The organism is Synechococcus sp. MIT S9509, assembly GCF_047303035.1.
Classification (GTDB): domain Bacteria; phylum Cyanobacteriota; class Cyanobacteriia; order PCC-6307; family Cyanobiaceae; genus Synechococcus_C.
In genome coordinates this window covers 226,853-279,926 of sequence record NZ_CP138940.1, presented here as the reverse complement: position 1 = coordinate 279,926, position 53,074 = coordinate 226,853, and the positions used below count along the sequence as shown (strand labels likewise).

General features: G+C 50.9%; 70 protein-coding genes, 1 tRNA gene and 3 pseudogenes (2 of these 74 cut by a window edge). 25 read left to right on the top strand and 49 right to left on the bottom strand.

Annotated features, from left to right (window positions below; translation table 11 throughout):
- The 5 genes from SIB73_RS01595 to SIB73_RS01575 all read left to right on the top strand — a co-directional run.
- Positions 1–36, top strand: the final stretch of a protein-coding gene (locus tag SIB73_RS01595; protein ID WP_413403472.1) for a hypothetical protein. The gene continues 219 nt to the left of window position 1, outside the view; only the last 36 of its 255 coding nucleotides appear in the window; its start codon lies beyond the left edge, outside the window; the stop codon is at positions 34–36.
- A complete protein-coding gene (locus SIB73_RS01590; RefSeq protein ID WP_413403474.1) occupies positions 33–467 on the top strand; it encodes a hypothetical protein in 435 nt (144 codons plus the stop codon). The genes SIB73_RS01595 and SIB73_RS01590 overlap by 4 nt, the downstream gene beginning before the upstream one ends.
- 53 nt (positions 468–520) lie before the next feature.
- Complete coding sequence (lexA, locus tag SIB73_RS01585) at positions 521–1,144, top strand: transcriptional repressor LexA (RefSeq protein ID WP_413403476.1); 624 nt, start codon at positions 521–523, stop codon at positions 1,142–1,144.
- Between the two features lie 77 nt (positions 1,145–1,221).
- Positions 1,222–1,294: transfer RNA gene (locus tag SIB73_RS01580), tRNA-Ala, on the top strand.
- A 102-nt stretch (positions 1,295–1,396) separates the two neighbouring features.
- Positions 1,397–1,570, top strand: coding sequence for a hypothetical protein (locus tag SIB73_RS01575; protein ID WP_413403478.1), 174 nt, complete (start codon positions 1,397–1,399; stop codon positions 1,568–1,570).
- A 35-nt stretch (positions 1,571–1,605) separates the two neighbouring features.
- Here SIB73_RS01575 and SIB73_RS01570 read toward each other — a convergent pair whose 3' ends face one another.
- Complete coding sequence (locus SIB73_RS01570) at positions 1,606–1,797, bottom strand: hypothetical protein (RefSeq protein WP_413403479.1); 192 nt, start codon at positions 1,795–1,797, stop codon at positions 1,606–1,608.
- 759 nt (positions 1,798–2,556) lie between these two features.
- Positions 2,557–3,138: a ferritin gene (locus SIB73_RS01565; protein WP_413403480.1), complete on the bottom strand. Its 582-nt coding sequence runs from the start codon at positions 3,136–3,138 to the stop codon at positions 2,557–2,559.
- A 265-nt stretch (positions 3,139–3,403) separates the two neighbouring features.
- Here SIB73_RS01565 and SIB73_RS01560 point away from each other — a divergent pair, with 265 nt between their 5' ends.
- Positions 3,404–3,607, top strand: coding sequence for a conjugal transfer protein TrbI (locus SIB73_RS01560; protein WP_413403482.1), 204 nt, complete (start codon positions 3,404–3,406; stop codon positions 3,605–3,607).
- Positions 3,608–3,879: 272 nt separating this feature from the next.
- Here the strand turns inward: SIB73_RS01560 and SIB73_RS01555 are convergent, their stop codons facing one another.
- The gene (locus SIB73_RS01555; protein ID WP_413403484.1) at positions 3,880–4,656 is read right to left on the bottom strand and encodes a hypothetical protein; all 777 of its coding nucleotides are present in this window, start codon (positions 4,654–4,656) and stop codon (positions 3,880–3,882) included.
- A gap of 140 nt (positions 4,657–4,796) precedes the next feature.
- Between SIB73_RS01555 and SIB73_RS01550 the strand changes: the two are divergent.
- Together SIB73_RS01550 and SIB73_RS01545 are read left to right on the top strand one after the other, a co-directional pair.
- Positions 4,797–5,066 (top strand): annotated as a pseudogene (locus tag SIB73_RS01550) (carbamoyl-phosphate synthase); the annotation flags it as partial.
- Between the two features lie 146 nt (positions 5,067–5,212).
- Positions 5,213–5,869: a sulfotransferase family 2 domain-containing protein gene (locus tag SIB73_RS01545; RefSeq protein WP_413403486.1), complete on the top strand. Its 657-nt coding sequence runs from the start codon at positions 5,213–5,215 to the stop codon at positions 5,867–5,869.
- A 77-nt stretch (positions 5,870–5,946) separates the two neighbouring features.
- Here the strand turns inward: SIB73_RS01545 and SIB73_RS01540 are convergent, their stop codons facing one another.
- Positions 5,947–6,162 carry a hypothetical protein gene (locus SIB73_RS01540; protein ID WP_413403488.1) on the bottom strand — a complete coding sequence of 72 codons (216 nt, stop codon included), beginning with the start codon at positions 6,160–6,162 and terminating at the stop codon, positions 5,947–5,949.
- 104 nt (positions 6,163–6,266) lie between these two features.
- Here SIB73_RS01540 and SIB73_RS01535 point away from each other — a divergent pair, with 104 nt between their 5' ends.
- The 3 genes from SIB73_RS01535 (at position 6,267) to SIB73_RS01525 (ending at position 7,086) form a co-directional block, all read left to right on the top strand.
- The gene (locus SIB73_RS01535) at positions 6,267–6,500 is read left to right on the top strand and encodes a DUF1651 domain-containing protein (protein WP_413403490.1); all 234 of its coding nucleotides are present in this window, start codon (positions 6,267–6,269) and stop codon (positions 6,498–6,500) included.
- A 168-nt stretch (positions 6,501–6,668) separates the two neighbouring features.
- Positions 6,669–6,881 carry a hypothetical protein gene (locus SIB73_RS01530; protein ID WP_413403491.1) on the top strand — a complete coding sequence of 71 codons (213 nt, stop codon included), beginning with the start codon at positions 6,669–6,671 and terminating at the stop codon, positions 6,879–6,881.
- A 1-nt stretch (position 6,882) separates the two neighbouring features.
- Positions 6,883–7,086: a hypothetical protein gene (locus SIB73_RS01525; protein ID WP_413403493.1), complete on the top strand. Its 204-nt coding sequence runs from the start codon at positions 6,883–6,885 to the stop codon at positions 7,084–7,086.
- Between the two features lie 185 nt (positions 7,087–7,271).
- Here SIB73_RS01525 and SIB73_RS01520 read toward each other — a convergent pair whose 3' ends face one another.
- The 3 genes from SIB73_RS01520 to SIB73_RS01510 all read right to left on the bottom strand — a co-directional run bounded on the left by SIB73_RS01520 (position 7,272) and on the right by SIB73_RS01510 (position 12,440).
- Positions 7,272–7,934, bottom strand: coding sequence for a DJ-1/PfpI family protein (locus SIB73_RS01520; RefSeq protein WP_413439686.1), 663 nt, complete (start codon positions 7,932–7,934; stop codon positions 7,272–7,274).
- A gap of 4 nt (positions 7,935–7,938) precedes the next feature.
- Complete coding sequence (locus SIB73_RS01515; protein WP_413439685.1) at positions 7,939–9,630, bottom strand: histidine decarboxylase; 1,692 nt, start codon at positions 9,628–9,630, stop codon at positions 7,939–7,941.
- A gap of 1,343 nt (positions 9,631–10,973) precedes the next feature.
- Positions 10,974–12,440: a flavin monoamine oxidase family protein gene (locus tag SIB73_RS01510; RefSeq protein ID WP_413403498.1), complete on the bottom strand. Its 1,467-nt coding sequence runs from the start codon at positions 12,438–12,440 to the stop codon at positions 10,974–10,976.
- Between the two features lie 188 nt (positions 12,441–12,628).
- Here SIB73_RS01510 and SIB73_RS01505 point away from each other — a divergent pair, with 188 nt between their 5' ends.
- Together SIB73_RS01505 and SIB73_RS01500 are read left to right on the top strand one after the other, a co-directional pair.
- A complete protein-coding gene (locus SIB73_RS01505; RefSeq protein WP_413439684.1) occupies positions 12,629–12,733 on the top strand; it encodes a DUF3104 domain-containing protein in 105 nt (34 codons plus the stop codon).
- Positions 12,734–13,277: 544 nt separating this feature from the next.
- Positions 13,278–14,186, top strand: a complete 909-nt coding sequence (locus SIB73_RS01500; protein WP_413403502.1) for an SMP-30/gluconolactonase/LRE family protein — start codon at positions 13,278–13,280, stop codon at positions 14,184–14,186.
- A 341-nt stretch (positions 14,187–14,527) separates the two neighbouring features.
- On the opposite strand, the gene SIB73_RS01495 is transcribed toward SIB73_RS01500, so the two are convergent.
- The 6 genes and pseudogenes from SIB73_RS01495 to SIB73_RS01470 form a co-directional block, all read right to left on the bottom strand.
- Positions 14,528–14,701 carry a hypothetical protein gene (locus tag SIB73_RS01495; RefSeq protein WP_413403504.1) on the bottom strand — a complete coding sequence of 58 codons (174 nt, stop codon included), beginning with the start codon at positions 14,699–14,701 and terminating at the stop codon, positions 14,528–14,530.
- A gap of 251 nt (positions 14,702–14,952) precedes the next feature.
- Entirely contained in the window at positions 14,953–15,834 is an 882-nt protein-coding gene (locus SIB73_RS01490) for a hypothetical protein (protein ID WP_413403505.1), read from the bottom strand.
- Positions 15,803–16,054, bottom strand: coding sequence for a hypothetical protein (locus SIB73_RS01485; protein ID WP_413403506.1), 252 nt, complete (start codon positions 16,052–16,054; stop codon positions 15,803–15,805). Before SIB73_RS01485 ends, SIB73_RS01490 begins: the two co-directional genes overlap by 32 nt.
- Before the next feature lie 36 nt (positions 16,055–16,090).
- Complete coding sequence (locus tag SIB73_RS01480) at positions 16,091–16,840, bottom strand: calcium-binding protein (RefSeq protein WP_413403508.1); 750 nt, start codon at positions 16,838–16,840, stop codon at positions 16,091–16,093.
- 48 nt (positions 16,841–16,888) lie between these two features.
- Positions 16,889–17,020: pseudogene (locus tag SIB73_RS01475) on the bottom strand (hypothetical protein); the annotation flags it as partial.
- A 23-nt stretch (positions 17,021–17,043) separates the two neighbouring features.
- Complete coding sequence (locus SIB73_RS01470) at positions 17,044–17,241, bottom strand: hypothetical protein (RefSeq protein WP_413403510.1); 198 nt, start codon at positions 17,239–17,241, stop codon at positions 17,044–17,046.
- 413 nt (positions 17,242–17,654) lie between these two features.
- Here SIB73_RS01470 and SIB73_RS01465 point away from each other — a divergent pair, with 413 nt between their 5' ends.
- Entirely contained in the window at positions 17,655–17,894 is a 240-nt protein-coding gene (locus SIB73_RS01465; RefSeq protein ID WP_413403512.1) for a DUF1651 domain-containing protein, read from the top strand.
- Positions 17,895–18,238: 344 nt separating this feature from the next.
- Here the strand turns inward: SIB73_RS01465 and SIB73_RS01460 are convergent, their stop codons facing one another.
- Complete coding sequence (locus tag SIB73_RS01460; RefSeq protein WP_413403514.1) at positions 18,239–18,442, bottom strand: hypothetical protein; 204 nt, start codon at positions 18,440–18,442, stop codon at positions 18,239–18,241.
- Positions 18,443–18,917: 475 nt separating this feature from the next.
- Here SIB73_RS01460 and SIB73_RS01455 point away from each other — a divergent pair, with 475 nt between their 5' ends.
- Together SIB73_RS01455 and SIB73_RS01450 are read left to right on the top strand one after the other, a co-directional pair.
- Positions 18,918–19,337, top strand: a complete 420-nt coding sequence (locus SIB73_RS01455; protein WP_413403516.1) for a hypothetical protein — start codon at positions 18,918–18,920, stop codon at positions 19,335–19,337.
- The gene (locus SIB73_RS01450; protein WP_413403518.1) at positions 19,334–19,939 is read left to right on the top strand and encodes a hypothetical protein; all 606 of its coding nucleotides are present in this window, start codon (positions 19,334–19,336) and stop codon (positions 19,937–19,939) included. The genes SIB73_RS01455 and SIB73_RS01450 overlap by 4 nt, the downstream gene beginning before the upstream one ends.
- A gap of 421 nt (positions 19,940–20,360) precedes the next feature.
- Here the strand turns inward: SIB73_RS01450 and SIB73_RS01445 are convergent, their stop codons facing one another.
- The 5 genes from SIB73_RS01445 to SIB73_RS01425 form a co-directional block, all read right to left on the bottom strand.
- Positions 20,361–21,590: an acyltransferase family protein gene (locus tag SIB73_RS01445; RefSeq protein ID WP_413403520.1), complete on the bottom strand. Its 1,230-nt coding sequence runs from the start codon at positions 21,588–21,590 to the stop codon at positions 20,361–20,363.
- Positions 21,591–22,289: 699 nt separating this feature from the next.
- Complete coding sequence (locus tag SIB73_RS01440) at positions 22,290–22,502, bottom strand: hypothetical protein (protein WP_413403521.1); 213 nt, start codon at positions 22,500–22,502, stop codon at positions 22,290–22,292.
- Positions 22,503–22,537: 35 nt separating this feature from the next.
- A complete protein-coding gene (locus tag SIB73_RS01435) occupies positions 22,538–22,762 on the bottom strand; it encodes a hypothetical protein (RefSeq protein ID WP_413403523.1) in 225 nt (74 codons plus the stop codon).
- A 370-nt stretch (positions 22,763–23,132) separates the two neighbouring features.
- Positions 23,133–23,390, bottom strand: a complete 258-nt coding sequence (locus SIB73_RS01430) for a hypothetical protein (protein ID WP_413403527.1) — start codon at positions 23,388–23,390, stop codon at positions 23,133–23,135.
- A gap of 954 nt (positions 23,391–24,344) precedes the next feature.
- On the bottom strand, positions 24,345–24,776 hold the full coding sequence (locus tag SIB73_RS01425) for a hypothetical protein (protein WP_413403530.1): 432 nt from the start codon (positions 24,774–24,776) through the stop codon (positions 24,345–24,347).
- A 30-nt stretch (positions 24,777–24,806) separates the two neighbouring features.
- On the opposite strand from SIB73_RS01425, the gene SIB73_RS01420 reads away from it, so the two are divergent.
- A complete protein-coding gene (locus tag SIB73_RS01420; RefSeq protein ID WP_413439683.1) occupies positions 24,807–25,778 on the top strand; it encodes a hypothetical protein in 972 nt (323 codons plus the stop codon).
- A 503-nt stretch (positions 25,779–26,281) separates the two neighbouring features.
- On the opposite strand, the gene SIB73_RS01415 is transcribed toward SIB73_RS01420, so the two are convergent.
- The 4 genes from SIB73_RS01415 to SIB73_RS01400 all read right to left on the bottom strand — a co-directional run bounded on the left by SIB73_RS01415 (position 26,282) and on the right by SIB73_RS01400 (position 28,011).
- Positions 26,282–26,440, bottom strand: coding sequence for a hypothetical protein (locus SIB73_RS01415; protein ID WP_413403534.1), 159 nt, complete (start codon positions 26,438–26,440; stop codon positions 26,282–26,284).
- Positions 26,441–26,758: 318 nt separating this feature from the next.
- Complete coding sequence (locus SIB73_RS01410; protein WP_413403535.1) at positions 26,759–27,022, bottom strand: 2TM domain-containing protein; 264 nt, start codon at positions 27,020–27,022, stop codon at positions 26,759–26,761.
- Positions 27,023–27,371: 349 nt separating this feature from the next.
- Positions 27,372–27,581 carry a hypothetical protein gene (locus SIB73_RS01405; RefSeq protein WP_413439682.1) on the bottom strand — a complete coding sequence of 70 codons (210 nt, stop codon included), beginning with the start codon at positions 27,579–27,581 and terminating at the stop codon, positions 27,372–27,374.
- 253 nt (positions 27,582–27,834) lie between these two features.
- The gene (locus SIB73_RS01400) at positions 27,835–28,011 is read right to left on the bottom strand and encodes a hypothetical protein (RefSeq protein ID WP_413403537.1); all 177 of its coding nucleotides are present in this window, start codon (positions 28,009–28,011) and stop codon (positions 27,835–27,837) included.
- Positions 28,012–28,210: 199 nt separating this feature from the next.
- Here SIB73_RS01400 and SIB73_RS01395 point away from each other — a divergent pair, with 199 nt between their 5' ends.
- Positions 28,211–28,393: a hypothetical protein gene (locus tag SIB73_RS01395; protein ID WP_413439681.1), complete on the top strand. Its 183-nt coding sequence runs from the start codon at positions 28,211–28,213 to the stop codon at positions 28,391–28,393.
- 391 nt (positions 28,394–28,784) lie between these two features.
- Here SIB73_RS01395 and SIB73_RS01390 read toward each other — a convergent pair.
- The 4 genes and pseudogenes from SIB73_RS01390 to SIB73_RS01375 all read right to left on the bottom strand — a co-directional run bounded on the left by SIB73_RS01390 (position 28,785) and on the right by SIB73_RS01375 (position 32,580).
- Positions 28,785–29,101, bottom strand: a pseudogene (locus SIB73_RS01390) (DUF3303 domain-containing protein).
- 177 nt (positions 29,102–29,278) lie between these two features.
- The gene (locus tag SIB73_RS01385; protein WP_413403539.1) at positions 29,279–30,496 is read right to left on the bottom strand and encodes a YbfB/YjiJ family MFS transporter; all 1,218 of its coding nucleotides are present in this window, start codon (positions 30,494–30,496) and stop codon (positions 29,279–29,281) included.
- A gap of 359 nt (positions 30,497–30,855) precedes the next feature.
- Positions 30,856–31,437, bottom strand: coding sequence for a ferritin (locus SIB73_RS01380; protein ID WP_413403540.1), 582 nt, complete (start codon positions 31,435–31,437; stop codon positions 30,856–30,858).
- A gap of 870 nt (positions 31,438–32,307) precedes the next feature.
- Positions 32,308–32,580 (bottom strand): DUF1651 domain-containing protein, encoded by a 273-nt coding sequence (locus SIB73_RS01375; RefSeq protein WP_413403542.1) that lies wholly within the window; start codon positions 32,578–32,580, stop codon positions 32,308–32,310.
- A gap of 162 nt (positions 32,581–32,742) precedes the next feature.
- Here SIB73_RS01375 and SIB73_RS01370 point away from each other — a divergent pair, with 162 nt between their 5' ends.
- Positions 32,743–32,958, top strand: a complete 216-nt coding sequence (locus SIB73_RS01370) for a hypothetical protein (RefSeq protein WP_413439680.1) — start codon at positions 32,743–32,745, stop codon at positions 32,956–32,958.
- A 217-nt stretch (positions 32,959–33,175) separates the two neighbouring features.
- Here SIB73_RS01370 and SIB73_RS01365 read toward each other — a convergent pair whose 3' ends face one another.
- From SIB73_RS01365 to SIB73_RS01355, 3 genes are read right to left on the bottom strand one after another with little or no spacing between them, the layout of a single operon-like run.
- A complete protein-coding gene (locus SIB73_RS01365; RefSeq protein WP_413439781.1) occupies positions 33,176–33,940 on the bottom strand; it encodes a mechanosensitive ion channel family protein in 765 nt (254 codons plus the stop codon).
- Positions 33,855–34,352 carry a hypothetical protein gene (locus SIB73_RS01360; protein ID WP_413403548.1) on the bottom strand — a complete coding sequence of 166 codons (498 nt, stop codon included), beginning with the start codon at positions 34,350–34,352 and terminating at the stop codon, positions 33,855–33,857. Before SIB73_RS01360 ends, SIB73_RS01365 begins: the two co-directional genes overlap by 86 nt.
- On the bottom strand, positions 34,349–35,428 hold the full coding sequence (locus SIB73_RS01355; protein ID WP_413403550.1) for an extracellular solute-binding protein: 1,080 nt from the start codon (positions 35,426–35,428) through the stop codon (positions 34,349–34,351). Before SIB73_RS01355 ends, SIB73_RS01360 begins: the two co-directional genes overlap by 4 nt.
- Positions 35,429–35,930: 502 nt before the next feature.
- On the opposite strand from SIB73_RS01355, the gene SIB73_RS01350 reads away from it, so the two are divergent.
- On the top strand, positions 35,931–36,350 hold the full coding sequence (locus SIB73_RS01350; RefSeq protein ID WP_413403552.1) for a YnfA family protein: 420 nt from the start codon (positions 35,931–35,933) through the stop codon (positions 36,348–36,350).
- Between the two features lie 152 nt (positions 36,351–36,502).
- On the opposite strand, the gene SIB73_RS01345 is transcribed toward SIB73_RS01350, so the two are convergent.
- From SIB73_RS01345 to ftsH, 9 genes are all read right to left on the bottom strand, one after another.
- Positions 36,503–36,682, bottom strand: a complete 180-nt coding sequence (locus SIB73_RS01345; RefSeq protein ID WP_413403554.1) for a hypothetical protein — start codon at positions 36,680–36,682, stop codon at positions 36,503–36,505.
- Positions 36,683–36,800: 118 nt separating this feature from the next.
- On the bottom strand, positions 36,801–37,232 hold the full coding sequence (locus SIB73_RS01340) for a cupin domain-containing protein (RefSeq protein ID WP_413403555.1): 432 nt from the start codon (positions 37,230–37,232) through the stop codon (positions 36,801–36,803).
- Positions 37,233–37,389: 157 nt separating this feature from the next.
- Positions 37,390–37,590 (bottom strand): hypothetical protein, encoded by a 201-nt coding sequence (locus SIB73_RS01335; protein ID WP_413403557.1) that lies wholly within the window; start codon positions 37,588–37,590, stop codon positions 37,390–37,392.
- Between the two features lie 355 nt (positions 37,591–37,945).
- Positions 37,946–38,113 (bottom strand): high light inducible protein, encoded by a 168-nt coding sequence (locus tag SIB73_RS01330; RefSeq protein ID WP_413403559.1) that lies wholly within the window; start codon positions 38,111–38,113, stop codon positions 37,946–37,948.
- 155 nt (positions 38,114–38,268) lie between these two features.
- Complete coding sequence (locus SIB73_RS01325) at positions 38,269–38,514, bottom strand: hypothetical protein (RefSeq protein WP_413403561.1); 246 nt, start codon at positions 38,512–38,514, stop codon at positions 38,269–38,271.
- A 286-nt stretch (positions 38,515–38,800) separates the two neighbouring features.
- On the bottom strand, positions 38,801–39,001 hold the full coding sequence (locus tag SIB73_RS01320; RefSeq protein WP_413439679.1) for a hypothetical protein: 201 nt from the start codon (positions 38,999–39,001) through the stop codon (positions 38,801–38,803).
- Positions 39,002–39,080: 79 nt separating this feature from the next.
- Positions 39,081–39,248: a hypothetical protein gene (locus SIB73_RS01315; protein ID WP_413439678.1), complete on the bottom strand. Its 168-nt coding sequence runs from the start codon at positions 39,246–39,248 to the stop codon at positions 39,081–39,083.
- A gap of 252 nt (positions 39,249–39,500) precedes the next feature.
- Positions 39,501–40,457: an ornithine carbamoyltransferase gene (gene argF, locus SIB73_RS01310; RefSeq protein ID WP_413403565.1), complete on the bottom strand. Its 957-nt coding sequence runs from the start codon at positions 40,455–40,457 to the stop codon at positions 39,501–39,503.
- Between the two features lie 52 nt (positions 40,458–40,509).
- The gene (ftsH, locus tag SIB73_RS01305) at positions 40,510–42,387 is read right to left on the bottom strand and encodes an ATP-dependent zinc metalloprotease FtsH (RefSeq protein ID WP_413403567.1); all 1,878 of its coding nucleotides are present in this window, start codon (positions 42,385–42,387) and stop codon (positions 40,510–40,512) included.
- A gap of 137 nt (positions 42,388–42,524) precedes the next feature.
- On the opposite strand from ftsH, the gene SIB73_RS01300 reads away from it, so the two are divergent.
- Positions 42,525–43,247, top strand: coding sequence for a potassium channel family protein (locus SIB73_RS01300; RefSeq protein WP_413439677.1), 723 nt, complete (start codon positions 42,525–42,527; stop codon positions 43,245–43,247).
- Here SIB73_RS01300 and ribD read toward each other — a convergent pair.
- From ribD to SIB73_RS01275, 5 genes are all read right to left on the bottom strand, one after another.
- A complete protein-coding gene (ribD, locus tag SIB73_RS01295) occupies positions 43,222–44,358 on the bottom strand; it encodes a bifunctional diaminohydroxyphosphoribosylaminopyrimidine deaminase/5-amino-6-(5-phosphoribosylamino)uracil reductase RibD (protein WP_413403571.1) in 1,137 nt (378 codons plus the stop codon). The genes SIB73_RS01300 and ribD overlap by 26 nt on opposite strands.
- Positions 44,358–44,855, bottom strand: a complete 498-nt coding sequence (locus SIB73_RS01290; RefSeq protein ID WP_413403573.1) for a DUF3122 domain-containing protein — start codon at positions 44,853–44,855, stop codon at positions 44,358–44,360. The genes ribD and SIB73_RS01290 overlap by 1 nt, the downstream gene beginning before the upstream one ends.
- Positions 44,856–45,035: 180 nt before the next feature.
- Positions 45,036–45,368, bottom strand: coding sequence for a hypothetical protein (locus SIB73_RS01285; protein ID WP_413403575.1), 333 nt, complete (start codon positions 45,366–45,368; stop codon positions 45,036–45,038).
- A 78-nt stretch (positions 45,369–45,446) separates the two neighbouring features.
- Positions 45,447–45,842 (bottom strand): hypothetical protein, encoded by a 396-nt coding sequence (locus SIB73_RS01280; RefSeq protein WP_413403577.1) that lies wholly within the window; start codon positions 45,840–45,842, stop codon positions 45,447–45,449.
- Positions 45,843–47,021 (bottom strand): YadA-like family protein, encoded by a 1,179-nt coding sequence (locus tag SIB73_RS01275; RefSeq protein ID WP_413403578.1) that lies wholly within the window; start codon positions 47,019–47,021, stop codon positions 45,843–45,845. It lies immediately after the preceding gene.
- Between SIB73_RS01275 and SIB73_RS01270 the strand changes: the two genes are divergently transcribed.
- The 4 genes from SIB73_RS01270 (at position 46,998) to SIB73_RS01255 (ending at position 49,227) form a co-directional block, all read left to right on the top strand.
- Positions 46,998–47,441: a hypothetical protein gene (locus SIB73_RS01270; RefSeq protein WP_413403579.1), complete on the top strand. Its 444-nt coding sequence runs from the start codon at positions 46,998–47,000 to the stop codon at positions 47,439–47,441. The two genes, SIB73_RS01275 and SIB73_RS01270, sit on opposite strands and share 24 nt — an antisense overlap.
- Complete coding sequence (locus SIB73_RS01265) at positions 47,438–48,316, top strand: hypothetical protein (RefSeq protein WP_413403581.1); 879 nt, start codon at positions 47,438–47,440, stop codon at positions 48,314–48,316. Before SIB73_RS01270 ends, SIB73_RS01265 begins: the two co-directional genes overlap by 4 nt.
- Positions 48,313–48,708, top strand: a complete 396-nt coding sequence (locus tag SIB73_RS01260; protein ID WP_413403582.1) for a hypothetical protein — start codon at positions 48,313–48,315, stop codon at positions 48,706–48,708. Before SIB73_RS01265 ends, SIB73_RS01260 begins: the two co-directional genes overlap by 4 nt.
- Before the next feature lie 237 nt (positions 48,709–48,945).
- Positions 48,946–49,227 (top strand): hypothetical protein, encoded by a 282-nt coding sequence (locus SIB73_RS01255; RefSeq protein ID WP_413403583.1) that lies wholly within the window; start codon positions 48,946–48,948, stop codon positions 49,225–49,227.
- Between the two features lie 160 nt (positions 49,228–49,387).
- Here the strand turns inward: SIB73_RS01255 and SIB73_RS01250 are convergent, their stop codons facing one another.
- From SIB73_RS01250 to SIB73_RS01230, 5 genes are all read right to left on the bottom strand, one after another.
- On the bottom strand, positions 49,388–50,029 hold the full coding sequence (locus SIB73_RS01250; protein WP_413403584.1) for a sulfotransferase family protein: 642 nt from the start codon (positions 50,027–50,029) through the stop codon (positions 49,388–49,390).
- Entirely contained in the window at positions 49,969–50,211 is a 243-nt protein-coding gene (locus tag SIB73_RS01245; RefSeq protein WP_413403585.1) for a hypothetical protein, read from the bottom strand. The genes SIB73_RS01250 and SIB73_RS01245 overlap by 61 nt, the downstream gene beginning before the upstream one ends.
- 40 nt (positions 50,212–50,251) lie before the next feature.
- A complete protein-coding gene (locus tag SIB73_RS01240) occupies positions 50,252–50,521 on the bottom strand; it encodes a Txe/YoeB family addiction module toxin (protein ID WP_413403586.1) in 270 nt (89 codons plus the stop codon).
- Positions 50,518–50,760 carry a type II toxin-antitoxin system Phd/YefM family antitoxin gene (locus SIB73_RS01235; RefSeq protein WP_413406529.1) on the bottom strand — a complete coding sequence of 81 codons (243 nt, stop codon included), beginning with the start codon at positions 50,758–50,760 and terminating at the stop codon, positions 50,518–50,520. Before SIB73_RS01235 ends, SIB73_RS01240 begins: the two co-directional genes overlap by 4 nt.
- 63 nt (positions 50,761–50,823) lie before the next feature.
- A protein-coding gene (locus tag SIB73_RS01230; RefSeq protein WP_413403587.1) for a GH116 family glycosyl hydrolase crosses the window boundary here: on the bottom strand, positions 50,824–53,074 show its 3' portion. 263 nt of this gene lie beyond the right edge of the window; 2,251 of the gene's 2,514 nt are visible here — the last part of the coding sequence; its start codon lies off the right edge, out of view; it ends in the stop codon at positions 50,824–50,826.

Here is a 53,074-nt window from a genome sequence, read left to right as displayed (position 1 = left end):
GAAAGGTCGGAACGCCCTCCGGAGGACAAGCAATGAACAATCTGATTCGAGGCGGAGCCGTAGCACTCGGCATCACCCTGGGTAGTGCTCCAGGACTTGCCGAAACCTGGACGCCTTCACCGGAGCCGCCGTTCTGGAGTCAGACCCGCCAGACGCTCCAGACATCGGGGAAGTTGTCTGAAGGCCCATGGATGTTCATGGAAGCCTTGGACTCACCAAATCTGAAAGCTGGTGAATATCTGAGTGACCCAGCACGGACGGCAGCCGGTGTTGAGTTTGATGCTGCACTTCTGATGCAGCGTCAGGGAAAGCAGACCTGGGAAGTGCGGGAGTTGAGAATGCGAGCGCTCTGCAACCAGAAAAGGCTGCAACGCAGCAACTCTCCTGGGCAGTGGCTTGATTACGTAGGCCGCGAAGACACTTCAGACAAAGTTGCCTGGATCTGCGCTTTACCAACACCCGGCTGAACCCTTGCCATCCCAGGCTTCGACAGGTACAAATGTATTGACGAACAGATGAATTGCCGGTGTCTGCTGGATCCCCCGAGCCGTTGACCACTGCTCAACAGGAGCTCTATGACTGGCTCTCCGATTACATCGGCTGCCACCATCACAGCCCATCCATACGCCAGATGATGCAGGCCATGGGCCTGAGATCACCAGCACCGGTGCAGAGCCGTTTACGGCACTTACAACAGAAAGGCTGGATCACCTGGCAGGAGGGGCAGGCCCGCACCCTTCAGCTGTTGGGCGGGATTGCCTCTGGAATTCCGGTGCTTGGTGCTGTTGCAGCTGGTGGTTTGGTGGAAACGTTTGACGATGTTCAGGATCGTTTGGATCTTGCGCCCGTCCTCGAAACCCGTGGCTTGTTCGCTCTCACCGTGAACGGCGATTCGATGGTTGATGCACACATCGCCGACGGTGATGTCGTGTTGATGGAACCAGTCAGTGATGCTGCTCGTTTGAGACAGGGCACGATCGTCAGCGCCCTGGTGCCTGGCAGCGGCACCACGCTGAAGCATTTCCACTGCGATGGACTCACGGTGCGCTTGGAAGCGGCGAATCCTGCCTACGACCCGATCGAATTGCCTGCCGACCAGGTGCAGGTTCAGGGAAAACTCGCTGCCGTATGGCGGCAGATGTAAGCGTTTGCCTGCAGGGGGCATTGCCGGTGTAAGCTTCGACGCGACAGCGGTAAGGATCATTCCTTTCCGTCGTTTCTGGGGCCATAGCTCAGCTGGTAGAGCACCTGCATGGCATGCAGGGGGTCAGGAGTTCGAGTCTCCTTGGCTCCACTGGATTCTCACCAAGTGGACAAACCCCATTGGTGCAAAACGGTGGCAGCGGTCATGGTTTTTGCACCAAGTCACCAATCAACGGCGCCATAGCCACCATTGATGAGCTGCCTGCCGCAGCAGCAGCTGTTTCGCCATCGTGGCGTCAAGCCGAACAAGGACCGCCCGCTAGTTGATCGCCATGCACCGAAAGCCGGTGTCGGCTGGCTGGTGAACCCTCAGGAGCAGAAGGTCTGCAGCTTCACCAATGCCAATCCAACCGCACACGCGCAGTAGGTTGTTGTCGAGACAAGACCATTACGCAGCAGCGGTCAGCCCGAGAAAAGCGCTTCTGGATAGCCCTCCTCCGGCTCAGCAAACGAAGCAATCCAGCAAAAGGATTCCGCGCCCCTATTTCGGATCACCTCGCAGGCCGCGACTAGTCGGATCTCATTACCCTCTGCTGCGGCACTTGTGGCCAGCTCGTTAATGCCGAGGAGTAGTCCCTGGATGTTCTCGCTCATGAGCTGATCGAAGGGGTGTATCTCACAATCAGCTAGCTCGCCACCGGCTGACCGGGTGTCCCGTGCAATACCTCCCCGAGCGCGTCTTCCTGGCTGGCTGCTGCAATGCATTGTCACCGCTGCATTTGAAAGCGTCGAAGCTAGGGGGTACGCATAAGGAGCATGAGTCTCAAGCAATTAAAAAAGCCACCGCCTTAGCAGTGGCTTAAATCTTGACTCGGACAATCCCCATCACCCGGCCTTGATGTGGCAAGAGTAGGGATTTATTGACTGAGATAGGTATTTGAGAACACCCTGTCATCAATTTCAGATGAGGTGCACCATATGTGGCGTTGACGAGGCGTATTCGTAATACCAAAATATGACTCCCCATCACTCTGGCCCGACTGCGCTAGCAGTGGGGTCTTTTTTATGGCTGAGTCCACTGCAGTTCCAACATCTGAGTCCAGACGTCAAGACCAGTCGCGAAGTTCGCCAGAGACCTCATTGATTTTTCGTCGTTCGACTCATGAACCCAATCCAGTGCCGACAATCCCAGAGACAACGCCAGTTCGAATTGCTCTGCTGAGACCGACTGCATCAGGCTGCGTGTGATTCAACTCTCAGAGTCTGATAACGGTCATCTGGAAGGTGAATCACCGTTGAGGTCAGTAGCAACAGCAGCTGGCCATGGTCCGACTCAGCAATCAAAAGCCCCGCGCTGGGCGGGGCTGCAGGGATGGTGAACTGGATTGGCAGGTGGGACTTTGAGCTGATTGATCAGCCTTCGAGTTTGGCGGGTTCGGCCTCGCCTTCTCTCAGTTCAGCGTCGATGATCATCACAGCAGCAGGGTTTTCTGCAGCGAACTTGACGCGACCCAGCAGGTAAGCGGCCTCGTGCTCAGAGAGACGTTGATCATCAACGATGGGATCCAGGAACACCGTGGTGCGGCGGTCAATGTCCTTTTCTGCAGTGTCATAAAGCTGCAGCACCGAGGCGGTCACATCAGCCTCCATCTTGAAGACATTGGCGATCACCTGCTCCACGCCAGTCCACTGCTGACGGGGTGGCTCGATGGTGTCGAGCACAGGGCGTTGACCTCTGCTGATCAGATAGTCGGCGAATTTGGCGGCATGCTCCTGTTCCTGTTTGGCCTCATCACGGAGATGCTCGGCAAAGCCGGTCAGCTCACGCTCAGCAAACCAGACAGCAGCAGCGAAGTAATCAGCAGCTGACTGACGCTCGAGGTTGAGATGGGCTTCCATCAGGTCGAGCATTTCGGCCGACATGGGCTCGGCCATGGCACGGCCTGCGGGACCGGTGGGGACTTCGATGGGGGCTTGGATTTGTGAAGCTGTCATGTCTCTTCCTCTGAGAGGGATGAATCAGTTCTACATCACAAAAGAGCGAAAGATATGCGTAAAAACCGAACATTAGTGGATCAAAATATGCTTTTGAGAATCACATTCAAGAATGCCAAATATGTTTTTGAGAATCACAATCAAGAGTGCAAATCTGCTGCTGAGAATCAGTTTCGATAAGTTAACGCTAAGTGTTCGGTAAGCCGCCAAAGAAACGATGCCCTGAATGCAATAGACCTGACGAGTTGTTACCAAGAGTTGTGTGATGACTGCAGTTTTACTTTTGTGCGACTGCTCGCTTTGCAAGCGCAGCGTTGAAGAATCGAGGTCAATTAGGATTGGTGGGCAGCATTTCTGCTCTGAGTCCTGTGCCAAGGGGCATCCCAACATGGAGCCATGTGATGGCGAGCGGAACGGCTGTATCTGCGGAATTGGAGAGTTGGAGCTGCTTTTGGCGGCTACTGATTAGTTCAGTAACCGCTGGATCAGATCGGAACCACTGTCAATCAGATCGCAGCAATGAAGACAAGCGATCTCGTTCTCATGCGGGAAGTGGTGCTGAGCCTCTGAAGCCCCGCTAGCAGCAGCTGATGTTGAGGTTTCGCCATCGTGGCGTCATGCCAAACAAGGACCGCCCACTTGTTGACCGCCACGCACCAAAGAACGGTGTCAGCTGGTTGATGAACCACCAGGAAGGCAGAGATGCTTGGTAACGGCCTGCCGCGTTTGCATCACTGGCGATTAGAGCCGAACACCGCTGCGGTTGGCGTTGGCTGGCTTGCTGGTTGGCACCCCGGGGCGCCAATGCTGCACTGCAAAGCTCTCCTCAGGGCCAGGGATGCCATTAGCGGTTGGCTTGATCAGGCTGCGCCAGCCGCTGGTCCACTTGATCAGCACGCTGCCGTTGCCTGTCAGCGACCAGGAACCATCAGCCACCTGATCGATGTTGTTGAAGGCCATCCCTGAGGAGGTGAGAACTGCCAGATAGGGCGGCTTTTCTTGCTGCATGGGCTCTAGCTTGTAGGCCCCCACCCAGTTCATTACCGGGCTTTTCAGCTGCACAGCTTTGCCGTGATTGCTAGGGCCGTCATTCAGTGAAGATCCTGGCTTCCATGACCACTGCACCGCTCCTGCAGGGCCGATCTGGATCGTGTCAGTCCAGCCATCTGAATAGGTAGAGCGGATGCCATTACCCCAGGTCTGCCAGTTACCGTTCTCGAGAAGTTGGTTACGTGTCATCCGCTGCGAAGTACCGACATCGGGGTGGCGTTTGCCGGTCACCGTGAGAGAACTGCCATCAGGCCGCAGGATCAAATTGAATGGCACGTTCTCGTTATCAGTGAGCACCCAGGTGCCCACCATTCTTTTGGGATCCGGCTCAGGGAAGCCCGCACCCATCAGGGCTGCCCCCAGCAACAGAGCAGCAGAGGGTTTCAACCAAGACAGGCCCATAGAAGTGCGACTGGTTGTGTTGATGTAGCAGGGATTTGCAGCGGCTGCCTTCCGACCCAGTTCCAAGCTCTACAGCTGCTGAGCTGAAAGCTAAATGTTCCCGCATGCAGAAGTCAGGCGGGTGGAAGCGATGCCCGCCTAAGTGGTGACGACTGCAAGCGCAACCAAGCAAAGACCGGCATCATGCGCGGACTAATGCCTGATCCATGCTTCGCCGCCTCTCGATTGGACTGCTGGCTTCTGCTGTTGCTATCGCCCCGCTGCCTTTGAAGGCGCAGGACGGCAATACTGAGGATCTCGGTGATGTGATGAGCATCAGCCTCAAGGATGTGGTGAAGCCAACCTTTGGGTTCCAGGGAGCATTGCAAGGTGCAGGAACACCGAATAAAGCTGGCATTGGTGGGTTCCTGCCTCTCTCTGTTGGCGACAATAGCGTCTGGTTCGTTGATGCCTTGATTAACGCCAATTTCGCTAATCTTTTTGCCCGGATGGATTAAAATCAACAACGCAGAAATACGCTTTCCAGAGTCAAACCCAAGAGCACAGATGCATATGCTCTGTTGAAGCCTTATAAAAACCAAACTCCAACAGCAAAAAAAATGGCACCAGCCCCACTTACACAATGCCTATCTTTGTAACCTCAAAAAAAATTATTCACTTCGCCCACATTCCCAAAACAGGGGGCACATCCGTCGAAAAATATATTTTATCTACGAGAATTACAAGACATGCTTTTCTTGATTGCAGCTTTGCTACCCATCGAGCCCAGTCACCATGGAACAATTCTTCTCCACAGCACATAGACGGGGCTTCTCTCAGGCGCCTCTTTCCATCAAATTTCTTTACCGATTTCTTTGCAATACTCAGGGACCCAATAAACAGATTTATTAGCGCATATTTATTTCAAATGGACGAGCCAGGATCAAAACTGAGGCAAATAAGCGTAAATGAGTTTATCGCAACATATCTTGAGGCAAGCTTCAAAAGAAATGGCTGGTGTGATAATCATTTCTTGCCACAAAAGCGCTTCCTCCACCCCGAAGGGAATTACAAGTTATTTTACCTCAATTCCGAAGGAATGAAGAAAGTCAAAGCTTATTTAGATGAACTTTTGGAAATACCAGAAAATTTCACGCAAATCCCACAGACTATGCAGAGCGACAAACAGTCAAGCATCGACCTAAAAGCAGATTTAACAAGCGAATCAATCAATAGACTTAAAATTATCTACAAAGAAGATTACGGGATAATTAAATCCCTGACCCATAATGAGCCTTAATGTAACAATGAGCCTTGATCTTGCAGCGATATTGTCCACTTTGCAAGAAGACCGCCTTGAGACGAAATCAAGAGTCATTAAATTGCCTTGTTTGTGTCAATATCAAAAAATATCTGACGTGTATGTAATTCATGCGGGGAACCATTCCACGTTGAAGTGGTGTCCTCATACGTCAGGTGTGTGGGAACTGCATCAACAGCTGATGGCATCAGACCGTCGACTGCGAAGAACGCCGCCGCACCCACAAGACCGCCAACAGCAGAACCGATAACAACACGACCGAGACCTTTCATTGATTGATTGCGAACTCACACACCGTCGCTGAAAGGGTGGTGAAGCCGCATCCCCCCAAAGGATCAAAGGTGCTCGTAGCTTTTGTTTGTTGAGACCACATCAAATGGAAGGTTGGCTGACTAACGCGAGCAAGTGCCAGAAGGTCAGCTTCCTTCCCGATCTGAACTCCAGTGGATCAGCAGATGACGTCTTTGTGATCGTTGACCACATCAAAGACATGCCAGAAGCTCATCCGCCGCTTCTCAAGACACGCCGGAACATGCGCTACGAGGATGCCGTCGCTCTTTGGAAAGAGCTTCAGCGTTGTGGATGGACAGTTACTGAAGCTGCTTGGTGATCAAACGCCGAGCCTGGAGACCATGCAGAAGTCAGGTGGCTGAAAGTATTGTGAACCACAAGCTCTGGGCATGGACGAGCAAATTATTGGCATCTCTTAGAGGTCTCTGAGAAGAAAGTGGCAGTGGATTCAGGTTTGGCTATGTAATGGAGAGCTGAATTCACCCCGATGAATCAGAGCCAAGATGCGAAGCGTCACAAGAGTGATCAACAACATCGCACTAAAGCTGGTTCGCTTAACGTCGAAGTAGAGCGAAATCGCAGCGTGAATCACTTGTCAACAAATACTATTAACGATGAAGCGCTCAAGAAAATTGATAACGAAACAAGTGAACTTATGAAGGACCAGGGGCCAGCCTCATTTCGCAGGGAGAGCAACTGATATGAGTAACGAACATCATCAAACCGGCAGACGCCCAAACAAAGCTGATCTTGAACGTCTTGATCCTGTACATCGAGAGAAAGAGCCGCTGAAGCAAGGCAGTGCAGAGGAACGACACAGCAATCCCAACGAAAAACATCGGGAGCATTCTCACAGTGGAGAAAAGTTTGTAGAGGAAGTGAAGCGTCTTGATGCTTCAGATTGAGATATTTCTCCATTGAGAAAAAAGTGACCAGTTATTAGTGGTTTTCATCACAGGTAATGTAGATATAGCCCAGGCCACTACAGACATAACGCCATTGAGGCATGGGAAACCAAGCAGAAATCGGGTGGGTGGAAGCGGTGCCCGCCGAAGTGGCGATGTGTAGTTGGTGTGAGGTAGACAATGGCTCAGGCAGATTCAAACGGACTTACGACTGAGGCAAAGGGGTCCCAATCAGGATCGCGGTGCCAGTCGTATTCAGCAAAGTTGGCAGCCTGCTCAGCGACCTGACTGCTGACCAGCTTGGCAATCACCGCGAGAGACATATCAATGCCAGCCGATACACCCGATGAAGTGAAGAACTTGCCGTCTTCTACCCAGCGGGCTTGCGGTTGCCAGTGCACCTTTTCGCTTTGAGAGCAAGCCCAAGCAAAAGCCAACTTGTTGCTCGTGGCGCAGACCCCATCGAGCACCCCGGCTTTGGCCATCAGGGCGCTACCGGTGCAGACCGAGGCAACCAGTTCGGCTTGCTGCGCACGGGCCTTCAACCACTCGAGCAGCACTGGGTTGTCGACTTCTCTTCTGGTGCCTGTGCCGCCGGGTACTAGCAGCACATCAATGGCTGGCGCTGACTGAAACGAATCGTCGCTGACGCTTTTGGGGCCCTGGCGACTGGCCACAACGCCTCCGTTTTCGGAGATCAAACGGATCTCGAAATGATCGGTCGCCAGGCCGAACATCTCCAAAGGGCCAAACACATCGAGCAGTTCAAAGCCTTCAAACAGGACAACGCCAATGGTTCGTTTGTACGTCATGAACGAGTCCTCCTTGGTGGCTTTTGTTGGCAGCACTGTCTCAGCCCTGCGCTGGAAGCATCAGGATTTGAGAGGCATCGAGAACCTTGCTCAGCTCGATTGAGTTGGGCGTGGTGAGCTCCAGCACTGTCGACTTGTCTCCTCGCCAAACTATGCGCGCTGTATTCAGCTTGATTCCGGCTTCCTGGCAGCGATGGGTGAGTGATCCAAGCGCACCAGGATGGTCGGCAATTTTCACCAGAACTGAGTCATTCCCGGCCTGGCTGAAATTCATCTGGCTGATCACAGAGGAGTCTTGATCGCAAATGGCTACACGCGCTGAGCCGTACTTGTTCTCATTGATCAGTCGATTGATGATCTCAATCGCCTTCACACGCTCCTCTACAGACAAGATCAGCAGGCAGCCTTCGTCGATGGAGGAGGACTTCATGTCAACGATTGAAATTCCAGCATTGCCCATAGCCGTCGCCACAGCATCTAGAAGATCAACACTGGAGCTACCAATCAAAATGATCTCTTGCGATGGCTGAGCTCGCACGCTTGTGAAGCCAGTCGGAACTGTTCGGCTTGGTGATGGCACGCTTGCTGCTGCGTGCTGAGCCTTGATGTCGGCCACCAAGCGATCCACCTGATCAGTGGTGACATTGGGCATGGTGATCAGATGGGATACAGGCCCATGAGTTGCCAATTGCCAGCTCTCGACGATGGACTGCAACGGTCTGTCAAATACAACTGTGTTGGAGTACGAGTGCCTCCAGGCATTTTGCCCAGCTTTGTTGAGTTCAATAACGGCATACTCGGCGCGCTCAAGGCACTGCTGAATCAGTTGGCGAAAGCCTGATTGACCATACGTCTTGATGGCATACCAGAGGAACAGGGGGGCAATCCCGTTCCGAGATCCGGTCAAGGTTGTATCCATCGAACCGATGTATTCCACACTCTGTGCAATTCGCGTCATATTGTCTTTCTTAGCCAAAACAACACCGCACGGGATCGGTGAACCGATCATCTTGTGGCCACTGATCGAAAGGCTGTCAATGCCGTGGGCAAAGTTCCAGGCCGGTGCGTCTTTAATAAACGGCAGAATCATTCCGCTAAGCGCACAATCGGCATGTAGGTATTTCCGGGGAATCGCCAGGTCTTGAAAAATGGCGTTGATACCATCGATATCATCAACAGCTCCTTTCATCGTTGTGCCAATATTGGCACAAATAATCGGCGGGCTTTTGCGATTAAGCCGCAGACTCTCGCGCAGATCATTAAGGTCCATTGTTCCGTCTTGATTGGAACGGATCATGATGCTTGGCAGGTTCAAGCAACGCAGGATTTTTCCAACGGAATAATGGGTTTCTTGTGAGTAATAGACGATGCCATCAGGCAGGATCTCCCTAGCCAAAAACAGCCCATAGTGGTTTCCCTCTGTGCCGCCGTTGGTGACATAACCCCAGGTTTCCCCTACAGGAGCATTAGTCATTTCTTCAAAGAATTTGAGAACCTCAAGCTCAAAGTGATGGGTATTGAGGTGATAGTTGCTAGGGACATATGGGTCGCCAATGTTGTTAATGGGATAAGCCAGAAATCGGTAGAGGGCTTCGTAATTGAAGTCCGCATTACAGGGGTAGCCAATAAACTTGTCTTTCTCGTCAGCCAGATGCTCCTCTAATTCGTTCAGTGTTGAGTGAATCGAATCAAGCCCTTGATCAAAATGCATCGCAATGCAACGTGTTTCCACAAGATGCCTGCAGAGATTGCATCAACATATTTGAGCTGGTTGAATTTCTGATGAGAGTTTGCTTTGTCTACAAAGTGACAGGTTGTAAGCATTTGACACTTATTGCTTACAGAAATACATGTCTGCAAGCTTTGCATTCTTTCTTTCGAATCTGCGCGATTACTTAATCGCTTGCAGTATTCCGATGGTATTGAGCTTGCGTCCGTCTTTGATCTTGACCAAAACTTTTAACCAATTTTGACTGTATCGATTATTCTTATTTGCATGAATCAATTCACATCCGATGCCTGCACGACCTCAGCGAGCCACGTATTCGAAATCGTTATTGTTGAACAGATCAATCTCATCAGAAATAAATTAATACCGCATTATTTAGCTATATCCGCCACGTCTTTAGAAGAATTATCTGCTTTCATTTTTTCCAAAATATTAGCATCTCCTTTGGCTTTTTTAAGAAAGGATATGAGTCTTCCTAAAAACATTGGTGATTGGCAAGCAAAGAAGACTTAGCCATGACCAACAGAGTAACCACCCGTGTTCAATGCACCATCTGATCTAGCCTAGTCTCGCGAAGCAAGCTTGAGTGGACCTTCCCATTTTCTAGTACAGGCGTTGTCTTAGAGGGTGATTGTCGATAACGGGCTTTATAACCAACAAGCCCCCTAAGAGCATACGAGTTTCCTGATCATGGCAACTTGCACCACGTTCCAGACCGGTCAAAGTCCCTACAAGGATTGGTAAATGGAGTAGGTGTTTACTGTGTCTAAAGCAGAAAGAGAGACCCATCAGACTGACTGATGTCACGAATTTAATGGTGTTGTTTTTGAAAGAAAAAACACTCCAGAAGTTCAGCGTTTCGCGATACCGACTGTCGTCGATGAATATTCCAAAAGCTACTCACGAGCATTGATAGTTGCAACTTCATGAGCCATAAGTTCAGAAACAGCTTCCAACAAATAAATGACACAGCCTTTTTAAAGACAATTTTTTCCCTCTGCAATTGGAAGTAGAACTTGAAAAATAATAGCAACAGACTGGAGCTGAGACAAAGGAAGCTGGAGAGTTGGAAGCTGAGAGCAGCGCAGCAATTAAAAGAAAGGAATGGTGATGTCGATTCAGCAACAGATGCTCTAAGGCAGGCTGATACTGCGTAGCAAATTAAAGGAGAGTTGTATGAGTAATTCTATGTCAATAGAGCTTTCTACTTGGAAGGATCTTATCTTAATGATCTTTTTGGGAAGAAGATAAATGAATAAAGCTTGGGTGATCACTTTTATGTCATGAATGAAAGCCTAAAAGATGGCTTATGACCAACACAGCCCTTATGAATTAATAATTAAATACTAAATATGTCGGCGGATGGAATCTGCGGCATGAGCAGCGGCTTCAAGAGCACCCTCTAGATAGCCTCTCCATCTCGTTGACGCTTCTGTACCAGCCCAATGAACTCTGCCATGAGGCTCCTGCCAATACTCTCCGTAGGTCGTCCAAGCTCCTGGAGTTACATAGCTGGTGAATGCACCACTAGACCAATCCTCTTGATTCCAGTTTTGCAAAATAAGCTCCTTAGGTTGTGCAGCATCAGGACCGAAATACGCTGCTAAATCAGATAGAACAGATGACTTCTGCTGATTATCAGTAAGTTGCTGAAATTCAACAGCTCGACCAGCAGTAATAAAGCTTGCTATAACACCAGGATTTCCGTCCGGAGGTGAACTATCTGCCATGAACTGGAGAGTATTTTGATTTCCGATGCCAAGACCACTCATCCCTTTTTGACGCCAAAAAGCTTTATCATATATAGCTAATACTTTAATCATCGAACCCATTGGATTACGTTGCAGAAATGATCTGGTCTCAGCACGCAAAGCAGGTCGAAAGGATATACGCTGCCTCAACGGTGGAGGAATTGCAACAATAGCCGCCTTAGCGAATATTTTGCGACCATATCCATCAGTGACCTGAACACTGTTATCATCCTGCTCGATACAGATTACAGGTGAATTTAGAGTAATATGGTCAGTCAATTCTTCAGTCAAAAGCTCTGCGACCTGTCCAGCAGCACCTTTAATGAGCCAAGATTCCGGATAATCCCGCTGAGGTGAAATTGCCTGAGTCCAGATTGAATGAAGCATCGATGCATCCCAAACATCAAAACCACCAGATCCCCCGACATTAGATAATATCTCCAACATAAAAGTACTTAATGGCGAGTCGCTATGTCGCTTTAGCCAAGATTCAATTGTAATACGATCAAGCTCAACAGCATTTGGAGTCTTCCACGGAGCACCGTGGTCAACGGTCTTAACAAGTTCTTGATACAATTTTAAAGTTGATTTTGCTTTGTCAACTTCTTCTTGGGTTTGACCAATTTGGTCAGAATCTAGAAACAGTAATCCTTCATCATAATCAGCAGCTACATCGGCTAAAGTATTTTTATTATTCCAAACAAGAGATGCCTTGCCCTCTTTGTAAACTGGAAATGTTTCAAGACCAAGTTCACTCACAAGCTCGCGAAAGCGATGATGAGATTGACCACCCCACTGTCCACCTAAATCGACAAAGTGGCCGGAGTCGGTAAGTTTTCGAACCATCCGCCCTCCTGTACGATTTCTAGCCTCAAGGATATGAATATTCTTTCCGTTTTGTTTTAGTTGCCGAGCCGCCATTAATCCTGAAAGACCAGCGCCCACCACAACGACATCGACCTGATCAGGAAGTTCACTAGCAAAGCTGCTGTGATTTAATCCAATCGCCGCAATTCCGGTAAGTCCAGCACTTGCAATCAACTCGCGTCGGGAGAGTGACATCGCAAATCAGATAGATAACTGGAAGTTATTGATTAAACCTCTTATTTTTCTGAGAAACCTATGAGTATTGGCAAAGATAAGCAATAGAAAGGTAAGAATCTAAAGGAATCACACTGCCTGAAAAACATGCAGTCAATTAGCACCACACGATTACCGGACTTGATCCGAGACCAGATCAGAATTGAGAAATGAGGAGAGCAGCAATGGTACCTTTTGTGCGCAACCTCTTTCAGATCGCTGATGTGGATACAACAGTGATCAGGTCGGTCAACACCAACCTCGCTAGCATGTAATCCAGGCCAGTTGAACATCTTCTTAATGCCCCACGCGGCCTGATAATCAATAACAAGTAATTCTGTGTCGATTCTTTGAGTTGTATTCCCCAAAACATCCTTGTTGGTTGGGTTTAATTAGAATTAAAAAAATATTTTCGAGAAACGTCTGCCTTTGGAGAGGAGAAAGTTCTCATGAGTAGGAGGGGGCAGAAATGCCGCTATCTTTGTGGGGAGCACGTCACCCATGTGATTCCCGGACTTAGATAATTCTCTAAAAAAGTTTAGGTAAACCGTCAGCTGTGAACTCTCGTCGTCACACTCCATCAATAGGCCATTTGGGCTCGCTCCACATCCCCCTTTGCGGGTGATTTCTAATAGAGAAAGCACCTAGAGTTTTTCCATTCGAGGTTAAAAAGCTCCTGCCTAGTGATTCTATCGTCAGTCTTCTGATCTTTAGGAACCTTTTCGATTACATGTGTTTTAAGGATCGCAAAGCCAAATGTACTCTAATTTGCTATCAATAGAACAACGTCACTATGTGAATCAGATAGGAGTCAATTGCATGATCAAGGTTTTTTCTAACCAAATGAGAGACCTTGTTGACACAGAGGTTCAAATTCAGCGTGTTGCATCCGGATTCGAGTTCACCGAAGGGCCAATCTGGCATCCTCGCGATCACCACCTACTTTTTTCTGATATCCCTGGAAATTCACGTCTTCAATACTCATCGAATGAAGCGATAAGAGTAATTCGAAAACCTTCCAGCAAATGCAACGGAATGACTTACAATTCAGATTTAAATCTTTTAGTTTGCGAGCATCTTAGTGCGTCAGTGGTCTTGGAAGGTGAAGATGGGCGTCGAGAAGTTTTAGCGACACATTTTGAAGGAAAGGAGCTGAACAGCCCTAATGATATTTGTTGTCGGTCAGATGATTCAATCTATTTTTCTGATCCTACATATGGACGATTGCCTTGGTCAGGTGAGGAACGACCTCAGGATCTGGACTTCCAAGGTGTTTTTCGTGTGAGCGCAAATCGAGAACTTGAACTTCTGGTCGATAAAAATTGCTATCAGCAGCCAAATGGATTGTGCTTCTCCCCAGACGAATCGTTGTTCTATATTAATGACTCACCTAGAGCTTTAATAGATGTCTACAAAGTAGCTCCTGATGGAAGCCTATACGATAAGAAAGCTTTTGCAAGGAACATTGGTGATGGCACTTTCGAAGGAGGAGTACCGGACGGAATGAAGTGTGATGAAAACGGAAATATTTGGGTCACAGGACCAGGAGGGCTCTGGATTTTCAATCCAAAAGGTGAGCAGCTTGGAATAATTGAAATCCCCGAGCATACCGCCAACCTTCATTGGGGCGGATCTGATTGGCATACATTATTTGTGACAGCAAGCACTTCAGTATATTCATTAACAACAAAAGTGGGTCCCCATATTGAAAGCTTCATGAGAACTTGAAGACTGCGATTCATGAAATTTGACGAGACATATGCTTGTGTTTAGCTTGAAGGCGATCAAGCAACTTCGGAAAAGCTTCCAGAACCCATCCACTGATCAGCAATAAAAAACCCCGCACTGGGCGGGGCTCTGGGTGAGCGGGTTCTATGGAGCGCCGTCAGTCCTGGGCGGTGTTCGCATCGAGCGTTCTGACTACGTGCCTTGTCGCGTGGCTGATTGGCGTGTGGTGTTCAAAGAGCCAGAGGATCTGCAGGTTGGTCCTGAGATCCCAGTAAACGCAGTGTGGAAGCTCACGCAAACAAACCTGAATTAACCCGCTTCAATCCGAGTGGTGAATCCCATCACGGATTCCAACGGTGCCATTGCTCGATCTCATGGCTAATGACGTAGTCCAATCCCTCGATTTGAGCGACCTCCTGAGGTCCCTGCTCGATCAACAGAGTTTTGGCATGCGTGACTGCGCCAATACCCAGCGCGAGGGCAAGGGTGTAGAGGAAGAGGGACTTGACCGTCATGGCTTTGAGGAGTGGCTGTTTGGGAGTGCTGCCCCCTCGACTCCTTCAAGGTCACAGCCCTTCTGGTGAACCCCACTGCACAGCTCTGGTGTAGAGGGCGCGAAGTTCTGGTGAGACTGTGGTTAATGGCTCAGAACTCAGTGCCTGACTGGCTTTAGCTCACTCGGAAGCTGGTCACACCAAGGCTCCAGGACAGCAAAAACCCAGCGCTAGACGGGGCTGAGTAAGAGCTGTTTTTAGTTACTGGTGAATCAGATGACAGCGATACCGCTGAGGGTTCCGGAATCACCTTCCAAGGCGAGGTAGGACAAAGACTCAGTGGTTTGGCCCATCTCAAAGTCACGAGATTGTTCCTCGATGACCATGGCTGTAAAACCAGCGGCATCCACTGATTGGATCCTTGAGTTGGCATTGTCGCCACCATCAAAGGAATCAAGCTTGGTCAGCAGTGTTGGAGCTGAATCAAATTCAGTTTCAAAAGAATGCCGCTTGGCTTGGTGGGTGAATTGATCTGCAGTAACTCCGCCTTCAATGATGCTGTCTGTCCTGCTGGTGACCCAGTCACCTCCGTTGTAAGTCTGGGTCTGCGTTAAGACAGCAACAGAGGCATCCGATCCAAAGGCATCATCAAGTGCAACGGTCTCGCCTCCTTGGGTGGAGAGTTTGTTGGTGTTGAGCACTCCTGCTTCGATGGTGGTGCCATCGGATAGCTCCCAGGTGCCTTCTTCCATCACGACATAGGAGATGGTTTCGTTGACGTGGCGACCGTCTTTGTATTTGGGCTCCTGGAGTTTGATCTGGAATGAATCAGAATCAATATTTTTCAGGCGTACTACAACCGGATCACCGCCTTTGTACGTTGGATCAGAGGTAATAACGACCGGGCTGATGTAGTCAAGAGAGAGTGCAACGTCTTGCCAAGTATGGTTGACGGAGACTGAGCCGTATTCGGCAAATGATTCATTAGCACTTGGTTTTAGTGCTTTTAAATCAGTATAGAGTTTCGAGTTGGAGCCATCTGCCCCGAGCGAAACTCCAGTGATGACATAACCACCATCTGTGAGAATTATATCGGGAGCTAAATCGATTTGGTTTGTGACATCAATTTTTTTTAGTGCTAATGATGTTTGCATTTTGATCTATTTCAAAGAAATTTGAAAATCTTCCATTCAGGCTGCTACTGTTCCATGCAGTGCTGTCTTGTCCGCTTCCAAATAAACGTCCATCTTTAACAGCAATATTCCATGAAATTTGACCGTTTTCATCTCCCCAATTCTTGTCATAAATAATTTGTCCAGTTGTTTTGTCGGAAGGTCTATAGCGACTACTCAACGCCCCTGCTTTTCCCTTCAAGTTATTTTTATTGCTTTCAGCCGCCTTGCAATAGCTTCAGGCTCTATCCAGAGATACATAGCCTTCTCCATTATTGACGAGATTCGTGCCAGCTAAGCCTATCACTTTTGCGACGAGATCATTGACTTCAAAGATGTTTAGATCTTTTCCGGAATCCACAGCACTCATAGTATTAAAATCAGAATCAATCAATATCCAGTCTTCTTCTACATCGAAGTCCATTATTTTTGCGTACCCTGCTCCGCTGTTTAGAACAAAAACATCATTTCCACTTCCTCCATTCATTTTATCTGATCCTATACCTCCATCAATGATGTCGTCTCCAGAACCACCGAAAAGAACATCATTTACAGCACCTCCGATTAATTTGTCATTACCAGCCGCTCCATAGAGCTTGTCGTTGCCGCTTTGGCCATTGAGTGTGTTTTTGGCTTTGTTGCCGGTAACGGTGTCATTACCGGATCCAGCATTGACATTTTCAATCGAGATCAGCTGATCTTTGCCATCACCGGTGTTCTGCAAATTAGTGGTGTTGAGGTTGATCTTGTTGTTATTGCCTGAGAAAACAGCAGTGTCACTTCCTGAACCACCGTTGATGACGTCATTACCAGCCGCTGCATAAATCCAGTCATTGCCTGAGAGAGCCTGAATGGTATTGCTGCCATTGGTGCCGGTTAGTTGATCTGAATAGTTACCAGCGATCAGATTTTCAACGCTGGTAATTTTGTCAGTACCGATCTTGGCTTTATCACCTCCTGATGTTGAGGTAGCCGTTCCCTTGAGCAAATCAACTGTGATTCCTGCTGCAGCAGAGGTGTAATAGAGAGAATCTGTTCCAGAGCCGCCGTCATAGCTGTCATCACCAGCACCATTGCCGCCGATGATCAGGTCGTTACCAGCGCCAGCATCTACCTGGTCGTTACCATCACCAGCCTCGACTATGTCGTCGCCAGTACCTGCATTGATGTTGTTATCAGCAGCATCACCAATCAGCTGATCGTTGTAGTTGCCGCCAATAATGTTTTCAATATTGGAGAGAGTGTCAGAGCCAATACCTGCTGCATCGCCGCCGTTGGTTGATGTTGCAGTGCCCTGCGAGAGATCAACTGTGATGTCGTCAGTGGCAGATGTGTATTTGATGGTGTCAATGTCAGAGCCGCCGTCATAGCTGTCATCACCAGCACCATTGCCGCCGATGATCAGGTTGACCCAACTGACTTCTACCTAGTGTTGGCCTGACTTCTCAATCCTTGTCAAACCTGCATGGCATGCAGGGGGTCAGGAGTTCGAGTCTCCTTGGCCCCACTGAATTTCACCAAGTAGTCCGTTCCGATCCGTGTAGGACCTGGCGCAAGGTTGACAGCATTACTGAGTTTTGCACTACGTGTTGTGTGGCGATAGTGCAGAAGCGCCTTTTGCAAAACCGTGCTGCAGCACATGCAACCGATATCCGATCACGGCCACCCCACAAACAAAATGATGCTCAGCAATGGCTCAGCACGTACGAGCAATGGCCAGATGGTCTACCCACATTCAGTGATGTCGTTTCAGGGTTTAAGTCTTGTGGCAGCACGCAGGCTTATTTCGCCAACTTGACGTCATGCCCAACAAGAACAGACCACTTGTCGACAGGCACCCTCCGAAAAAGGGTGAGGGTTGGTTGCTGAGCGCCCAAGAGCAAAAGGTCTGTCGCTTCAAGAACGACATGCCAACGCAGCATGCGCAGTGGGTGGAAGTCGAGACGCGGTCACTGACCGGCAGCGGTCAGCCAGTCATCCGCAGAATGCTCAGACACAACGCCATCGAAGCTTGGCAAACGATGCAGGCAACAGGCGGGTAGGAACGGTGTCAGCCCAAGTGGTGACCTTCAGCAGGCCAGTGCGACAAGAGCGACGATGACGACTGCAGTGCTGATTGGATCCATGACGAAACCTGTCTCCATCCAGCATCGATGGAAGACCCTCAATTCACCACTCAAAACACAGGTGAGTTTTTGGTGGATTTGATGAGAGTGCCCGCCTGAGTCCTGACTTCGAGCAGATGTTTACAGGCTCGCGAAGCTTGTCATTCGCTGCATTGAGCGAAACCACTGCAACATCACCAGCCATGGGACTCAACCCTTCAACGGCAAAAACGGCGCCGCAACCGGAAGGCCAATCACAACACGGCCAAGGCTCTCAATCTTCAAAGGTCCTGCACCCACTTCGAAAGGCAGATAGGAATCGGTGTCCAGATGGCAACAATCACCAATGCAGCGATGAAGGGATCCATTGCATTCTCATGTTTGAATTCACGATCGAACGGACACACTGAATCGCCATCCCCCAACCGGGCCAAACCACTGCTGCTGGAATAACCCGATCCAATCCACATCAGAGCCACCGGCATCAATCAGTTCATCAGTTGACTGCTGGATTAATTTGCAGCATTGTGATCTGAATTGGTGTAGAGGAATTCGTTAGACGATGAAGCTGACGAGACCACTACTACAGAGACAAGCCAAAACCACGAACTCTCCATGACGAGGTGCCGGTTTCAGAACATGTTGATGCTCCGTTGCTCATCGAGGCACAGGGCATCAAAGAGGCCGGCGACTAAGCACCCCTAAAAGAAGTTCTTACAGCATCTTGTTAGTCAGGGCAGAGCCAGAAGGTCTTCAATCAATTACTGGCGCTGCTTATCAGCTGCTGTCCTTGATTCTTAAAGTCAGATTCCAATAGCTTCGTCACGATCATCTCAATTCGATTGGGAAAATGTCGTCCAGGTGCGCAAAACTCTGCACTCTGAATAAATGACGTTGATAATTGTGCATAAGCAGCTGGAATGTCTATCTTGACAACAACAAACCTGTGCTTTTCATTTCATGCAGTCCTCCATCATGTCGACGCGAGGTTTTGGGGTATTGATCACAGGCTTAGTGCTGATGCTCGCATCCTGCGCAAAGAGTCCTGACCAGGACAAGGTCACGGCTGAGGGTGGAAAAATCATGACGTTTGTTGAGTGGGAGAATATCAAGGATGGCTGTGAAATTGAGGGTACTGAGGTATTGACAAGGCTTGGGCCTGAGGGGCAATGGAGAAAGAAAGCGCAGCTTTGGGACAAGGAGTGTGTAAAAAAAGGAATGAAGGAAAAAGGTTATGCGAAGGCTGTTGTCTTTGATCCTGATGAGCTGTCTGAATTCAAAAAAAACGTTTGTGAGTTATATGACCAGACAACAGTCGTCATGGACGGGAAAACACTCGAAAGAAAATATGGGGCAGAATACGAGGAGTATGAGAATTGAAAATCGTTCCACACAGCCTCTGGACAATCTTTCTGGTCTTAATTCAGGCTCCTGATGTTTCTTCGTCTGAGCTGAAAAGGGCTGATGATCAGGCACCTCAGTTCCTGTTTGTTCTGCATTCTGATCAAGGAAGCTATGTGACGGAGAGTGGTGATCTCGAGATATTGCAATTTCCCAAAAAGCATATATCGGCTGTTGAAATGTTCTCCAATCGGTTCCGAAATGTCAGATCTGAGTTTCGTCAGCCTCGAGTCAAAGATCTTTGGAAGTTACGCGATGTTAGTTTCCAAAAAAGTGCAAAAGCAACTCTTTCGTCTTCAGGCCTGAGAACACAGATTATTGAAATCAACGGAATTGAAGTCACTCCAGGTCACATTCGCTACAGGATCGTTCCGGTTGATCGCACCGCAGCGATCCCAAACAATCTTGCCAATGTTGTGCTGACCATGGATGCGGCGGCTACCTGGAAAGCCTGTTCGGAAACAAGCCAATGCCTCGGCTTCAGTAGCCCGCTTCTGAATGCAAGTGTCTGCTACGGAGAAGAGATTATTCGCAGTGATTGTGCTGACTGTGAATGCTGTCCTGAAGGGGCTGTTCCATAGATCGCCTGTTGCACAGAGCAGCCGATTCATGTTGAAGCCCTTTTCTTGTCAATCCATCGCCAACATCAATTCGGCGCACTGTGTGGCAAGCAGCACCAGCGCTGGAAGTCTGGTCCATGACGCCAAGCTCGAAAGAAGTTCTTCAAGATCACAGCCCTTCTAGTGAACCCCACTACACAGATCTGGAGTAGAAAGAGCAAACTCCTGATGAGCATCTGGTGAATGGCTGTGCACAGCGAACCTGACTCGGCTCAGCTTATGCGGAAGCAAATGACGCCGCAGCTCCAGAGCGGCAACCCTCCCGCCATGAAGACGGGGTGGGATTGGTCATACTCTTGCCAGGAGATCGACAGCGTCCACTCAATGGTTCCTCTTCAATCAGACACCGCAGATCATCTGCTGAGAGTCAATGATAAAAGAACTAGACAATCCTGGCGACAGATGGAATCCGTCTGAGCTGATGAACAATTCCGAAGGAAATAACGATCCCCAGAACTGTTGCAGCCAAAGCAATCAGCCAATGATTGAGGCCGATGAAACCAATAGCTTCCAGCACCACCACGAGCACTAGTGGATGAATAATATAAGCACCATAACTATCCACTCCAGCTGTTGCTAACCACTGACCAAAGCGATTTTGATTACGCTGAAACCACAACAGGAGATAACCCATCACTCCCCAACCGATGAATGTATAAAAGAAGGAAAAGATGGCATAAACAAGAGTGAGCTTTTCAGCTTCATCTGAAATGTTGCCGTTAAAGGTCACCACTAGCGCGATTGTCAGAAGACATAAAGATGACGCAATAGAAAATCGGAACCACCTCACAACCAGATGGGTGTTGAGCTTCTCCAGCCAGCGATGGCACGATGCCTTGCAACCGAGAAAAAACATGAAGGCATAAGTGAAAATGTGCATGCCTTGAGCACCAAACCAATTAAATGGTGAATTCCATAAGGCAGTCCAGAGTTCAGTTCGCGTCGACATCGCTACCTCAAGAATCGCGAGGATAAAAGCACTGATGAGCCAAGAGCGCAGCTGCGGTGTGGGAACGGAGGTATCCACTGAAAAGTGATCTCCTCGCATCGCAAACCAGAAGCAATAGAGCAAATCAAAGACAAACAAAAGGGCCAAAAAGCCCAGTACAAATAATCTATTGAAAGGCATCTCATTCCAAGGCAATTCCGCATAGGGGCTGCCTGGGGAGAACCTCGACAAGAGTATCGAAGCATTGTTAATGAGCAGTAGGCCAACAAGAAAGGGGACACCAATTCGCAGAAGGCGATCTTGGAGATAACGCACAACCCCCTTTTTATGAACTGAAGGAGGAACAAAGTATCCCGAAATTAGAAACAACATGTACATAAAGAAGGTTTGACAGATATATCCAAAGAATCTGTATGCAGTATTAAACAACGGATCAGAAACCCCTTCCATGGGAATACGTACGCCCATCCAACTGATACCACCAAATGCCATGGGTACATGTACGGCAATCACAAGAGCGATCATCAGTGCCTTGATCTGGTCAAAGAACAGCACCCGCTTCTTGGTGCTTGTTTGAGAATGATCCATAGATCCAGTCTTACCAGGAATACCCAAAGTCTTGCGGTTGGAAATTGATGGAATAGCCTCTGGAGAGTGAGACATGGCTGAGAATCTGATGTGAATAGTGAAGGTCATACCCTCTATCTATTCAGCATCACTGAGCGAACCAGAACACACATCACCCGTTCGGGTGACTAATACAGCGCTACATTCAAACCGGTTGAGACCTTTTTTCACCTAGACGTGCATCAACCAGCCGATAGCACTCATCAGCACGCGGCAATCGACAAGCTGATGGACCTTCTCAAGCCTCTCAAAATAACGGCTCAACAACCGGGGCCCAAGGGTGTTACAACTGGCCATCGCTGATCTCGACCGGTACTGCGAAAACAAAATCTCTGCAAGAATGATTTTGCCTAGTCACAGTCAAAGACCATCGACAGCCTTGTCATTCTGACCGTCAGTTTCGTAGTTCTGCTGCTGATGTCGATCAGTTCGAAGCTCTACAGCCGCTCCGCTGAAAACTGAAAAGCCAGACAAGCTGGTCATTCGGCACAGCATGAAATCTCTGGGCTGGGCAAACGGGTGAAACCGCATCAAGCGAGTATTGCTTATTCGAACCAGCAACGGTTCATCACCATTCGTCAGTCAATCATCTCCACCAAAACCTGGAATGGTGATCATGCGTGACCTCCCTGCTTATTGGCAAACTGCAAGTGGCCAAGGTGAAAAGTCTGCAGGCCGGATTGAACCGGAGTGATGACGATGTGCAGACTTCAGGAGAAGGCACCTTGAGAGGAGTCATCGCCCCCGGCAGTTGCGTTTGAGAAATTCAGCTTTGTCCTCCTTACTCCAGCCAGCATTCCGGGCGTCGGCGCACAGTTGCATGATTCGCTCGTTGAAATCGCCCTGCTGACGCGCATCATCACGAATGCTCTTGATGTAGAGGGTGCCGGTGACGAAGGCAAGAGCGATCGCAGAGACAACGGCAATGCCTTTCAAAACTTTTTGCATGAATCAGAAACCTTATCCAGCCTCATCACAGTGAATCACTTCTGGTACTCAAGCAGCGCGCGGATGGTTACATCAAGAGACTCAGGGGCAGCCTGAGAAGAAGAGCAAGAACAGAAACGATCAAAACACATTGAAAAGACTGATGGCATCAAGGTGTGGGCAAGATCAATTGGTCCTTTCGGCATGCCAAAAGGACATTGACCTGAGAAAAAATCAAATCTGAGATTAAAGGATTTGCGATCTTGCAGGCTTCTATCCATAGTCGACGGAAAGATTCAATACAGCAAGGAAAAGATGCGGATCAAAAGGCTTTGAATTGTCTCGACTCAAACCCGATACCTTGATCCGGAGCAATACCTGAAAATCAATGAACAGAGCAAATCCCATAGGACAAAAAAAACCCCGCCAAAGGCAGGGTCCTCAAAAACTCAGCGAGAGTGTTGCCTTGTTTCCACCTCGTGAGCTTTTCTCCTCACTGTTGGATAGTAGCCAAGCAACTGGCACTGTGCCAGCTGCTTGGTGGCCAGCCCGCAGGGAGGCACAAGCGATGAAAATACTTCAGGTCATGGCGTTTCAAGGCCGAACTGACCGACTCCACTCGTTCCACGACATCCACCAGGGTGATCTTTTTCATGGATAGAGATCGGGGCAGGATGCAAGAAGCCCCTTGGCGATTGCCTCAGCAAAGCCTTGGTCGCCAACGGACATGGCATAGGTGGTGAGCTCCGTTGCAAACCCCTGGTTCAGCACATAGTCCACAGCCTCTGTTCCCACTGCAGCAACTCTGCCTTTCTCTGCGGTCAACTCACACATTCGATCGATCAACACGTCAAACCACTCGTCGGTTGGATAAGCGGAGACTGGATTGAACAGAGCACCTGAAGCCAAAAGCAGTGCCGAACATTCACTTGAAAACTTCAACACCCATTTCCATTGAGAACAGCGACCATCAGCTGCCATTGGGCACAATCCTGATTCTCAAGACCAACATACAGATCCTTGAATTCCTCCAATAAAACGACATCCACAACCACCTTGGCAGAAACCTCTTCAGAGCGGTCAAGTCGCATCGCGCACAGTGCTGTGATCCGCTTAGAAAAAGCTACTAACCAGGATCAAACCCAATGCCGAGCCTTGCCCGGCAATAGAAAGTTGACTGGGCATTGAAACGTTGAAAACCATTCCACAATTCGCACAAGTAATCAACAGCCATTGTGGAAAAAACACCAAACTATTGGCCTTCTATCAATGAATTCTCAGCCAACAGCATTACAAAACTGCTGTTCACAAAATTAAAAAGATTCTATAAATAACCCACGCTTAAGCAGGCTGATTCACTTACTCCTGTTGATCAGCCACGCAAAGATCACGAGGATCAGCAAGGTAGGAATAATACCGATTAATTTTCCCACATAAAACACGAAGAATACAAGTGCAAAAAGAATAACAACCTTGCCAGCTGTTGTGGAAATGAGTTTTTTCCAGTTGATTTTTTTATTGCTTCGACAGTTCTTCGCCATCGCTTTGACTTGAATGATCTAACTCGTGGATAGCAAACATTGAGCAATACTGCAATCCATCACTGGTCATCACTGCAACTCACAAAACCATTGCCAGACCCGACCGATCAAGATTGCATCCAGCGATGACCTCGCAAGTCACGCTCTACACCCCTAAGGACTGGTTGAGCGGAACGACCGGGAGAACATCTTGGCGGACGATGCCCACTGCGGAAGAAAGAGGAGACACAATCAGCATTGACGCATCAATAGTCAAATTTGCCGATAAGAAACCATTTTTGCAACTGCTCAGAGGGTTGGCATCGGCTGTGATCCCATTGGCTTAGAGCGCTTGAGCACAACGCTCCATCTTCGCCTCATAAGCGAGACCTCCAAGAATGGGGCTGGTGACCTCACTTGCGCCCGCTGCAATTACCACAGAGCAAGTGAAAATCACAAAACGCTGGTGCATTGATCCATGAGGCAGATCCAGCATGCAAAAGTTCAAGCCCCCAACTTCGCCCACCCTGATCCGGTTCACCTCCCCCGAAGGAGCGAAATCATGGAAACCGCTTAGAAACTCGCTGATTCCTGTCAACAGTATCTCGACGAAAGCTTGAATCAAGGACACAGTGCAACCGGCGCACGCCAGGACAACCGAGCACTGACCATTGAGACCAGAGACAGAGAAGGCATTGATCGTTACGATTGAACATCGAAGCCGCACGCTGAAAATGCGTGAAAACTCTTGGAATTTATCAATCAGAGCGCGCAAGTGAGAACAACCAACATCGATACTCTGAGGATGATTGAATACAATGACAATTCAGAAGTTCAGGCTATGGCGGCCAGCATTCTTTCTGGGCTCATCACAAAGTATGCGGCAAAGACAATCGAAGATTTACCCGAAAACGAGGCTGTACACATTTGTGAATATGGCTGCGCCACAGGTGGATCATCCATTGAACCAATCAAAGCGATTGAAGGAGTGGCGACCAAACGCAAACTTGAAATAATCATGAATGACTTGCCCAAAAACGACTGGTCCACACTTAAAGCCCTGATTGAGAAAAAATTTCCGGATATCAAATTTTTATATTCTGCAAAAACAATGTATTCCCCTGTTGCTGAAGCAGCTTCCATCCATCTTGGCTTTTCATGCTTCGCCCAGCACTGGCTGAATGGTGGCGCTCCAACTGGACTTCCCGGTGACGCGCTGTGGGCCAACCAGCTATCGCCGCGTTGCCCTGAACACGAATCCTGGCAAGAAGCATCCAGGGACAATTGGCAAAAGAAACTCGAGCTGCGCGCGACCGAGATAATCCCCGGAGGCAGATTGATACTCCACATACATAGCTCGTTGAATGACGGAGCACTCAGCGAAAGATTTGCCACAACATTGCAAAAGGCCAAGGCGAAAATGATCGCAAATAATGAGCTGAGCAAAGATCAAGCTCTTGATCTGTTGGTTCCACAATATTGCAAGTCTCCAGCAGAAATTTTCAACATCGTGTGCACACCTAAAATCAATTCTTTATGGCAACTGGAAGAAGCGCACTATCAACAACTTCTCTGCGACGAACAACTCGAACAAACCAATATACAGAAACAGATTAAATTTTTAAAAGGATTCATGGACTCAACACTGAAATTATCACTCAATACGCCTCAGTTAACCCAGTTTTGGCAACATGTTATCGAACTAGCATCGGAAGATAAAACTGCTCTAACCTCAAACGGAATGTCTACATTTATGAGCCTGAAAAGACGTCAGTGACCTCAATGTCACAACAATGAAAAAGTGATTATGGCCGGCAAACAGAAGAGAATTGGCGAACAGCGACTTGACCTCTTGGCACGACCTAAGGCGAAAGCGGTTCGCATGAATGCTCTTCAGGGCTGTAGACACGACCCAAAAGAATCCTTGAAGCCAGTCTGACTCTGAAAGGATCTGTCCAGTGATTTCTACCAGCAAGAGAAATCACTTCTTTGATGAACAGCGTGTTTGCCTCTCTCTTCGTCATCTGGGCGCAACAACTCACCAAGTGTTACTTGAAAACACAGTGAGAATTCAAGGGTTGAGATCATTACTTATTCACGCTGTGCCTTATAGAGTCTTGATGAGTCTCATAACTACTGCCATCGATCGCTAAAAGATTCAACACGAAGTTTTTTCCCGCAAAATGAAAAAACATAAAGAGACGCAGGTGATCTACAACACCAAGACGAACCAATCCAAGGCGATGCATCACCAGGGTGAAAGCGGCAACAGCATCTGAATCAAACCGAATCAGGCATCAACTCAGAGACACTGGGCATCGGGTCGGGCTTTCCATCTGCAATAGCTCTGGCACGCAGATAAAACCAGCTGCTGGTATCACCCTGAGCTTCCAGCCTCTCGGCGATGGCTTTCCAGTTGTTGAGTTCCGTTTGATCCACAAAAGCACTGCATCTTTGTCAATCCTGTAGATCAGCCAATCAATCTGCGACCTCTCCAGGTCGTGATGACCGGCCTTGGGCAGAAAGCAGGACTCTCTTCTCTGGTCGGCCGCTCTGCTCATCGTCGAGCCAGCTGAAGGGATGACTCAGCCAACGCCCCTCAAAAACTCACCCCGTCAGCAAGCTGATCAGCGTTCTGACGACCGTTCAACCCAGCAGATCAGTGAAGGTGCGCTCACTCCAGAGCACATTAAGCCAGTCATTGATGCACAGGTTTCAACTGCATCAGATCAGTGGAGTGGGGAACGACCCACAAGCTCAGGAGTCCAGTCGCTTCATTTCACGCTCGATCTCATCCTCACTGATCGGCTTAGGTCGATGGTTGTAAGCGATTGCTTGCCAGACCAAGGCCAGCCCCCAGAAAGCAATCGGCCAGATTGGCCAGAAATCTCCACGCCCTGACAGCGCCCAGATCACAACAAGCGTGACGTTGGTGATCGCATAAAGCCTGAGTTGTCTTTCCAGCCCCCTCCGCTGTTTGAGGCTTGCCAGGGCAGTAGCTCTCAGCTCTTTGTCATTCATTGATTGAACCGCCCTTGATCTTCCAGACGTATAGCAAGATCCTTTGGCAAGAATGTCCTCACCAGTGCACTGACACTTGGATCTCGTTAGAGATGGATTTTCCAGGCGATCCAATTCGTATCATCAGTCGCCAAGCACTGCAATCTCTTCTGCGAGCAAAGCCGCTGGGACAGAGACAACGCTTAAAACGGAACTCTATGAACGCCACACATCCAAGGATCCACCACATCAACAATGCAAAGACAACAGTGATTGCATGAGCTAAACCTCAGAGAGATCCTTGATCAGCCGTGACTTGACTCGTTCGTCGCAAAGACAGGTCCATTAAAAATGCCTACAGAAGTTCATTTCATAAATCGAACATTGTTTTGCAATCAGACAACGTGATGACACATTGAACATCTTTAGATTGTGTATTGAAAACTCTATATGTTTCACCTGTAGCCATGCACTTCGTGCGAGCACTGACAAAGGCCTTGAACTCAGTTTTATACTGAATTTCTGGCACCCATACTTCATATTCAGATGATGCGTCTTTCAATCGCTCAATCGTGTACATGGATAACCCCTTGATGATTCATGCTGATCAACGCCAAGACAAACAGACGAAATCAACAGGTTCTTGTTGGGATCATCGATCCAGTTAGCGAAGCATCGGTTCAGGCCTATCGGATGACAAGCAACTGACAGCAAAGCCTGAACGCGTAAACATCTACGCAAGCCGGTGAAACCGCAGCATGACACGATCAAACAGCTGCAATTGACACTGCAGCAAAGGTATTGCACTGAATCAGAGCATTGATCGACACTTCTTAGAGCCCCTTTGATTGCCGAATGGCCCATGCACTTGCGGCTTGCTGCTGCTGCCAGGCGAGCAACAGATCTTTGGCAATCGAGCGAAGCTGCTGCACATCGCTAGAACTGTCAATCTCGCGTGAGAACTTCTCAATTTCAAACTTTTGGCCCAGAGTCAAAGCAAGTGGTTCCATCAGATCTTCTGGCGTAGCCATCAGAAATTACCCCAGAAACTTCTGAACAGCAAACCAAAAACGTAGTTGTTGCAACAGATTTCAGGGAATCATGCTCAAGTCAATACATTGTTTTGATTACAAAGCGTTGCCTGAATCAGCTCATGACAGTCATAGGATCTGCTAACAGGCTTAAAAAGGATTATCAAGACTGAATTCCATGCATCTCTCCTGGAAAAAACACCTTGAACTGTCCAGGGTTGTATCGAATGCAGCAGACAAAGATCGCGGAATCGGACTTGCCCTGATGGGAATTGCACTCACGATGCTTGCGAAAGATCTGCTGATCCATGAAACACAATCCTCCGCGGCCGAAGCCAAGCACGAAATCAAATTCACATAATGTCCAATCCATCAACTCTCTGGATAACCATGGACTATTCAAAATCAACGAGATATTGAACAATCAAACCTTTTACAAGCAAACCAACCAGCACCATTCGCGGTGGAAGGTCATCAATAATTCTGTGTTGACAAATAGAACGTCACCACAAGCACAGCAAGTACGACAATCAGCTCCATGGAGACGCGTCTGTCTTTGACGATGATCTCTGCAGATCCCAATCAAATCCGTCGCCTATGAGACACTTTGCATAAAAAGCGATGGAACACCAATAAAAAAAAGCCGGATTGCTCCAGCCTCTATCCCTCCTTTTCACTTCACTGCCTTCGACGTCATCGTTCAAAACTCTGTTCAGCCTCGCTAAGACTAGGTTGGATCCAGAAGCCTTGATTCAGTCAGCGTTACCAGATGCTTGAACTGAGGGCCACATCGATGCGAACTCGGAGTCTGAAACAACCGGTGTGACTTCGAATTTGATGCCGAACCCTTTGATCCAGGGGGCGAGATGAGTCCACACTTTGCCAATGTCACTGGCCACTGCAATTGCCATCCCTCTGCCTGCGATGGGATCGCATACCCGGTATTTCAGTTCAAAGCCATCAAACCTGTCTCCCGGTCCCCTGCATTGATGTACTCCGCAAAAGGGGAACAAGCTTCCCAGGACCCCGCAACTGTTGGGAAGTTCCAGACGATCAGATAGTGCTGCACAAGGTTGATACAAGGCCAGTCACCTGTAGCAGAAACAGGACAATCCAGGAGTTGCGGTTGATTCACGCCATGGTCAACACGAGCAGGCTCTGGCCACAGAACTCTGCGTCAACCCAGGGGGGGGGGTAATCAGTGCTGTGATCAACCTGAAGGCGCATCGAAGCAAATCTCGGACGTTCAATCGGACATCAACTGTGATTGGTGACTGGAAGACATTAAATATTGAGTGCATTCAAGCGCAAACTGAATCACTACAGCTGCAACTCCCAACAACAAAATCAGGTTCAGATGATGATCTGAAAGCTGAGATGTAACTGATGAAAAGAGTATAAAACCAAGCGCCCCTACTGAAGTGGCTACAGACCAGGCTCGACGCTGCGAGTCCTCGTTACACAGTTGCCCAAGACGGTCGAGCGTGAGCGTGCCAGTCATCATATCCCATACACCAATCAGAAAAATAGAGACAGACAACGTCGAGATGTTCTCTGAGAAACCGAAAAGTACCACTCCAAAAAGACCAACCATGGAGATCAAAGGCAGAAATAATTTGGTTGTCAGCCTTGAAGGTGCAACTGACGGAATCAGACCGCCAATGATCAACCCCACTCCAAACAAACTGTCGATACTGCTTGAAATCTTTGGGTCCAGCCCAATTGTCCTGGTGGCAATCAACGGCTCATAGAGGATTGCTGGAACCTGTCCAACCTGCATCAAAGCGAAGCCAAACACAATGATGGCTATCAACACATGTGATTGGTTGCCAACACCTAGCCTCTGTTCAACAGAAGACTGAGTCACAACCACATCAGATACATCTATTTTCTGAGGTCTTGGTCTTATCAACAGACTGGTTGTTGGCAGGCTCAGAACGATCGTCAAAATGAAAAGAAGAGTCCAGGCTGACGGTGCGGACGTTGGAGAAAACAAACCAATGGCAACAGCTCCAAGCAAGGAGCCGATCCCCCCACCACACATGATCAAACCAGTGGCTTGTCGTCTCCAATGGGGCGGGACACGTTCGAGAGCGAGGGTTGGCAGACCAGAGACAACATGGGCGGCTCCCCATCCACACAGCAGTCTGAGGATTGACTGGCTTGTGAAATCGATCAACCTACCTTCGAGAAGGGTTGAAGCGATAATTGTGATCAATGAGATCCGCACATATCGTATTGATGCTTGCCTGTTTTTGACATAAGCCTGTTGTATGCAGCCAGCCAGGTAGCCAAACATATTGATTGCTGCAAGCTTGCCGATATCTTCAACAGCAATCCAGTTTGCATCCGCCATCAGGCTGCCGATGATTCCAAAGTCAAACCGGACCAACCCAAGGGCGATTGCGATCCCGCAGGATCCACCCAGAAGATCAAAGAGCCACTTTTCAACACTGATTTTCACTCTCTGAGACTCCCAGCATCCGACCCAGTGATGAAGAGCAGTTGGATTGATGTCATAGACAGCGTTAGAGCTCGTTGATCCCTGTATGCATCAACAGGTAGCAGCAACGATCGAGAGTGTGTGCAATACACCGGCCGGAACCAGGCCAGTGAGAAAGACCCAGATGATCGCCATTGACTGAATGACATCTGATCATGATCAGAATCGGCAACAGCGAGTTGTTGCTCATTGCAGGTGAGTGCACTGCCTGCCCACGGGCGCTCAAGCAAACAAAAACCCCGCACTGGGCGGGGCCGTGGGGACCGGGATGGTCAATCAATCGCCAGGTGGGGCTCCTGGCTGAATCAACCGATCGTTGCTCAGCCTTCAAGCTTGGCGGGCTCGGCCTCGCCTTCTCTCAGTTCAGCGTCGATGATCATCACTGCAGCAGGGTTGCCTGCAGCGAACCTGACGCGACCCAGCAGATAGGCGGCTTCGTGTTCGGAGATGCGCTGGCCGTCAACGACGGGATCGAGGAACACGGTGGTGCGCTTGTCGTCATCCTGTTCAGCGGTGCCGTAGAGCTGCAGCACCGAGGCGGTGACATCAGCTTCCATGCGGAAGACGTTGGCGATCACCTGCTCCACATCGGTCCACTGCTGACGCGGTGGCTCGATGGTGTCGAGCACAGGGCGTTGACCTCTGCTGATCAGATAGTCGGCGAATTTGGCGGCATGCTGCTCCTCTTGCTTGGCCTCATCACGCAGGTGCTCGGCAAAGCCGGTCAGCTCGCGTTCAGCGAACCAGATGGCAGCAGCGAAATAGTCAGCAGCTGACTGACGCTCAAGGTTGAGATGGGCTTCCATCAGATCGAGCAGTTCAGCGGACATGGGCTCGGCCATGGCGCGGCCTGCAGGACCGGTGGGGACAGTGATGGGGGCTTGGATTTGTGAAGCTGTCATGTCTCTTCCTCTGGGAGGGATGAATCAGTTCTACATCACAAAAGAGCGAAAGATAGGCGTAAAAACCGAACATTGGCGGATCAAAATACGCTCTTGAGAATCACATTCAAAAGCTGCAAATATGTTTTTGAGAATCACACTCAGCAGTGCAAATCTGCTGCTGAGAATCAGTTTCGTTTGCGCTGCTCTTGCGCGCTGCCTCGCATCGCAATCCACAACCCCTCAAGGCGTCACCAACGCCCGTCTTGCCAACATGAAGGGACACGGGCGAAAGCCTGTGGCTGCAGGTGGCTTGTCTTATCGACAACGGACAAACAGGGGCATGGCTCACCACGCAGCGAATCATTTCCGTCTGGAAGCGACTCAGGCGACACTTACTGAATATCAACGGTCAAAACCTAAGTAGCTTTTGTGCACGCCAAATCACTCGAATGCATGGCACTAACACAAAAAGTTTGCTGATATTTACTGAGGCTGTTTTAAGTAATGGAGAACACATGATTCAAATGATTCAAAAACGAGGCAAGTCATTCCTGGCCTCGATCGTTCTGGTTCTGTTCGTTTTCGGAGTTGTGCAGATGATCATTAACGCTTAAAACGCCCTTTTCCTTGATTCTCCTGGCCTGAACTTGGTTTCCGTTATGCAGCCAGGCCAGTCTGAAAGATGAGCTGATCAAAAACAGAGCGCTGGGATCAACAGAGATAATTGAACAGTTCAGCTTTTGAAACACCCTTTAGTTTGCAAAAGCTCTTCAGGCTCTGATGCGGCAAAGAGATCTTTGATCTCACTGCCTTGCATACACCGATCAAGCCTGCCGTCGTGAAAGCATCGAGTTCTGGATGGCAGCTGCTCAACGATCAACGCTTCGACTAACGGACTGGCGGTGCACAACGACGCCAACCGACCTTGACCAGATGCTTCCAGGTCTCACTGGCACTTTGGTGTGAGAGCTTTCGCATGGAATGTGGAACCGGCGGCTGCGGACGAACCCAGCTGTACGTTCTCAGTTCAACCCACTGCCCATGGGTCATCGACACATCAGGCTTGAAGTGCAGCACCAATTGCTGTTGACCGTTGACAAGCCAGCTTTCTCCCTGAGGCCTCTCTTCAGAGACGGTTAAAGAGGAGGGTCGAATGGACATGGACTGAATTCTGCCTTCACGTGCAACTCAGTCGCCACTGAAAGTGGCCAACTCAGCACGTTTCGGATCAATTATGCAAACAGCAACGATTGGCTTTCACATCTGGTTCTGTGATCGAATCAGCGTCTGTCTGGCTATCAAAGGGGGAACAGCAGGCACACGATGGGAGCGCTTCTGATGATCAGCCTGCTGATGATTGCAACCGATGGACCGGTCACTCCCTCTGAACTGGGCCTGGACAACCAAAACGAAACTGTGGCTGAGCATTCGAAAGAGAGTCCATCAGCCTGGACTGGTGGGCCAGACACCAACATGTGGACTGGTGGTCGTCAGCAGACGAACGATGCATCAACTCAGCAACCAGCCTTGGAAAAATGACAGAGACAAGGATTTCACCTGATTCATCGAAACCTGATGCTCGAGATTTGAGAACTTACGTGGATGGATTTTGCTGAACAGTTTGAGTGTGAATGTCTACCGAACCTGGGATATGAAGTGTGCGCTGTGGAAATGGTATTTCAATCGAATTATCTTTCAATACTTGCCAAATCATTAGATTCACTTCGCTTGTTACACGAATTCCTCCCATCACATCCTAAATGAAAAATTTTACATAAAAATCAAGACTTGAATCACCATAGGCAATGAACATGGTTGATGGAGCAGGATCAGACAAAACCTCTGGGTGAGATGTCACAACATCTGTGATTAACTTGATGACCAGATTTGGATCACTTCCATAGCTGACGCCAAAATATGATTTTCGCGCAATGATATTATGATTTTTGGTATAAGTTGTGATTTGGTTTGTAAAAAACAAATTGTTCGGAATGATTCTTTCGGAATGGTCACCAGCATTGGTCACGGTTACAGCTCTCAGCCCACATTCAGTTATTTTTGCAATTTGAAAAGCTTCACTGGAGCTGTCGAGCAGATTGAGATTGATCACATCTCCTGGCTTGGTGGAGCCCTCCATCAGCAACCAGATACCGCTAACAAAATTGCTGATAATTTCTTTCAAGCCCAGACCAATCCCCACAGAAAGACCACCGGTGATCAGACCAAACACCGTTGGATTGATGCCAATAGTGCCGACAATGACAAACATTCCAAAACCAATAAGACCATATCGAAGCAAAGTGAAAATAGCTTTGGATATTTCACGGCTTTCAATTTTTTCAGATCCAAAAAGCCATTGCAATATCTGCGTAGCTAGCGATGAAAAATTAATCCATAAATAAAGCCCCACTGTTAGCAGGAGTGCATCACCAAGGTTAAAAGGAGTGCCAAAGAGCTGAATAATGGGTGCACCAAACAACGATTTTGGGTCGCCAAATATTTGAATCAGCTTGAAAAACATATCCAATAAAAGCAGGCATAAAAAGCCTTCGCTTATATTTTATGATTTGACCAGCTTTGCCTTTGCCTGCTATATGGATCAATAATTGAAGAGAAACACTTAAAGCGATATAAGTGAGCAACAGTGAACATATCTGTTGAATCAAACCATTGGGTCTGTTCAGGATCTCCATCAAGCCATAGACCATCAACAATAAAACCAAAGCCATCAGAGTGGCTACAGCCCTTCTTCTGATAGGTATTTTCAATGATTTAAAATCAATCTTGGCTTTGAACTCAAGCAACAAACAGAACAATAAAGCAACAAAGATGATCAGAATCTGCGTACTGACAGCTGGCCTGCTGACGGCATGCCTGAGCTCATTGGCAAAACATATGATCGGTTGCAGATCAATTTGACTGGCGGGTGTCATTGTTGAATCTCCAGAAGATCAACAATTTCATTACTGGCCTGCACTGGGTCGATCAGCCCTGCTGTGGCATCTTGATAAACATCTTGGATCGAATTAAAATTGAGGCTGATGATTTCAAGCTTTTCATCGGTCAATTCAGATGAATTAATGAAAGACTTTTCTGAAGTACTGAGTACTGGCAGAAGATCTTTATTGAAATCACTATTTTGATTAACGGGCAAAAGAGAGTTCCAATTAATAGCAATCTGCTGCTGCTGGTCAATGCTGATCGCATAGTTGCTAAAACGCAGTGCAAGCTTATTCTGATTGGAGCTCGTGTACGGATTAATGGCAAAAGATGCCCCAGTCAACCTGGATTGAGGCTCTTTGCCGTTCACTGTTGGCATCTCGACAATTCCAAGATTCTCCTTACCGAGTGATTTTCTGAGGTATGGCAAGTCAATGGATTGACAATTGATGATGCTGATTTTGCCCTCTGAAAAATATTGCTTCATCAGTGATGGGTTTTTAAACAGTGCCATATTGGATTCTTCATCACTTGTTCTGAGCATTGTGATCCAGCCGCTCAGACCCTTTTTGAGTGCCTGACGAGAGCTTGGTTTTGCTCCAAATAATCTCGCATTGAATCCTGGCAAACCCCACATTGTTTGAAGAAAGTTTCCTCCTATCGCAGTTGAAATACCAGACCTGGATGCTTCAATCAAGTCATCAAAAGTTCTAGGGGCACTTTTAACAACTTGTTTATTGAAGCAAAGCAACTGAACATTAACAATGAACGGAATTCCATACATTTTTCCATTCACTTTAGATGGCTGAAAAAGTCTTGGGCACAGCTCCTTAAGCCTCATACTCTTCGGATGTATTGCTTTTATTTCATTTCTTTTAATAAGAGCTGGAATCATGAAATTATGAACCAGCAGTAAGTCTGGCCCTAATCCATCTTTTACTTTTGCAGAATATTTTTTATAAATCTTCGAATCTGAGTATTTGCTCCAAATAACATTCACTGAGCTGTATCGGCCTTCAAAGCGCTGAATCAGATCTTTTAAAGTTTGATCAATTTTGTTTTGAACCAACGGGTTCATCCCTTCATAAGCTGGAGTCCAGATAGAAAGCGAACCTGAAGGCGCTTCCTGATTATTTTTTCCCTTGGAGTCTTTGTCAAACCATGGAACTCCCTGAACCTGACTTCCATTAAGAGGAAAGATTGGGGATCGTTGTCGATGCCTCGCGGTTGCAGCCCTCTAGACACATCCCTGATGCCAGCAACGTGGCCGCCGCCAAGGCTGAGTGTCAGAGCATGGCTTTTCAAATCTCCACTTAAATTTTGCCTGTCAATTCAGCTTCAGCAGTGAATCACTTAATTATTTTCGGTTGTGCCAGACAGATCAAAAGGGAAATTCTCCACAAATCTCACTCAGCAATACTGATTACAAGGATCATTCCCGTGATTCGCTGCAGCCACTTTTGAGGAGAATCATTCAAGAAGCCTTCATCGTTTCCATCGGGCGTGTCATTTGGCGCTGACAATTCTGATCTCAATAGCTAGATAGAGTTCAGAACTGATAACAATCGGCAATGAATGAAGAACTTGATGGCGATGCAAGTCAACCGATCGCCGAAACATTAAGTGCAGAGACTACAGAAAGTTCATTGATCTGGACGCCTCAAACAATTGCATTATCCATACTCCTGTTTATTGCTGCTGGACTTCTTGAAGTCGGCGGAGGTTGGCTGGTTTGGCAGACTGTCAGAGAAGATAAAAACTGGACTTATGCTGCAGCAGGAGTGATTGCATTGATTGGTTATGGATTTGTACCCTGTTTGCAACCCACTTCAGATTTTGGGCGCGTTTATGCCATTTATGGTGGATTTTTTATCGTACTCGCTTTTGCCTGGGCAAGGCGGTTTGACGGATACTTACCGGATATCGGCGACTTAATCGGTGCAGGTATTGCACTTTCAGGAGTTTTAGTGATTATGCTCTGGCCACGATAATCAGCCTCGACAAGATTGGCGCATGCAAGCGAATTCAATCAAAACTTGACGCACTATTAATTTCAACCATTAACTGTGCTGGAAGCACAAAGTTCAAAGCTATTGAGTCTATGTTTTCAAACTTGTTGGTACACCGATTGCACAAGTTCAGATCATTGATGATGGCGGCGTGATCCCATCTGCGCACGCCACAAATCAATCATCTCTCGTGCGCGGGCGTGCGCTGAGAGATCGCTGGAATTAACCCCTTGACGATACTTCTGGTCAAGGAGCTGATCCAACCAATCGAGGGCAGCTTCATCGAGATGCCATTCTGTGGGGTACTTATTCATCAGATTCAGCGTTTGAACAGCACTTCGTGAGTTAGCCAACCCAATTCTGACGCGTCATGCACACACCTTGCGATTACTCTCCAACTCCTTCGTCGATCAAACTGCTTGCAGCACAGGATCAAGACATTGGGTTACAGGGATTCCAAGGCGGTGGTTCTGAAACCTGTATCAACATCAGTTCAACAGGAGTATCTCCAACAGCCCATGAACGGTGGCCTTTGTTGTTCAGTGTTCCCTGATCACCACCGAAACTGATCTCTCCGGGTCCCATTTCAACAATGCACCCATCCATTGTTTCAACACACCATGTTCCATTCAAAGGAATAATCCATTGAGGCCTGGGATTTTCGTGCCAATCCTTTAGATCTCCTGGCATCAAAATGAGCGTAATGATGGTGGCTGGGCCGGTGTAGTGGATGGCGTTCCAAAGGGGAGTCGCTCCTTCAGCAAAAATAGATTGCTTATGGTCGTTGAATGCATGCCTTGTCTGGTGGCTTACACCCTGCTCATCCACCCAGACTCGCCAGAAGCGGAGATCAACCGTCTGCATGAAACCTGATTCAACAATTCATTATGGAAAAGCTGGTGGATAATCCTTCACAAAGCCATAGAACTTAACCGCCTGAATACTGAACAGAAATTAATACTGGCTGAATTAGTACCTGACGATAATTGCAGCTGATAATAAATTATAACTGGAAGAATATTCAACGATCGAGATACTCCTGAATCAATTCTTTCACGGCATCTTCTGATTGTCTTTTCTGAAAATCCTCAAGAGTTTCGATTTTCATGATCTGAAGATCGAAAAGCAGCTCGATGACCGCTCCTCCGTTACATTCTTCGCTCGAATAAGCCTCAGTCGAGTGAAGCAACTTGGCAAGGTGTTGACTTAAATCATCTTCCATTAGCGTGATTAACTGAACTCTATCGAATCAGCTTAAGGCAAACACTCTTTTCAACAACCAGTTTCCCGATCACCACGCCACGGTGATGAAAGCATCTCGCTTCTCGATCATGAACTAATGGCAGTGGTTCCTGATGACCGACTTTCAGAACATTGATCTCCAGACATGACTCCATGTACTGACTCAGCTGTGATTCAACTGGTTAGCTGATCTGAGCAACGTTGCGTGAAAACACCAAAATATAAAGAGCCAACCTCGACACATCAAGGTTGGCTCTGGCGAAACCAGGATTGAACACTGGTTTAGACCAATGCGTATGTCACAGCAACTCCAGCTGACTGGAGTGCGGTGACAATCACCAGATTTTTGGCAGCAGTGACTGTCCAGCCGCCACTTCAAGCGCGATGGCCACAACAAAACCGAGCATCGCCAGCCGGCCGTTCCAGGTTTCGCCATCCACCCAGGTCTGCATCCCGAAGGTCTCCTCCATGGCGCTCTTGGATTCGGATTGCTGTTCAGCCATCGTGTTTACGTAACTTCATCTATTTTTGCAACGTTATCGGCTTAGAAGGGCGGCAAATGGCACACACAAGAGGTACGCATGGAGATGAGCCCATGGCTCAACGCTGATGGGGTTCAGATTCGTTACTGCGGTGACGGTTAACGACTCTTCAGTACTCAGTTGTTGTGCAGCTGAACAAGAAGTCTTGCCGCCAGTCCTCTGGAAATCCGCCTCTGCACGAGCAGGTCGCAAATCCAGTCGAACAATGGAATCGAATCAGTGCTTGCAAGCCGTTGCTCAAGCGCTTTGAGCTCGGTGGCACTTCTGCAGCCTCTCAAGGCATCGATCAGGGTGTCTTCCTGCGGTTGTTGGATCAGTACCTGGGTCGAGTTCAAGCCGTAATCCGCATCTGCCCTTGTCATGGCATCACCGAGGCGCTGTTGTCACTGTTTGTGCGTCAGCGCGCACCCAGCTTTGCTGTCAGCACCATCAGCTGACAAAAAATACACTCCCGGGACATCGGGCATTCTGGTCAGCTCTGTTGATTCAGAGAGCTGAACCCTGCTGAAAGCGATGGACTGCTGGCTTGAAAAGCAAAAGGCCACAAACATCCGCAGACATGAGCTCAAGATCAAGAGGGTCGATTAAATCGCGTCATGACCAGGCACAACGCGATCCGATCGTCACGACTCTGCAGCCGCTGATCAATCAGCTGAAGAAGCTGAGAAGACCTGAGAAATCAATTCCCTTGGTCGACTCATTGAAGCCCCAGACCTGTTGAACAATTCCCTTGCCGGTGACAGCTTCAACGGCCAGACCAATCACAAGGCCAAGCATTGCTGCACGGCCATTGAGCTTTTCACTGAAGACCTTCTGAGGGTCGGGGGTGTTGGGAGTGGAGGAAGACATCATCGTTCTGCTGGTGCCGAAACATTAACAAACGTAACGAGACATTGACGAAGACTCGATGGCTGCAATCCAGCAGAAGTTAAAGACGCACCTGAGCGACGAGCCTTCTGCCGCTGCGGCTGCGCAACCAGTTCAGGTCATCAGGTTCAGCGAGAGAGGCGTCAGCGAGCTCGATGGTGTCTCTGGTCTCCAGAAGTGCCGGCTCAATCAGCTGAGTCTTGGCATGCGTGACAGCGCCAATGCCCACCGTGAGGGAATGCGTAAACAACAACGGATTTGACGGACATGGCGGGTTGGAGTGCTTGTTGAAGTGCTCGTTGAAGGGAATGGTTGGGTGCAAAGCCCCTTCGACTCCTTCAAGATCACAGCTCCTCTGGTGAACCCCACTGCAAGGCTCTGGTGCAGATCAGCGAGGATTCTGGTGAAACTACAGTGAACAGCAGAGAATCACGGTTGGATCAAACCCCCTGCTCTCTCCCACCAGGGCTGGCCTCACTGATCAGAGACCACCCAGCAGAGCAGCCAGCAACGCCTGTTGGGCATGCAGGCGATTTTCCGCCTGATCGAAGATCCTGCTGGCGGAGCCCTCCATCACGTCCGCACTGATCTCTTCACCGCGATGGGCAGGCAGGCAGTGCAACACGATGGCGCGGGAATCGGCCTGAGCCAGCAGCGCTTCATTCACACAGAATCCCTGGAAGGCCTGTTGCCGTTCGAGCTGTTCCTGCTCCTGGCCCATGGAGGCCCAGACATCGGTGTAAATCACCTGAGCTCCGCTCACCGCAGCTGCAGGATCACTGCTGACGCTGATCTCTGCACCACCAACAGCCAGAGAACGGGCCTGATCGAGCACTCCTGGCAGGGGCTCGAAGCCATCGGGGCAGGCGATGCGCACATTCACGCCCAGCAGAGCACCACACAGCATCAGGGAGTGGGCCACGTTGTTGCCATCGCCCACATAGGTCAGGGTCTGACCCTGAAGCTCACCGAATGTTTCCTGCATGGTGAGGAAGTCGGCCAGAGCCTGACAGGGATGCTCCAGATCGGTGAGAGCATTGATCACGGGAATCGAGGCCCAGTAGGCGTAATCAGCCAGCTCCTGCTGAGCGTATGTACGTACAGCGAGCACATCACAGAAACGGCTCAACACCCTGGCGGTGTCTTCGAGTGGTTCACCTCGCCCCAGCTGGGTGACCTGCGGATTGAGATCAACGGTCTGGCCGCCAAGCCTGGCCATCGCCACCTGGAAACTGACGCGTGTGCGTGTGGAGGCTTTGGTGAAGATCAGGCCGAGAACACGATTACCAAGATCGATCCTGCGATCACCACTCTTGAGCTGCCTGGCCAGTTCAAGCAGGGCTGATGTCTGTTCAGCCGTGGCATCCGCCGACGACAGATAGTCGTTGCCGCTCAGTGCCGAAAGGACGGCAGCAACGCTGGTGGTGGCGGACGTCATGGACTGACTTCAAAGGATTGTTATCGGGGACAAAGCACGAATCCGTCAAGCCTCAGGCGGCAATGGCCTCAGGCATGACGCTGGCATCAAGCATCTCCTTGAGCTCATCGCCTTCAATCACTTCCTTTTCCAGAATCTTCTGGGAAATGGTTTCGAGCAGTGCCATGTTCTGCCGCAGGATCGTCAGCGCCTGGTCATGGGCGGTGTCGACCAGTGCCCTGACCTCTTTATCGATGGCCTGAGCCGTGGCATCACTCACGGTGCGGCGAGGATTATTGCCGCCGCCAAGGAAGCGACCTCCACCCTGCTTGTCGTAAGCCAGTGGTCCAAGCGTTTCGCTCATTCCGTAAGTGCCGACCATCTGCTCGGCGATATCCGTGGCTCGCTGCAGATCGTTGGAGGCACCTGTGGTGACCTTTCCGAATACGACTTCCTCCGCAGATCTACCACCCAGCAATGTGGCGATCTGGCCCTGCAGCTCCTCTCTGGAATTGAGGAAACGTTCTTCAGTGGGGAGCTGCAGGGTGTAACCAAGTGCACTCATGCCGCGGGGCACGATCGAAATCTTGGCCACCTTGCTGCCGCCGGGCATCAGGTGCCCGACGATCGCGTGGCCCACCTCGTGGTAAGCCACAACCTTTTTTTCATCGTCCTGGAGAACACGGCTCTTCTTCTCCAGACCGGCCACCACTCGCTCAATCGCTTCGCCGAGATCCTGCTGTTCCACCTTGGTGCGCATGGCACGGGCCGCCAGCAAGGCAGCCTCGTTCACAAGATTGGCAAGGTCAGCGCCGGCGAAACCGCTGGTGGCCTGAGCGATGCGATCGAGATCCACACCTTCGGCCAGCTTCACTTTCTTGGCGTAGATCTCCAGGATCGTCTTGCGTCCGGAGAGATCGGGGCGGTCCACCAACACCTGGCGATCGAAGCGACCGGGACGCAGCAAGGCGGCATCGAGAACCTCCGGCTGGTTGGTGGCTGCCAGCACGATCACCGGCTTGTCCTTGGAGGCGAAACCGTCCATTTCGGTGAGCAGCTGATTAAGGGTCTGCTCGCGTTCATCGTTACCACCGACAACACCCATGGAACCTGAGCGGCTCTTGCCGATGGCATCCAGCTCGTCGATGAAGATGATGCAGGGCGCATTTTTCTTGGCCTGCTCGAACAGATCACGAACGCGCGCCGCGCCGGCACCAACAAACAGCTCAACGAATTCCGAGCCGCTGATGATGAAGAAGGGCACACCCGCTTCTCCAGCCACCGCTTTGGAGAGCAGCGTTTTGCCGGTTCCCGGAGGACCGACGAGCAATACGCCTTTGGGAATCCGCGCACCGATTTCGGCATAGCGATCAGACGACTTGAGGAAATCAACGATCTCAGCCAGCTCGTCCTTGGCTTCATCAACGCCGGCCACATCAGCAAAGGTGACGCGCGATTGTTCATCGGGGACGTAAACCTTCGCCTTGCTTTTGGTGAAGTTCAGTGCTCCCTGCGCTCCGCCGGCTCCCATGGAGCGACGTGCGAAAAACTGCAGCACAAGGATGAAGATCAGCGGGGGAACCACCCAGCTGAGAATCGTGGTGAAGATATTGGGCTTCTTCGGAGGGGCAGCAGCGAACTCAACGCCCTTGGTCTCCAAGCGCTGCGGCAGATCCATGTCGAAGATTGGCGTCGTCGCCAGTACCGAGGGAGCTCCTTCCTCGGCTTCAGACAGCTCGTAACGGATCTGATCCTGGGTGATGTAGGCGCGCTTGACAGCACCGTCGTTCACCTGATCAATGAACAGCGAGTAGGGCACTCGCGGAACCTGCTGCATGCCCTGGTTGGGAACGAAGCTGCTGATCAACAGCAGTACACCGAAACCGATCAGCACCAGGTTGAGGATTCCAAAGCGGCGATTGGGGCGGTTGTCGTCCTCGCGGATCGGCATGAATCACGTCCTGTGCTGGCCCAAGGCTAAAGCCGGTATTCCAAGCCGGGTCGCCGCGGGATGGCGGAGAACCGAACGCCACATCATGGCGGTGAAACTCGCCAGCACCGACAAACCTGGCCATTCTCGAAGTGAGCGTGGCAAACACGATGCAGCTGGAACGCGGACACAGGCAACGCAAGGAAACGATCTATCAGCTGCTTCTGCTGCTTTGCCTGCTGGTGATGGCGAGTTTCGCCTTCCCCCGAATCAGCTGGTTGGGCAACCTCGGCTATGCCTTGATCGCCCTGCTGCTCACCCAACTGGTGATGCTGCACAAGCCGGTGCTGAGCGTGCCCGACCGGCTGTATCAAACACTGGGAATCGTGGCGCTGCTGACTCAGCTTGTGTGGCTGTTCACTCCGCTCCAGTGGTACCTCAGCGCCATTCCTCTTGTTATGAGTTGGAGTCTGCTGGTGGGCTGGAGCGTGGTGCGCCTCGTGAAGCGACTGGCCAGCGAACAAAGCGTGAATTCCAGGGTGCTGATGGGGGCAGCCGCTGGTTACCTGCTGCTGGGCCTGACCTCTGGACTGGTGATGACGGGCGTCGAAACAATCCAGCCCGGCAGCTTCGCGCCAATCGACATGCCAGGGATCGAGATGGTGGGCAACTCCATCGTGTTGCTCCTCACTCCAGTGTTCGCGCAGATCAACTATTTCGCCTTCGTCTGTCTGACAACCCTTGGCTTCGGCGACGTCACCCCCGGTTATCCACTGGCACGGATGTTGGCTGTGTCCACAGGTGTGGTCGGACAGTTGTATCTGGCGGTGGTGATGGGAATTCTGATCGGGCGAATCAGTTCGGAGCTGCAGAAGCACTGAGTTGCGCCTGCAGCAGCAGATCCTGACCAAGGCTCCGGCCTGGCTCGCAGTTCAACCTCAGCACCTGATCCATCGCCTTGAAGCCCAGCTCACCCAGGGGGGTTCGAGCCAGCTCTCCGCCCAGCAGTTTGGGGGCAATCACCGCCGCAATCTCCTGTACGCACCCCTGCTGCAGGGCCGCAGCTGCCAAAGCGGGGCCGCATTCCCACAGCACCCGGTTGCAGCCACGGCGTGCAAGTTCAGGCAGCAGCTGTTCAGGCTCAGAGCGCTCGAGCGTCTGGAGCTCCACACCCTTGGCCTTCAAGGCGGCCATCCGATTGAGCTGCGATTCGAGCGCCAACGCTTCGGCGGTTGCATGGGCCACCAGGGTGGGTGCTGTGGATGGCTGCCAGAGCTGCGCCGACTCGGGCAGCTCAAGACTGCGGCTGAGCACAACTCGCAGCGGTTCAGGTGAGCGACGGCCACGGCTGGTGAGCATGGGATCGTCGGCCCGCACGGTGCCCCCACCCACGATCACCGCATCGCATCGAGCCCTGAGTTCATGCACCCAGGCGCGCGCCCGCGGGCCACTGATCCACTGACTGGCGCCATTGGGCAGGGCGGTGCGTCCATCCAGGCTCATGGCCCATTTGAGAATCCCCCAGGGACGGCCGGTGCGCACACGATGCACAAAGGCCCGGTTCTGATCAGCGGCCTGTGCAGCCAGGATGCCGCTGATCACCTCCAGACCGGCATCGCGCAGACGCTGCAGGCCGCCGCCGGCAACGCGCGGATCAGGATCCGTTAACGCCACCACAACCCGCTGGATTCCTGCAGCAAGAATCGCTTCGGTGCAGGGAGGCGTTCTGCCCTGATGGCAGCAGGGTTCCAGGGTGACCACAATCGTGCCGCCCCGGGCGGAGGAGCCTGCCTGAGCCAGAGCCCCCGGTTCGGCGTGGGGGAGACCTGCCCGTGCATGGAAACCCTCTCCCACCAGACGCCCCTGTGCATCCAGCACAACTGCACCGACCAGTGGGTTCGGGCTGGTGCGACCTTCAGCCAGGGCTGCCAGCTGCAGGGCGCGGCGCATCCAGGGAATCCAGCGCTGCTCTGAAGAAGCCGGAGCAGCCATCAGCCGAGCGGTTCGGTCTGCACATCACGCCATTCAGCCACCACGTAGGGAGGCACTGGCATTTCGTTGAACACACCAGGCAGGAACAGCCGCAATGGACGCTTGTTGCTGAGATCGTTCAGCAATGGATCAAGGGCAAATTCCACAGCCGCCTCACGGCCGTCGGTGGCTAGTACAGGATTATCGAGCGTGATGTCATCGAGCTGCCACTCCTTGACTCCGGCTTGCACCAGCAGCGAAGTGGGGTGCTCAAGGCGCATCTTGCCCGGGTAACCAACGATGCGCAGCACCACTGGATTGCCAGGCTTGCCGACGCGGTAAGCCACCGCCTGCCAGCTCTGATAGTCAAGATCACGCAGGCTCTCCAGGCTGCGCAGCATCGGAGCACCATTTTCATCCTGATGCTCATGCACCTGAGCGCTGGCCGCTGCCGGCGTGAGCAGCAGCAGCATCACAGCCACCAGCAATGTGCAGAACAGACGGCGCAACGCAAGCATGAACCAGTCACGGGAGTGTGCCCATGATCAGTCATGAACCCGTGAAGCGGGGTTGCCGATGCATCCGTGCCTGGGTGCGCCCTCAGCAGATCAGCTCATCAAAGAACCGCCAGCACGTTGTCGAAAGACGAGCCGGTTGTGATCGCTCACATTCACACAATTAAAAAGTGAACCGCTCAATCAGAAGCGGGCCACACACTTTTGTTTCTCTGGCTCCATCATCACCCCAGCCAGAGCTGCCCCGGGCTGGCCGGCCTGATTAGCTAACTGAGTGATAGCCGATAAGGTTTTGCCGTCGTAGCGACTGTTGTAACTGCTCACCATGCAGTTGCAATAACCGCGCTGATTGGAAATATTGGGAGTCTTACCGGTAAGGCATCCCTTGACAAATCCATCATTGAATCGACGGGTCAATTGAGCACTGGAGGGCTGAGACTGAGCCGTCTGGGCAATAACAGCATCAGGAATCAATGCTGCAGACACAAGACAAAGTGCCCGGGATTCAACGCGCATGGAACTTGATAGACGTGAAATCAGCATGAGAAGAGATCAGGATTGTTCAGATCTTCAGGATCTGCTTGAGGGAATGATTTACAAACCTGCATTGCCGCCGCTATTCATACCCAACTTTTTCATGATCGCATCAAATTGACGCTTGAGTTTGCCGAAGCGCTTATCACTCTCATCGAGATTCTCTTCCAGAGCCTGAATCTGCTCCTGATTCTGAGTGTCACGCTCGGTGAGCTTCTTAATGACCAGATTTTGGCGCTGATCCTCCTCAAGAGACAAACGCTTCTCCTCTTCAAGTTGTTTGATCTGTTCTCTGAGCAGCGCCACAAGCTCATCGGTGGATTCAGACCCTGGCCCAGTCATGCCGGTGTTGTCGTTTTGCTGCTCGAGCAGAGCCTCAAGCTTGGCTTTCAGCTCATCAATCTGCTGATCGCGAGAGCGAAGATCATCCTTGAGCTCCACGAAACGGGCATTCATCTAGGTGCGATATTCCGAGATCTCTGAAGAGCTCACCTTGGTTGACTCTTTTCTCTTGCCAAGGGGGAAGGAGAAACCCAACCGGCCGGCGATGGAGGCGGTGGAGCCATATTCGTAATCCACCGATGGGGTGTACGACAGTGCACCGTTGAGGTGCAAACGATCGCCCACTCTCACGGCACAACCTGCGGAGATGGCGTACTGAGAGCCATAAGCACCCGTGCCCACTCCGCAGCGAGCCGGTTCATCTTCCTGAAGGGTCACTTCCGGAATCGCCGACATCGCGGAGGCGATGGCACCACTGGCCTGCACGGCCTGACCAAGACCTCTGGCAGCAGACTCCAGCTTGGGAAGCTTCCTATTAACAGCTTTGTCGAGCTGCTTAAAGGACATTGAAGTGCGCTCAGGGGTTCCATCTTCATTGGCAGCGATGATTTCGGTGCCATCACCAGCCAGATTCGGTGCGGTCACTTCTGTTTTGGACGTTCCCAGAACAATCTGGTCTTTACGGGTGGTAGCTGCTCCAGCTCCAACGGCAGAGGAACGGTCATAGGTGGCCGTGGCTTGAGCACCGATTGCCACAACCTCGGTTCCAATGGCACGAGAGGTACCAATCGCAACCGCATTAGTCCCATCGGCATAGGCATACGCACCCTGAGCCGTGCTGTTAGTCCCCAGTGCTGTTGCTTTGGTGCCGACAGCGACAAGATCGGTGTTGAAGCCTTCAGCGCGCGCACCTGCACCAATGGCTAGTGCCTGCCGTCCATTGGCTATCGCATCTGCACCAATGGCATAAGAGTTGGTGCCATTGGCGAAAGCTGAACTACCGACCGCGATCGTGTTGTCATTCGTTGCTCTGGCTTTGAAACCATACGCCAAGGAACCTTGACCAGTTACCGACGAGTTCTTACCCGTTGAAATTGCTCCTTCACCAGTGGCACTCGCTGAACTGCCAACGGCCATAGCTTCATCAGAAGCAGTGGCCTCCGTACCCATTGCAATGGCATTAGGCCCAGACGCTCGTGCTGCGAAACCAGAGGCAATGGCAGCATCGCCAATCGCCTGCATGAGCGTCTGCGCCCTCACTTTGAACAACGCGGCCTCGACATCGACAACCACCTGCGCATCCTGCCGCGGCTTGATTACGGCGACTTCATGGGTCTTTTCGCGATCAGCCATCACACCATCGACACCATCGACTGGAACGGTGGCAACAGCTCCATGCAATCCTTCTCGCTCGACTGCCCTGTGGTGACACTGCCAACCGCTTTCATGCGCGGCCGTCACACCGTGTCGATGCTCGACGTTCTTGAGCTGCCCGAACTGATCGCCAAGGATGTGGATGATTACGTGGCCATCTCCTGCCGCTTGCTGAGCGACCAGAGCTTCTATCAACAGATGCGGTCGTTGATCAGTGAACGCAAGGCTCGGCTGTTCCAAGACAAAAGCGTGGCCCAGGCCTTCCAGGTCGCCGTGGAAAGCATTTGCCGCAAAAAGCCGGAGGTGGGGCAGAAGCCGTCCGGTATTCGTCCGCTGCCCTTGAGCACGATCAACCCCAGGATCGGCATTGCCGGTACTGATCAAGCCATGGCGGCATGAACACCACAGTGCAAGCCAAGGGCCCAATGCCTGGTCTGCGGATCAGGAACAGCAGCGAATGGTCCTCCGTTCAAATGCATCTGCAGGCTGGAGGAACACTCACACCGCTGCTGCCCCTCGGAGATGATGCAGCCATCGTCTGGGTGCGCAAAAACGGCTGCAGCACGATCAAGAGCGTATGGCTGCAACTCCAGGGATGCCGTGACGAGCCGTTGCTCTGTGATCCACACATGCCAGCCCTTCCCCACACCTACTGGCTGACTCCGCAGGAACTCAAATTTGTTGGCCAACATCGCGCCGTAATGGCGATCTGGCGTGACCCGGTTGAGCGATTCGTTTCGGCCTGCAGAAGCCATCTGCGGGAACTCACACGCTTAGCAATCGATCAAAAATTAGAAACCACCACTGACGATGAGTCCACTTATCGCAAAGCTGTTGACTATCACCGTGACCTTCTTCTCAAACACGGGGTTGCCAGCTTCGCGGATGACTCCGACCCCGTCTATGTCATGAATGCTGTGGCACTGCAACTTCCCCAGTGGATTGCCTGTCATATCGATTGGAGCCATCACACGATTCCCCAGGTGGCTTATCTGGGCGGTGACCCTGGCTGTTACCACTCATTGCATGGAATGGAGAGCATCAACGAACTGATCCAGCAGTGGCAAACAGCCAGCGGAGTCGAGATCAATGGCAATGCTCAAAATGTTTCCCAAGACCTTCAGCATGACAATCCCTGGCGAGGCTTGAAAGCTGAACATCTCACCCCTGAAGCACTTGAAGCACTGAACAGGTTTTATGCGGCGGATTGGGCGTTTCTTGCACTCGCTCAAGCAGGTATGAGCTCAGCTGAATCTGACCTGCAAGCAGCATGAGCGAAACGTTTCCAGAGCTACTGCTCGACCGCTCAGAGGCTGAACGTCAGCAATGGGCGCGATGGGTGCTGGGCAGCCACAGTGACCAATTCCTGCCGGAAATGCTTGAGGCAGTTCAAAAGCTTGATCAACAGGATCCGATTGCTTACGGCAAACCTGTGATCAATCCTGGACCCAAGGCGGATGATCTGTTGGTGATCACCTCGGCAGCAGGTCAGCATTGCTTCGTGATGGATCAGCCTTTGCCTTGCAGAGTTGTGATGCTGGATTTCACAGGAAAAGGGTTCCCGCCTGGGAGCAATCCACATGGATTTGAAGAGCTCAGCATCCCTTGCGAAGGCATGGGCGAAGCGATGAATGCAGTCTGGAGTGAACTAGAAATGCCGCCCTAGGATCACCACATCAGTGTCATTTGTGATGATGTAATGCTGTCTTCAGGAGATGTCTTCAAACTGCTGGCCTTGGCAAGACTCCACAATCTCTTGGCAATTCAACCCTCTGTTGCACTGAATCATGAGCTCAGTGGTGAGTATGGATTCTTGCGCCAAAGGCCATGCCTTTCGATGCATCGAGTGCCGTTCGTTGAAATGATGGCCCCGTTCATGCGACGAGACTTATGGGATCTGGTCATGCCATTCAATCGCGGCAAGGGCAGTGGTTATGGCATCGATCGTTTTGTGCTGACGACCTGTGGGGAACATCTAAACGCTTGGAGGTTCGCTGCTGCAGATTGCGTACCGATGACCCACATCCGGCGCGGCCGCACAATTCAGAAGCGCTATCGCAACGGCTTACTGAGCAAAGAAGAAAGGTATCTTGTGCGTCTGCGGGTCATGCTTGCCATGGGATTCGACATTGACCTGGACGTTTATCAACAACTCGAGTCCATGAGCTCCAAGCAATCCTTGTGAGCAGAAAAATCCATTGCACCTCAGATTTCAATACTCACTTAATATCTAAGACTATCTATCCAACCTGGTATTGAATCAAAGCAATTTACCAGTAGTTTGATTGTTTCGGAGACATATTCAAGCCTATGGTCGTCTTCTCGTTTTCAACGTCAACTCACCTTCATCTCCCCAAACCAAACTTTTCATAAAACCAGCCATAGCGCTGCCGAATCCAATCACACAACCCCGGCCCAAAGATCTCGATGGCCTGGCTGGTCTGAGGCTCCACTTTGCCGCGGATCTGATGGTCACCAAACACCCCATACACCTCATCATCTTCAACAGTGATCTGCTCCACATGGTTGAAATCGTGGCCAACAAAATAGGGGAGACCGATATAGGAGTAAAAACGCTCCAGCTGCAAACGAGGATTGGGGCAGAGATCCTCATAGTGAATGAACAACATCTGCTGATCAATGCCCTGGCGCAGGATCTCCTGCAAGCGTTCCATCGCCAGACCCACCGGTGGCGACACCACCCAGTGATCAAGGCGTTTCTCCAGGCTGGTGTTCAACATTTCGCTGTGATTCACCATGCCCGGATCGCGCAAGCCGGCCTTGCGAAAGTTACGTTCCATCGAACAGAGAATGTCAACGGGATCACGCAGCATGCAGATGATTTTGGGGTTGGGATAAAAAGCATTCAGAAAGCCGTAATGCACGCCCCAGCCGCGGCTCTTATCCAGAAGCCAGGGCTTGTCTGTCAGAGCAGTGGCATAGCCCTCGAGACCACCACGGCAGAAACCGATGAAGGCCCGCTCCATTTCCTCTCGCCCCTGAGCCTCAACTCCTCACCGCGGCTGAACTGACCGCGAGCCACATAGAGAAGATCCAGCAAACCCGATGTCGGCGTCACATGAAAGGCCGGGTTTTGGCCCACGATGTTGCTGAACAGGGTCGAACCCGCCCGCGGCAGCGACGATTGGAAGGCGATCTGCGTTGTCATTGCTTGCCTCCTCTGCACTGATTCGTTCCATTGATTTCAATCACGCGTAGTGACTCCAAAGCCTCAACACCTTCACAAGTTGCTCATCTTCCAGCACCTGATATACAAGCCGGTGCTGAATATTGATTCGGCGGGAATAGGCACCCTTGAGATCTCCAACCAAGGCTTCGTAGGGAGGAGGCTTCTGAAAAGGATCGCTGTGGAGCAAGGCAAGCAAACGCTCGGCTTTGGCCTTCAACGCAGGAGAGGCGCTAGCGAGCCTGCGGGCATCCCGCTGAGCCTGGCGGGTAAACAACACGCGCCAGCTCACCAGCCAGGGGTCTCACTAAGCGCAGATTCTGGTGCTGCCATCCCTTCAAGGATCGACTCCCGCATACCAGGAATTGATGTGAGATAAAGCGTTTCTTGAATCGCCTTCCAATCTTCTTCCGCCACCAACACGGCATTACCACGCTTGCCGTGAATCTCCACTGGAGAGTGGGATTCACCTACTTCATCCACCAATGCAAACAAACGCCTACGCGCTTCAGTCACGGAAATCGAAGCCACTTCAGACCCAATGATCAATATGTACGCAAAAGCGTACACGACCAAAGTGGCCGGAGCATGGCTTCACCCCCGCTGGGCTCCAGGAATCACCTGCCAGTTGGTATTCGTTGCCCACAGCCCCCAGATCGCCATGGCGCGCAGGTAGTGGCAGGCACGGAAGGTGTTCACTGCCGTGATCGCTTCCGGCGTGCGGAACTGCAGCCCGCCTGAATACACCTGATTCACAACCGCTGAACAAATCGCCTGCGCTGTTTGCGATTCGCCCATCAGCTGGAAATAGCTGGCGATGCCGAAATTGATGCCGGTCCACACCTCCAGCGGATGGGTGCCGTTGGGATCCAGTGGAGTGCCATCGCGGCGCAAGCCATTAGCCACACCCAGCGTGCCCTCCTCAAACCTGTCAAAACAGGCTTCCTTCACCGCCTTGAGCGTGCTGCGGCTGTTGGCCTCACTCACCACAGGCTCCAGACCGAGCAGGCGGGCATAGAAATCACCACAGAGCTGATCGGCCATCACCACCGGCGTGCCGCTCTCGGCATCGATGTCATAAAACTCGCCGTTCCAGAGCAGCTTGTCGAAATTGCCGCGCGATTGCTCCAGCCAGGCGCCGAACTGATGCTGCTCAGCGGCCGTGTCCAATCCGGTTTTGAGCTGCAGCGTCTGAGCAATGGCCAGCGCGGCCTCCAGCGCTGCGATCCAGAGCGCACCGCAGTAGGCGCTCACACCCATCAAGGGCCAGTCATCGAAGGTCTGATCCGGCGCTCCGCCGTTGTCGGGCAAACCATCGTTATTCACATCAAAGGTTTTCAGGTAGCGCAGCGCCTCAACAGCCGCGGGCCAGCACTCAGCCAGAAAACCCAGGTCTTTGCCGCTGGGGGCCAGCTGGTAGGTGCGCCACACCTGAAGCACGAAATCACTGCCGAGATCTTTCCAGAGGTTGCAGTCCTGATAAGCGGTGTAGTTAGTGGCATCCCAGGGCTGCTCATTGGGCGCACCCAGATCATGCGGCGTTGCGCCCTTCACCTTGCGATCGGCTTCCACACGGCCCTTGCCCTGGGTGAAATACCAGCCGATCGGCCTTTGGGTGGCATCCGCCGCAGGGATCGCACGGGCAAAACTGCGAAGAACCGATTTATCCAGCTCAGGCCACAGCTGCAGCAGGGCAAAGGAGCCATACAGGCGCACATCGAGGCTTTCGTACCAGGCGTAGTCGAGGCACTCGAGCACGCCGAAGCGACCGTGGGGATCCTCCGCTGATGCCGCACTCCAGAGACTACCGCCGCTGCAGAGGTCGTAGAGCTCATTGAACAGTGCCATGCGCAACGGCTCCGGCAGTTCACTGCGCTGCAACACCGGCTGCTGCCAGGCGTCGATCTGCTCTCTCCACTGTTTCCAGTCGCGCAGTGCTTCGGCCGCAATCGCCGCGGCCTGGTTGCCAGCAGCGCCAAAGAAATCGGTGTAACGACGCAGAGCTTGCGTGCCGGTGGCAAAGGCCGTCATCGGCAAATCCCAGCTGATCACCACAGGGATCTCGATGCACTCCCCAGGAGCCAACTGACAGCGCACCGCCAGTGCAGCACTGAGCGGGTCATCAGCGCTGCTGTGACGGTCATTGTTGCTGTTGGCAATCGAGCCATCAGCGCTGAAGCTGTTCCACAGCTCACTGCCGTCGCCCGCAGGATTCCAGCGGCTGCAACGCTGAATGCTCACGCCAGGCTGTTCGCGGGTGGCAATGCACCACTGCCCCTCACCCTCGGCAATCGGAGCGGAGACGTTGCCCTCAAGCAGCACGCCCTGAAGCTCGCCGTCATCCACATAACGGTTGCACTGACCCTCGGTGCGGCCGATCGCCGGGGCGTAGTTGTGCTCCGGGCTGCCGTCATCGCGAAAATGCACCTCTGCGGAGGCATCGGTGTTGGTGAACCAGCCGCAGCTGTTGCGCCAGCTCAACAGCAGCGAGAGATCGAGCGGCTTTTTGGTGGGATTGCGCAAGGTCCACACGAACACCGCCACCGGGTAGCTCGTGCGCTGGTAGTCGCCGGGAAGAATCGGGCTGAAAGCCTCACAACGCACATCGGCGTCATAGACACCCTCATAGTGGGTCCAGCTGAGCGGATAACGAGCGGCGTAGGTTCCCGTTCTGCGCTCCCGCGTGCTGGCGGGATACCAGTCCCAGGCCTGCAGTGGCTCGGTTGCCCCTGGCTCGGATGCCTCTGGCCTGGAGGCATCGGCATCCGGCTTCACCGCCAGGGCATGGGCACGCTTGTTGCTGCCATTGCTCTCGAACAGGGCGAACTGACAGTCAGGCAGCACA

Bases quoted from the DNA above. Each gene is read 5' to 3' on its own strand.
- SIB73_RS01590 (WP_413403474.1), top strand. From the start codon at position 33: ATGAACAATCTGATTCGAGGCGGAGCCGTAGCACTCGGCATCACCCTG.
- SIB73_RS01575 (WP_413403478.1), top strand. From the start codon at position 1,397: ATGAGCTGCCTGCCGCAGCAGCAGCTGTTTCGCCATCGTGGCGTCAAG.
- SIB73_RS01570 (WP_413403479.1), bottom strand. From the start codon at position 1,797: ATGAGCGAGAACATCCAGGGACTACTCCTCGGCATTAACGAGCTGGCC.
- SIB73_RS01565 (WP_413403480.1), bottom strand. From the start codon at position 3,138: ATGACAGCTTCACAAATCCAAGCCCCCATCGAAGTCCCCACCGGTCCC.
- SIB73_RS01560 (WP_413403482.1), top strand. From the start codon at position 3,404: ATGACTGCAGTTTTACTTTTGTGCGACTGCTCGCTTTGCAAGCGCAGC.
- SIB73_RS01545 (WP_413403486.1), top strand. From the start codon at position 5,213: ATGCCTATCTTTGTAACCTCAAAAAAAATTATTCACTTCGCCCACATT.
- SIB73_RS01540 (WP_413403488.1), bottom strand. From the start codon at position 6,162: ATGAAAGGTCTCGGTCGTGTTGTTATCGGTTCTGCTGTTGGCGGTCTT.
- SIB73_RS01535 (WP_413403490.1), top strand. From the start codon at position 6,267: ATGGAAGGTTGGCTGACTAACGCGAGCAAGTGCCAGAAGGTCAGCTTC.
- SIB73_RS01530 (WP_413403491.1), top strand. From the start codon at position 6,669: ATGAATCAGAGCCAAGATGCGAAGCGTCACAAGAGTGATCAACAACAT.
- SIB73_RS01525 (WP_413403493.1), top strand. From the start codon at position 6,883: ATGAGTAACGAACATCATCAAACCGGCAGACGCCCAAACAAAGCTGAT.
- SIB73_RS01510 (WP_413403498.1), bottom strand. From the start codon at position 12,440: ATGTCACTCTCCCGACGCGAGTTGATTGCAAGTGCTGGACTTACCGGA.
- SIB73_RS01505 (WP_413439684.1), top strand. From the start codon at position 12,629: ATGAGGAGAGCAGCAATGGTACCTTTTGTGCGCAACCTCTTTCAGATC.
- SIB73_RS01500 (WP_413403502.1), top strand. From the start codon at position 13,278: ATGATCAAGGTTTTTTCTAACCAAATGAGAGACCTTGTTGACACAGAG.
- SIB73_RS01495 (WP_413403504.1), bottom strand. From the start codon at position 14,701: ATGACGGTCAAGTCCCTCTTCCTCTACACCCTTGCCCTCGCGCTGGGT.
- SIB73_RS01490 (WP_413403505.1), bottom strand. From the start codon at position 15,834: ATGCAAACATCATTAGCACTAAAAAAAATTGATGTCACAAACCAAATC.
- SIB73_RS01470 (WP_413403510.1), bottom strand. From the start codon at position 17,241: ATGGTGCTGGTGATGACAGCTATGACGGCGGCTCTGACATTGACACCA.
- SIB73_RS01465 (WP_413403512.1), top strand. From the start codon at position 17,655: ATGCCCAACAAGAACAGACCACTTGTCGACAGGCACCCTCCGAAAAAG.
- SIB73_RS01460 (WP_413403514.1), bottom strand. From the start codon at position 18,442: ATGCCGGTGGCTCTGATGTGGATTGGATCGGGTTATTCCAGCAGCAGT.
- SIB73_RS01455 (WP_413403516.1), top strand. From the start codon at position 18,918: ATGCAGTCCTCCATCATGTCGACGCGAGGTTTTGGGGTATTGATCACA.
- SIB73_RS01445 (WP_413403520.1), bottom strand. From the start codon at position 21,590: ATGTCTCACTCTCCAGAGGCTATTCCATCAATTTCCAACCGCAAGACT.
- SIB73_RS01440 (WP_413403521.1), bottom strand. From the start codon at position 22,502: ATGCAAAAAGTTTTGAAAGGCATTGCCGTTGTCTCTGCGATCGCTCTT.
- SIB73_RS01435 (WP_413403523.1), bottom strand. From the start codon at position 22,762: ATGGATAGAAGCCTGCAAGATCGCAAATCCTTTAATCTCAGATTTGAT.
- SIB73_RS01420 (WP_413439683.1), top strand. From the start codon at position 24,807: ATGATTGAATACAATGACAATTCAGAAGTTCAGGCTATGGCGGCCAGC.
- SIB73_RS01410 (WP_413403535.1), bottom strand. From the start codon at position 27,022: ATGAATGACAAAGAGCTGAGAGCTACTGCCCTGGCAAGCCTCAAACAG.
- SIB73_RS01405 (WP_413439682.1), bottom strand. From the start codon at position 27,581: ATGTACACGATTGAGCGATTGAAAGACGCATCATCTGAATATGAAGTA.
- SIB73_RS01400 (WP_413403537.1), bottom strand. From the start codon at position 28,011: ATGGAACCACTTGCTTTGACTCTGGGCCAAAAGTTTGAAATTGAGAAG.
- SIB73_RS01395 (WP_413439681.1), top strand. From the start codon at position 28,211: ATGCATCTCTCCTGGAAAAAACACCTTGAACTGTCCAGGGTTGTATCG.
- SIB73_RS01380 (WP_413403540.1), bottom strand. From the start codon at position 31,437: ATGACAGCTTCACAAATCCAAGCCCCCATCACTGTCCCCACCGGTCCT.
- SIB73_RS01375 (WP_413403542.1), bottom strand. From the start codon at position 32,580: ATGTCCATTCGACCCTCCTCTTTAACCGTCTCTGAAGAGAGGCCTCAG.
- SIB73_RS01370 (WP_413439680.1), top strand. From the start codon at position 32,743: ATGGGAGCGCTTCTGATGATCAGCCTGCTGATGATTGCAACCGATGGA.
- SIB73_RS01365 (WP_413439781.1), bottom strand. From the start codon at position 33,940: ATGTTTTTCAAGCTGATTCAAATATTTGGCGACCCAAAATCGTTGTTT.
- SIB73_RS01360 (WP_413403548.1), bottom strand. From the start codon at position 34,352: ATGACACCCGCCAGTCAAATTGATCTGCAACCGATCATATGTTTTGCC.
- SIB73_RS01350 (WP_413403552.1), top strand. From the start codon at position 35,931: ATGAATGAAGAACTTGATGGCGATGCAAGTCAACCGATCGCCGAAACA.
- SIB73_RS01345 (WP_413403554.1), bottom strand. From the start codon at position 36,682: ATGAATAAGTACCCCACAGAATGGCATCTCGATGAAGCTGCCCTCGAT.
- SIB73_RS01340 (WP_413403555.1), bottom strand. From the start codon at position 37,232: ATGCAGACGGTTGATCTCCGCTTCTGGCGAGTCTGGGTGGATGAGCAG.
- SIB73_RS01335 (WP_413403557.1), bottom strand. From the start codon at position 37,590: ATGGAAGATGATTTAAGTCAACACCTTGCCAAGTTGCTTCACTCGACT.
- SIB73_RS01330 (WP_413403559.1), bottom strand. From the start codon at position 38,113: ATGGCTGAACAGCAATCCGAATCCAAGAGCGCCATGGAGGAGACCTTC.
- SIB73_RS01325 (WP_413403561.1), bottom strand. From the start codon at position 38,514: ATGACAAGGGCAGATGCGGATTACGGCTTGAACTCGACCCAGGTACTG.
- SIB73_RS01320 (WP_413439679.1), bottom strand. From the start codon at position 39,001: ATGTCTTCCTCCACTCCCAACACCCCCGACCCTCAGAAGGTCTTCAGT.
- argF (WP_413403565.1), bottom strand. From the start codon at position 40,457: ATGACGTCCGCCACCACCAGCGTTGCTGCCGTCCTTTCGGCACTGAGC.
- ftsH (WP_413403567.1), bottom strand. From the start codon at position 42,387: ATGCCGATCCGCGAGGACGACAACCGCCCCAATCGCCGCTTTGGAATC.
- ribD (WP_413403571.1), bottom strand. From the start codon at position 44,358: ATGGCTGCTCCGGCTTCTTCAGAGCAGCGCTGGATTCCCTGGATGCGC.
- SIB73_RS01290 (WP_413403573.1), bottom strand. From the start codon at position 44,855: ATGCTTGCGTTGCGCCGTCTGTTCTGCACATTGCTGGTGGCTGTGATG.
- SIB73_RS01285 (WP_413403575.1), bottom strand. From the start codon at position 45,368: ATGCGCGTTGAATCCCGGGCACTTTGTCTTGTGTCTGCAGCATTGATT.
- SIB73_RS01280 (WP_413403577.1), bottom strand. From the start codon at position 45,842: ATGAATGCCCGTTTCGTGGAGCTCAAGGATGATCTTCGCTCTCGCGAT.
- SIB73_RS01270 (WP_413403579.1), top strand. From the start codon at position 46,998: ATGGGTCTTTTCGCGATCAGCCATCACACCATCGACACCATCGACTGG.
- SIB73_RS01275 (WP_413403578.1), bottom strand. From the start codon at position 47,021: ATGGCTGATCGCGAAAAGACCCATGAAGTCGCCGTAATCAAGCCGCGG.
- SIB73_RS01265 (WP_413403581.1), top strand. From the start codon at position 47,438: ATGAACACCACAGTGCAAGCCAAGGGCCCAATGCCTGGTCTGCGGATC.
- SIB73_RS01260 (WP_413403582.1), top strand. From the start codon at position 48,313: ATGAGCGAAACGTTTCCAGAGCTACTGCTCGACCGCTCAGAGGCTGAA.
- SIB73_RS01255 (WP_413403583.1), top strand. From the start codon at position 48,946: ATGCCATTCAATCGCGGCAAGGGCAGTGGTTATGGCATCGATCGTTTT.
- SIB73_RS01250 (WP_413403584.1), bottom strand. From the start codon at position 50,029: ATGGAGCGGGCCTTCATCGGTTTCTGCCGTGGTGGTCTCGAGGGCTAT.
- SIB73_RS01245 (WP_413403585.1), bottom strand. From the start codon at position 50,211: ATGACAACGCAGATCGCCTTCCAATCGTCGCTGCCGCGGGCGGGTTCG.